Here is a 42,040-nt window from a genome sequence, read left to right as displayed (position 1 = left end):
AACAGTAAGACTGAATCAAGCCCCAAAGCACGGCGCTGACCAGCAAAAACACCACACCAAACAGTCCCTGAACCGGTGACAGGAAACACAGATGCTCGGCGAACTGCTGGGCGGTTGGGTGCGATGTGGGCAATGAGTCATTGTCCGGGTGGAGGGGGTCGGGCTCGAATTCCGGTCAGTGGTCCGGCCGTGCTCGTTGATGACGTCCAAGGCCTTGAGGAAGTCGCCTTCGCGGTTTGCCTAGACAATGGGATGAAGAAAAGGGGTGGGGTGGTAATCGCGCTGCGATGACCACAGTTGGGGCGCGGCCGTCGAAGCGACGGCCGCGCAACTAGTCAGGAGTCTTCGTTGGCTTGGTGGGGGTTGGGGGCGCTGTAGGGGCGCAGAACCCGGTCGTTGACGTCGTCAGTGCGATCCCACCAGGCGGGGCGTGCGGCGGTGGAAAGCAGCAGGCAGGTCATTTCGGCGGGGGCGTCGTCGTCCAGGTCGTCTTCGGGTACCTGGTCGAAGAGAAACCCAGTCTGGTGCAGCCACTGAATGGCCTTGAACAGGGTCCAGGGGTCCGCCGGGTTGAGGGGTGCCCATGCCTGCGCGAGGGGTGAGTGGGGCGGCAGGTTGGGGAAGCAGGCGTGGTCATCGCCGAGTGCGTAGAGCAGCCGACCATCAGCGTCGAGGATGCTGTGCAGTCCAAGAATGTCGCTGTCGTCGTCTTCCTCTAGGACCAGGTAGGCGGCAGTGGGGTATTGGGTGGTGAGGGTATCGGCAATCAGGCGTGCCATGGAGCGCCCGTCTGCGCGCATGGTGCGTACGGCGTTCACGTAGTCGAGCCAGGTGATCGTAGGCCTGCTCTTCGGGGTGCCGGTGCCCGGCGGGTGCGGGAGCGTCGAGGTCATGGTGTGGAGCTTCCTTTCGACTGGAGCCTGGGGTCGGAGCGGGGCGCCCTGGCGGATCGGGGAGTGACTGGCGTCAGGGGATGCTCAGAGTGTGGGGTGGAGGTCCCAGGTGAGGTGGTGATCTCCCTCTTCGTACTCGACCCGGACAGTGCCCGCGATCAGGGCTCCGCTGGGGTTACTGAGCGAGGAGGTACCAGTGAGAGTGAGCGCGGTGCCCGTGGAAAGGTGGTTGCGAAGGGTGCCCTTGAGTAGCGCGGCGATGTGGTCGGTTGTGGCGCAGTCGAGTGGGATGTATTCGCCTCGAAGACATTCGTTGCAGCCGCATCCTGGCGGGTCGATGGCCGTCGGTCGGGGTCCGGAGTTGTTGTTCATGAGGGTGCCCTTCAGGAGGTGGGCGTCCGCCGGGCAGGCGGCGGCCGCATTGGGGTGCGTTAGGGGCGGCACAGGCCGGTGTCAGTCCAGCCAGCCACGATGATCCGCATGGCGTCTGGGTATGCCGTGAGTACCGCTGCGTCGGGTGCCAGCGGTGACGAGGCCGGCGCGTGGTGAATTCGGTGGCGTGGCGTCCGCGGTGGCAGCGGCACAGCTGGCTGTGACGCGGTGAACGCTAGTCACGGTGAACAGTCCGAGGAAGCTCGTTGACCTGCGAATACACAACGCCGAGGTGAGGCCGCTCGGCCGCAGGGTGGCGGGGTACCGGGAGACGAGGTTGTCGTTCGCGTCAGGGATCTGCGCGCCCGTGGACGGTCGTCAGATGGTGTCTTCCTTCCGGCCCGGCCGGAGGGTCCGACCGGGCACTGACCAGCGGTCAGGTCGTGCGGGAGTCGGGATGCCGGTCCTCCCAGGTCCAGGCGCGCCTGACGATGCCGCGGCCGGTGGCGTAGCGGGCGGTCATTACCGCGTCCGTCTCGCATACTGAGGGGAGGGTGATGAGCTCGTGCGCGATGTGCTCGGCGAAGTCGTGGCGGACACCGCCGCGCGGGTCGAGGCCGCGGACGGCTGCCCATGCGGCACGGTCAACCTCCAAGCGCCAGGCGAGCGCCATGTGCACCCGTCCGCCGATGACCCGGGGGCGCGTTGGGCCGTGGCCGTACGCCCACCCCTCGGCCTCGTCCAGCGCCTTGATGTCGGTGATGGACGCGGTGATGTATTCGAGTAACTCTCGGGGTACCTCGGCCCGGTCGTATCCGCCGTCGTCGGCGAAGGACTCCACGCCGACGCTCCACCACGTTTCCAGTCGGGTGATCACGGTCGCCGGTACCGGTTGCACTTGCGGTCGTGATGGGGGGCGTGGCGTTCCTGGGCGTAGCAGTCGCAGTGCCGGGAGACGGGTGAGGTGAGCCAATCGGCGACGACCGCGGCGAGCGCGGCAGATTCCTCGGTGCAGTCCACCAGACCGCCGGTCCCGGTGATGAACACGGGGTCACCGACTGGCTCTCCACGCTCGTCGTGCAGGAACATCGACCAGCCAGTGTGCGCGGCTGGGACGTGCCGGACCGAGCACGATCGGTCGGCGATGGACAGCCGTCCCCAGTTGTCGCGGGAGAACGGCACCGGGATGTCGAAGGTGTCGGCGGGTTGACCGGAGTTAGTTGGCAGTCCGTTGCCGGGGGTGATGCCGTACTCTGCGAGCGCGGCCAGTAGCACGGAGCCGGCGGTGGTGCCTGGCTCGGCCAGCCACTGCGCGACGGCCCGCGCGCACGCTTCGGCCTCCTGGGCCAGGGGGCGGCGGGCAGGGGTTGTGTAGACCGTATCGATCGGGTGGAAGTCGGGGACGCCGTCCGGCTGCCAGATCGTGGCGCGCAGGAGCGCGCGGTCTGCGTAGGGCTGCTCCGGGTCCGTCGTCTCCCAGTCGAGCATGACGTGCATGTGGTCGAGGGCCTGTTCCTGCGGGATTGCCGCAGGGTGAGCGAAGATCACGCGTTCCTCGTGGTCGAAGTAGGCAGAGACGCCGACGGCGGTCAGGGTGGCCAAGAGGACGGTGGCTGAGTGCGAGATGGGCGTCACGATGGTGCTGAGCATGGTGGTCCTTAAAGAAGGTGAGGTGGTCCAGGAGGATTGGGGGTGGCTGATGTGGTTTGCCGTTTGTGGCTCCGAATGAATGGCTGCCTGGTTCTCTGGGGACGCTTCGGCTGCTGACTGAGGAGTTGCGGTAATCGGTGGTTAGGGATTTGTCAGCGGAATGTCTGGGGCTCCGCGCGTCCCTGCCCGAGTCGGGGCGCGGACAAGGACGTGCGGTGGCCTGGGTCAGTGCTGGGTGTGGGCGTCCTCGGCTATGGCGCGGGGGGCCTGCGAGGGGATGGAACGTTTGGGGCCCGTCGAGGGCGGTGCCGAAGTCGCCGTCCTCGTCGCTCGCAGATCGGCCCGACTTCGGGTGCTGTGCACGGTTGTCACCAGGCGCGTCCCTTGCGGATCATCTCGAACTGCTCATAGGCCAGATCCGAGACTTCGCGGCTCGGTCCGAGCCACTTCACCCCCTGCTCCCATCGGTACACCCAGTAGCAGTGCCAACGCCCCTCGTCGGGGTCAAGGCGGTTGTCGTGGCGGGTGCTGCGGCCTTCCAGGAGCCGGTATGCCCGCCCGTCAGGAGCCGTGAACGTGTCCAGAGCGCATGTGCGCTGGTAGAAGTACCGGTCCCCCAGAACACCAGCTTTGTGGTCGTGCATCCCGAACTTCTGGTTGGTGATCCACATGCCGCCGTATGGGGGAAGGTTTTCGGGGAGGATCTCCGGCACCGCCCACACCCGAGAATTCGACGACGCCGTGATCAGTTCGCCGTCCATGGTCCGGAAGTTGTAGCGGATCCCGCCGGGGTGCTCATGGGTTCCACCGCAGCCTATGCCCCACACCGGCCTCAGGACGGTATCCCGGCTGCCGTCGGGGGCCGCGACCTCATGGGCCAGACACATCCCCGTTGTGATCTCACTGGGGTGCATGAGCAGCACGCCCACGGTCGGGTCGAACCAAGTCCAGTTGTCCATAGGGATCTCCCATGTCATTGAGCGGAGTGACAGAGCGAAGAAGAGTGAGGAGTCACGGCGAGGCGGTGATTGGCGGGAGGGGCGGGGCTCGAAGGCGTCGTCCGCCCCTCCGGCACAATCCAAAACCTACAGCCGAACGCCACACCACAGCATGCCTCTGACCAGCCAATACGTAGGTGACACAGTGGTGTTGCGGTGCCAGTCATCGTTTGGCGGTGAACCGGGAAACTGGTTGGGCGGCGGGCGGGGCGCTCGGGCGTCGGGCCCGCGCACCGCCGCGCACGACAGCACCCCCGACTCGAACGTCGGGGGTGCGAGGGACGTGGAAAGTCAGACGAGAACCCATTGCGGAGAGTGACAATCACCGTCGGGCTCTTCGGTTGGTCAAGTTGCCCTGACGCTACTCCGTTGAGTCTCGCGCGGTGGAGGCTCTGACCAGCGGAAACGCGGTCGAGGACGCAGTAGACATGAGGGATTGTATGTAGGCCATGGGTGCGCCGAGCGACTGTGTCCCTGTCAGGTCGAAGGGGGCGGATGGCCTTATCGCCAGGCGGCGGCGCGGTGCCGCGTCTCTGGATGCGCGTGCCGCCAGGCGATATCTGGGTCCGTGGCTTGAGGGCTACGAGGTAGGGCGTTTGCGGCGTGCCGCCCGATGGGCAGCCATCTCCATGTGTAGGAGTGCGCGCTCGACGGGCATCACCACGAACGCGGAGCCACGGCCCCTGCTCGTTACGCAGTCCTTACCTAGCCTTGGCCCGGGGCGTCCGTCGGTACGCCCCGGGCCGGGTGCCGGATTACAGCAGGGGCTGAGCGCGCAACTGGTCAGCGGGGTAGTCCGTGTCACCCGGGAAGACGCCGTGCTTGTCCGGAACGAGGATCTGCCAAACCTCAGGGTCTGCCGGGGTGGCGAGCGTGCGCATGCCGTTGATGAACCAATCGCAGTTGCGCGCGCGGTGCAGACGGACCGAGTACTCACCCGCTATCTGGGGGAGGATCAGGCCATGGGAAGGGATGATGTTTTGGGCAGCAAGGCATTCAACGGTGCGCTGAATTATTGATCCGGCGAGGTCTGCGGGGAGCCCCGCTGTGACCAGTTCGTATCCGTCATGGGCTGTGTGGAGTCGGAGGCCGATCGTGTAGGTGAATGCGGGGGTGCCCGTCGTGGGATCGGGCTCCACGGTCGGTGTGGCATATCCGAATTCTTTGATCAGGTCCCGGACTCGGGCGACAAGGTCGTAGTGCTGCCCGAAGGCAGAGTGCGGCTGGTGCACGTGGGATTCCCATCTGTCCTGTGGGTCGGGGACCGCAGTACCCGTTGCTCGGGTTGCCTCGGCGGCGTCGGCGACATGGTCGGCGCGTTACGGGAGCGGTCTACCGGCCGCTGGTGGGCCGTATGGAGGACAGTACGGGTATCGGAACGATGTGGGTGTGGCTCTGACCAGCCAAAATGTGGCCTCGCGCACGATGAGAGCCCGCTCCAACCGGTCCCCGCGCCTGTCGACGACATAGCGCCGCACACTCGGGTACGCAGTTTGGAGGAGTATCAGGCCCAACTGTCAGCGAGTTTCGGGGCGACTCCGGCCTCTCGACGTGCGGCAGCGCCGTCTGCAGATAGGAGGTGGAGGCCGGTCGCTCGCCCGCGCAGGATCAGGGCGGTCACCCAGGCAGTCGGTGTCCGTGAGGCCACCGTGCCATCCGGAGTGCGGGAACTCGCATGCGGAAAGCCGTCGTTGGGACGACTTCGTCGGCAGGGCGGTGGCCGCAAGTGCGTCCTCGGCGTCAACCCCCGGGGCGAAATGCGGGCTCACTCCGCCTTCGCCGGGTCGACCGCGAGCAGTTCACGGCAACTGTTGGCCGTTGGAGGTGGAGCCCTCATGGCCAGCCATGGGGCCGTTTGTCACGTTCAGCGGGGGTTCACCTCGAGCGATGCGTCTGCGATTGAGCTTCTCTTCCAGGAGACGCATAACGATCGGCTCGGCCTTGCGCGCTTCGGGGCTGCGCAGCAAGGTCGTGAGGACTTGCCAGTACCGGGTGGGCGAGATGCCGATGCCCTCTCTTATGTGCCGCTCGTGGATCCCCCTCGACCACGGCCTGGACATCGAGTTGAGGTGTGCCTGCATGGCTAGGACGGCGCTGGCCAGCGGGCCCAGCCCTTCGTAGGAATGCGTCGGCCTGTAGGGCGTGAAGTGGTTCCCAGGCGCGGTGTTCTGCGCTTCCCGTTGCGGCTGCTGAGCGCGCGAATGTGTATCGGTGGGTTTTCCTTGGCGTGACATCGCATCAGTGCCGTTCGAGGAGGTTGTGGTACGGCGGATGGTGTTCCGGGAGTCGGGCGGGATTAGGGTCTTGGGGGCTGCTGGTCGCGGGACCGGAGTTCGCCAGTCGGTGGATGTCTGACCTGGCAGGCAAGGGGATCACTGGCCTGCCAGGTGGAATCGTGTGGATGCCCCGTTGATGGCGCCAGTGTTGCCGTCCATGCCGGTCTGCCCGTCGGGTGAATACCCGGCCGCCATGTTTCCGGGCGAACAACCTATGCCGGATTTCCTCACCTGGATGACACTCTGACCTGCAACTTTGCTCAGCTCGACGTGCAGCAGCCGGCAATGCAGATTGGGGCAATGGGATGGGGCTGCGGCATGGCAGGGCAGTGATGCGCAGCGCTGCTGCAGGCACGGCTTCTGGCGCTGGGCCGTGCTCGGGGGATCTACACTCTCCGCTTCGGCCGTTGCCGAACCGAGAGCCTTCCCTCAACTGCACCGGGTTGGGCAGCGCGTCTGCCGGCCGTGATGGCCAGGCTCTTCACAGGCCTTTGGCAGAGGCGTTTATGCGTAGGCTCAAGTTGAGTGTGATCACCCGTCGAGCAGGCCCGTGAGGTCCCCGTGAACCAGGCTCGGGAGTCACATGGCGCTCTGCTCGGTGGTCCCGCGACTTTTGGTCCTCCGCTGTTGGCGCCTGGGCAAGCTGCATGCGTAGTGAATCCGGGTCTGTGTGACCGACCGCGTGATCGGGTTCGGCAGCGTTGCAGCCTCGCTCAGCCAGACTAACCGCGAGGGCTGGGTCACCATCGAATTCCGGAGGTGAGATAGGGGGTGGCGGACACTTCGAGTCGGCTGGACAGGCGCGTGAGTGCAGCAGCAGCCGTCTGATTGGGCTGAGTGAAGCTGACGACGGTGCGCAATATCTGGGGCTGGTAGCCAAGGTGGGTCTTGGCCCGGCAGTTCCATCGTCCTGCGTCGATCCTGGTCGCATGGTGGTCGATGGCCCATCGCGCGGCCTCTCCCATCAGCCAGGTATAGGTCCAGCGAGCGGCGGGGTGGCTGTAGTCGATCCCTGATGCCCACAGATAGAGGCAGTCATGATGCAGCCATCCGTAGAGGCCTCCGACGAGATGCTGGTCGTGCGTCGCAGCGAGGAGTACTGCGCCGGGGACGTCGGTGAGGTGGTAAAGCATCTCATGTCCGTAAAGGTGGGTTCCGTGACGGTCTGCCGTGCCGTTGGCGAGGTCGGTGAAGGTCCCCAGAGCGGCGCGGATCGAGGTGCCGGTGAGAGGCCTGAGGAGGAGTCCTGCTTCCGTGCCGCGGCGCCACTGTCGGCGGGCCTCGCGCCTGTATCGGGTAGGTATGCCAGCCCACCAGCTGTCGAGGTCGTTGCCCAGAGGGCGTGTGAAGGCAACATCGGTTGCAATGTTGAGCGGGGTGTCCGGGCCAGCTTCGGAGAGGAGGGCTGCCTGCGCAGTGGTGAGTCCAGGAAAGGCGACGGCGCAAGCCCCGTACTGGGCGGCGAGGTCCTGACCGGCGCTGATGGCAGCGCGGGCGAGGGGGGATGTCGATGTGCCTGCGCCTCCGTATTCGGCGTGGGGGCTTCCTGCCCAGAGCACGGGGCCGGGCCATACCGGTGCCATGGCCGCATCGGTCTCCTGCGAGTTCCAGTACGGGCTTCCTCCTGGATCCACGTGGTAGTAGGAGACCGTCTCACTGATGCCGGCGGTCTCATCGAAGAGGTGCACGTGCTGGTGGGACAGGACACGTTCGGTAGTGACCTGCTGCCAGGCTTTCGCCCATGCGCGGGTGCGCGATGGGTGCGGGGGGCGTTGGGTGTCCGGCGGAGCGGCATCGACATCGGTGTGCCAGCGGGCAGTCACCTGGGACGCGGGCTGTGGGGCCAGAGTGGTGGGCATCAGATGGCTGCCCTTTCGCCGAGAGGCGCCGCGGGCGAGGCGATGTCCGCATGCACGGATCTCAGGGCGCGATCCAGTCGGCTTCGACACTGGCTCGGTGTCTCGGCGGTCACCACGACGTGGGGGCCAGTCGGGAGTCAAGCCCGGAGCCGGGTGGGGGAGCAACGCTGGCACCGGGTTGCTGTTCGAGTACGGCTCGCTCGCACCACGTGTGCGCCGCCAGTGATGGGTCCACGGTCAGGGACCGCAGCTGTCCGGCGCTGGTCGGGTATAGGAATCCGATAGCGGCGGACGCGTGGCGTTTCGGACGCACGTCGGGGACTCGGCCGAGGGCGAGGTCGGCGGCGGCGCGGATCAGATCGATTCCGGTGGCCAGGTTCACGAGGTGAGGAATCAGGTCACCCCCGAGCCTGGGATTGACTTCTACGATTCGAGGGCCGCTACGAGTCAGGCGCAGCTCGACGTGGCTGATGCCGTGGGTGATGTCGAGGGCGTCCAGGGCCTGGGTAGCGACATGGGCGGCTTCGTCCGTCTCCGGCCCGTCAAGGGCCGGTGAGACGAGGTGGCCAGTCTCCTCGAAGTACGGTGGGGCGCCGAGTTGCTTGCGGGTCACTGCGACAGTTGTGTGGTGGCCCTGGTGGGAGACAACTTCAACACTGACCTCTGGTCCGTCCAAGTACTCCTCGGCGAGCATGCCCTGGGCTTCTTGACTTTGCCCTGCGGCGGCCGCTGCGGCAAAGGCGAGGGCTTCGTGGAGGTCAGCAGGGCGATCGATCCTGATCACTCCCGCGCTTCCGGCCGCGGAGGCTGGCTTGAGAACGAAGGGGTAGCCGAGGTCGTGGGCTGCAATCCGCACGTCGGCGAGGTCGCTCACAGGCGCCCACCGCGCCGACGCCACACCATGGGCGTCGAAGATTGCCCGGGCTGCGGCCTTGTTACGGCAGGCCCGTACACCCGCAGGTTCCGAACCAGGCACTCCGAGGCCTCGTGCGGTGGTTGCCGCGTGGACTGCGGCGAACTCGTGCCAGGTCAGCACGCCTTCGACCCGGAAGTTGGCGGAGGCGGTCTCGGCTGCGGCCAGGACCGCTTCCTGGTCCCGGAGGTCGGCCACCAGATGTCCCGCGATGTAGGGGCGCTGCCATGTCGGGACGGTGGAGTCGATCAGTATCACTCGGCATTGCTTGGCGAGTGCCTGCAGAGCGTAGCCGCGATAGTCGCGGTCTCCGGAGCCGATCACCAAAAGGGCCGGTGACGGCTCGGATCTCGGGTGGTTCATTGTGCGGCTCCGTTGTCGGCGGGGAGTTGGTGGGGGCGAAGCGGTCGATGGCCAGTTGGTGGTAGTTGTGATTCAGGTCGGTGCCGACGTACCGCCGGCCGAGCTGCCGGGCTGCCGGTCCGGTGGTGCCGGAGCCGCTGAATGGTCGAGCACGGTCCCGCCGGGCTTGCGGTCGGCGGTGATGCAGCGCCTTGGCACGGTGTGGGCCCATTGGGTCGTCCCGGGTTCGGGGTGATCGGCCGGCGCTGTGGGCAGGGGCGTTGTTCTCCTGTTGTGCTCGCAGGTTTGGATGGGGCGAGGCTGGGAAGAGCGCGTTTGCCGGCTTTGGGTGTCAGGGGGCGGATGTGTCGGATGTGCCGCGGCGGCGGCGGGATGCCCAGATCGTGGCGCTTCCGCCCGCCAGCAGGATCGCGCCGCTGGTCACCGCCCAGAGGATGCTGCCGCCGCCGGTGTGGGCAAGTTGGGCCTGCGGTGCGGCAGCGGGTGCCGGGGCGGTCAGCTTGGGCCTGGCGGGAGGAGGAGAAGGTGCCGGGGGGTGGGGGGTCTTGGCGTCCTCGATGGTGATGGCGACCAGGGCGCCGGGCTTGGCAGTGAACTGCTGTGCGCTCGCGTTGAGTTCGTAGCCGGCTGGGGCCTTGATCTCGGTCGCCCAGTATCTTGTGCCAGCGCTCAACAGGACTTCGAGGCTGGCCGCGGCGGTGCCGTCCGCACCGGTCGTCAGCGTGGCAACCTTCTTGCCGGGAACGTGCTGTCCGCCGGCGTCGACTTTGTCCGCCGCGATGTTGATGACTGCGCCCGGTAGCGCCTTGTGGCTGTCCTTGTCGATCTTCTTCAGCTGGAGTTCGGCTGGCTTGAATGGGTCGATGACGACGATCGGGTTGGCGGCGGAGTTCTTCCCTTCGGTGATGGTGATGTCCTGGTCGGGGACCGTGCCGTGGGCGGGGCTGCCGCTATCGATCTCGCGCAGTCGGTAGGAGCCGGGGGGCAGGCCCTCGAAGGCGAGGACGCCCTCGGCGTCAGTCTTGCCCTGGGCGACGATATCGCCGTCCTGGGCGAGCAGCTGGAATGTGGCCCCGGCCAGCTTGGTGCCTTCCGGGTCCTTCTTCCGGATCAGCACTCCTCCGGAGGCCGGGATGACATCCACGCTGACGGTTGCTTTGGCCGTCGTGGTGTCGCCAGTCAGCAGCATGCGCTGGGCCCGGGTGTCGACGGGGTTGAGGACCTTCAGCTGGGAGCCGGGCAGTTCAGATGCGGTTGCGGAGACGCTGGCCTCGCCCTTCTCATCAGCCGTGAACGACCACGTCGCCTCCCCGTTCTTACCCGTGGTGACCTGCCCGTGCTCGCCGTCGGGGCCGGCCTCCGTGAGTGTGACCTTCACTCCGGGCACCTTTGCTCCGGACGAGGTGGCCATGACCGCGACGGTGACCTCGATCTTCTGCCCTGGCGGCGTCTGTTTTACCTTGGGGGTGACGGCGAGGGTGTAGGGGCCGGCGTACTTCTTGGCCTCGGCGATGTAGCCAAGCGCCAGGCCACGCGAAGAAGGGGAGACGTTCGGGTAGGCCAGGCGCTGTTTGCCGCGCGTACCGTTGATCCCGTACGTGCCGCCGGCGAGCATCTCATATACCGCTGCGTCCACAGCGGCAGCCTGCGCAGCATTCCGTGTCTGGCCGTACCGGCCAATCACGTAGCTCGCGTACGAGATCTGGGCGGCGGGGACCTGTTTGCCTGTCACCGAGGAGGTCCAGTGGCTGGTGGCTACGGGGGCTCCATACCTGTCTCCCCCGCCAGGTCCCCTTTTCTCGGGATCTGCACAGTATGTCTCTATATCGCCGAAGACCTGTACTCCCGGCGGGCCGTATGCGCCGATGTGACTGGTAGCAGCATTCCCCTGAGAATCGGGTATGGCGTAGCCAGGTCCGAAGCGGTCGGCCTGGGGTGCCGCCGATGCAGTGGGTGCGCCCCAGGCAAGGGTTCCGGCTACTGCCGCGGCCACGACGACGGAGGCAGGGCGTGCTATCGGGGGGAGGGTGCGGGAACGCATGGACAGGGCTCCTTGGACGGAACGGAAGGTGGCTGTTTCGAGTACGCGGCGAGTGGTCGGGGTATGGCGGGCCGCGCATGGCGGGAGTGGAGGGGACTCTGGGTGCTTACGGCTATTCGGCCGTGGGTGAAGTCCCTAGATCACCGGGAGCCCGGTGTACTGGCACCTGTGCTAGCCCTTGCCATCGAAGTCCCGGTCCAGGTGGATTTCGGTGTCCGCGAGCGCCTTGCCACTTGCGGCCTTGAAGGTGATGGGCGGCATCTGGCGGGAGCCGTTGCAGTTGGACCGACGCTCGCTGTTGTCCATCCGCGGCTCGATGGTGGTGTGGTCACGCTGAGTCCTGACGGGGTCCGTGCCGCTCAGCGTTTGACCTGACACCGGAGCCTGTGGCCACGGAGCCTGGGAACCTACAGCTTTGTAAATTCCCTACCCGCCAGTCGGAGGCCGCTGTTCTGACCAGCGCCTGTCGGGCGATTCCCGTGGTGTGTCGTCGTCTTTGTCCCGTCTCCGTGTCGGTTCTCGCAACGCAGGACGAAAACCGGATGCGGACACAGGGGGTTTACCTGCATATTCCGACGCGGGATTCGGAATCTCACATCTGGCTGATGGATGGGAAGGGCCTTACAGCGGCCAGTTGATGAGGTCATTGCGGACCCAGCCGCGCTGACCGGCGTGGGCGCCGGAATTGACCTTGATGTAGAGCCAAGGCTGCTTGGTGATGTCCAGCTGCCGGTAGCAGTCGACATAGACCCGGGCGCCCTTGGTCAGCTGCCCGTAGGACCCGTACGAGGTGCCTGGCCCCTTGCGGAGGTTCACAGTGCGGACGTAGACCTTGCCGTTGAGGTTGGAGTCAGCGGTGCACTTGGAGTTACCTCCGACGGCGGCCGCGGCCGGAGCGATGGCAACCGTCGCTCCCACCAGAAGCGTGGTCGAGACTGTCAACGCCATAGCTGCTATTCGTGCGCGCATTACTCTCCATTCGTTGCATTAGTTTTCTCGAAGTTTCCGTCGGGGCCTCCGATCCGATGTCGGATCCGACACAGTTCCGACTTAGTCGGGTAGCTGGGACACATTGCCGTGACCTGGCTATCCGACATAGCGGAGTGGATTCCGACACGGGAATCGGGAACCCATAAGCTCGCGGTGATGCTGGTGGCGAGTCAGGCCAGGTGGAGAAGGAACTTCCGGTGGAGCCAGCCGTTGGTGTTCTTGGGGAGGCCGGACTTCGAGCGGGCGGTGAGGGTGCCGTAGTACCAGTCGCTGCGGGCGCACTTCAGCCTGATCTTGTCGGTCTTGTAGAGGTAGCCCTTGCTCCAGTAGCTGGAGCTGGGGCCGCTGCGGAAGTTGAACGCGTTGGCGTTGATCGTTCCGGGGTGGTCGGCGAACCGGGTCGTGCAGGAGGTCGGCTCGCTGGCGGCGTTGGCCGCCGAGGCCGTGGTCGCGACCAGTCCCGCCGTTGCGGAGAGCACGAGCGCGGCCGTGGCGGCGAGGCGGGTGGGCGTTCGAAGCTTCATGGTTGTTGTCCTTCTCGGTGTGGAAGAGGGCTGGTCGCCTGATCGCTTGGGCGCGATGCGGGCGGATAGAACGTTGAAGCGGAGCAATGAGAATTTTCAGAGGCCCACTGACGTGCGCCCGGTGATCAGTACGTGTCGCGGACGTACTTCCGGTTGACCCATCCCGTAGCCCCCTTGGGCAGGCCGTTGTGCGACTTCGCCAGGAGCTTGACGTGGTACCAGCGGTCCTTCTTGACGTCGCGGTAGCACTCCTCGAACAGGCGGTCCCCCCGTGCGAGGGATCCCTTGGCCCGGTAGCCGACGCCGGGTCCGATCCGAAGGTTGAGGGCAGCGACCTTCACCGTCTTGTGCTGCGGGTCGGAGAAGCCCTGGCAGGCATTCGCGCCGACCGGGCCGGCCGCGGACGCGCTGGCGACCGGGACCGCGGCCGCGATAGCCAGGACCGTCGCAATGGAGACGGCGGGCAAGGTACGACGCACGCTCATCAACGCCATGCTGGATCTCCTTCGGGTCAGGCCACATGAACTGGTGTCCGGTCCGAGACTTAGGGGCAGCCTTGATGGCGACAACGCAGGGCCAGCCCTACGCTGTGCGGCTCCCGGAGGACGGGAGACGCAATCCCAACCTCCCGCAGGAGGGGATGGACCAGGTGCACCGTGAAGACGTCGCCGGAGGTCCATGTGCGGCCCAGGGGCGTGGTGAGCCACTGGGATGAGAATCTCCAACTCCGCCGACCTGTGGCCTTGATTCAGCCAGCGTTCGCGCTGGTCATCACTGCCGCTGCCAATGGTGTCTTCGGGGCTACTGGTGTTGGCCGGCGCCGCCGTCGAACCCAGTCAGCGTGGTTCGGGTGAGGAGCGGGGCCAGACGCTGGGTTGCACACAGCGGGCACCGCAGATGGGCCGCAGAGACATCACCGACACGGAATACCTGAACAGGGCGCTGGCTCGTCGTCCGGTCGCCGAACGGCAGGACAAGGTGGGCGGAGACATCATGGGTCCGTTACGTCGGAACTTATCTGCGCGGCCGCCAACACTCAGCGCGGACAGCCATCGGACGCCAACGCGGCATCGGCCTCTCGGATCAACCTGCCATCATCTCTCCACGGACCGAGCACCGCACGTCGTCGTCGATGGCCCGCACCACTTCGAGCGCTCTCACTTCGCTCAACGTGCACGCGCTCTCCGGACAACACATGATGCCGAACCCCAGGAGGCCTACCCTGTGTTCTAGCGCTGGCATCAAGGGAGTTGAGATAAGTTGAGTTCGCCGCCCCCTGTTCCATCGTTCACCCGTCTGGAAATGACTGGATCGCCTGCTGAGGTTGACCGGCTCATGGCTCTTCTGAGCGGGGAAGCCGAGATCCGCTACGCGTCCCCCTACGACCCTGATGCCCTCGGCGAGGTGAGATGTGTCGTTGACGTCCGCTCCCATCCCGAGCAGGGGCCGGCAGTGGGCTCTTCGATGGTGACGGTGACCATCCAGGCCGTGGCCGAGGTTGATCTCTCCCAGATGCCGGGCCTCTCCCCCGGTGACTCTCGTAGCCGCCTGGCACGCGAGGCCGAGGCACTGCTGAGAGCGCTGCCTGGCAACGGTGATGTGCAGGCGCGAGTAGTTGCCTCCCGCCCGACCCGGGCTCGTCCCTCCTGATTTCGTGGCATCGAGACCCGCGCCCGGCGGAGCTGTGTCGCTGCGTTTCATGGACTGGAAGGGGAAGCCCGAGCACCGCTGGCCGGGCCGCCATGTGATCGCGGTGAGCAACGGGCGTGCTGTCGGCAACATCAACTTCTACACGCATCCCGACGCTCTGGCCGTGGAGATCTCACTCCTGTTCGTCTCTCCGGAGTTTCGGGGCCGGGGTCTGGCCACGATGATGATGGACGCCGTGTATGACACGTACCCGGACGCGTGGATCGACCACGGCCGGCGGACGCGCGATGGGGCCATTGGTGGAACAGATACCGGGATCCCGCGCCCGGGCGGAACATTCACAACCGTCCGCCTCAGGAGTGGGCGGCTTTCTTCGAAGCGTCCCGCGTCGGCGCCGACCGGCAACGTAACGCGGACTGGAACCGGGAGTACGGGCTGCTGGGCAACCGTGAGGCCGAGTACCGGTACGAACAGCGGTTGGAAGAGGAGTTCCATCGCTACGACTCCGTGTACGTGAGCCGGGCGGCTGTAGCAGCCTTGGATCCTGCCCGACAGGATCTGTATGCAGGACAGCTGGTGTACCTGCCCCCGGGGCTGCACCGGTACGTCCACCGTTCAGACCGTCCCGCCGCGGACCGGGCACACGCGCTGCTCTCCCACATCGGGCATGGGAACCTGCCCCGCAACACAGCCTTCTCTGGCTTCTGGAACGCCGACCCTCGTACAGCCTTCGACGATGTCGTCCAGCAGGAATTGTTCCTTGAAAGCGGCTCACCGCGGTCGGCCACGCATGTCATCTACCAAGGTCTGCCACTGATCGGCGACGGGATGCCGCAGTACGAGTCGACCGCGGAGTACGTCGAGTACACGGATCCTGCAGACATCGCCATCAACTTGTCCGGCATGGCCTGGCGCAGCGGCACGCACCGAGACATCGTGCAAGAAGTATCGTTCGGCAGGCCTGTGGCAGCGGCGATAGCACCCGAGTATCCCCAGCAAGCTACCGCGGACTATCGCATCCTCTACGACGAGATAGGCGAGCTACGTGAGAACGGGCCGGTTACCAAGGCGGCTGTGGAATCCTCCGTAGATCGGATCCGCGCAGTCGGGCAACAGCTCATGGAAGATTCCGCCGAACGGCTCAGGTCGATCGGGCAGCAGCCTACGGACGACCCGGATGTCCGCTCCTCACGTTCCTGTTCACCGCAGCCGGGCCCGCCTCAGGCCCAACGCCAACCCATACTTCCCCCCAAGCCGCCACCCGGTCCCCGGTGCAGCTGAGAGAACTGACGGCTGACTGCGACTGGACGCGGCACAGCGCCGTCGCGCCCGGGCTCATGCCGGCCACGAGGTTCATGGCGCCCGGATCACCGCTGGCCGAGGCGCCAGCAGCTGGAACACGTTCGCCTAACGCGGCGGTGGCCCGGTACCGAGTGTTCCGTCCTATGCGCCCACCGTTGGTCTCGTACACCGACGCACCGCTGCCGGTGTCGAGGAATCTGGCTATCAGCTGATGCGTACGGTGATCCAGTCGGCCAAGCTGCCTTCGTCATCCGGGCGGCACATCTATGCCCATGAGCTGAGCCACACAGCGGCCGCTCAAAGGCGCCAGGCGAGATGAGGCGTCCTCGTGGTCACGGAAGGCGTCATCACCCGCGTCCCGCACCCAGGAACACGGATCCGCCAATCCGGGCAGTTCTCGGCACAGTGGCACCGGCCGGTGAGGCGAAGCCCCGTTCTCTACACAGTGCGGATGGCCCGGACTGGCCGCCGTCTTGCAGAAGCCCGCCTCTGCAAGACGGCTGTTCCTGCTGGCCTCCGTGTGCGCCCGTGGCTTCCCGCTGGGCACCAATGCCTGACACTGCTCGGTGCTGTGGGCCGGCTGGCGTCACCGAGCCGCGCTGGTCAGCCGCGTTCGTCGGTCGGGGGCGCCTTGACGGCCCGGCGGTCGAGGAACTCCTCGTACCGGTACACCGTCCATATCCACTGGTGCTGATCGCTGACTCCCGCGCGGACGATGAGAACGGGGTCGCTCTCGGTTCTCATCGTCCGTGCTCGGTGGAGGGCCTCCACGAGGTCGGCCTGAAACCAGGTTGGCATGGGTGGCGGCACCTCGCTGTAGGCGGTGCCTATACGGAGTGCTGAGGGACTTTCCACGAGGCGCGTAAGTGGACCGCCCTCAGGGTTATCCACGCGCACGTACAAGACTCTGCGCTGCTCAGACAAGATCAGGCCTTGGCGCATGAGATCCGCGTGCAGCAGGGAGTCTTGGCCGCTCTCGGTGTTGGTGGCCACCCATACGTCGCTCACTGAGCCCCTATATGCCTTCATCATCGGTCGTAGAACTTGCGGTGCCACACCTCAACGCTGAGGTTGGTCTCTGTCGCGCATGAAGATCCCGTGGGCTGCGTGGAATCCCTGTCGGGCCGCAGCGATTCGGTCAGACGACGAGGATCTGCGCGGCAGGCGGCGCGGCCCGCTTGAGGGTGAAGAACTCTTCTGCGGATCCGACAAGCACAGGGACCTCGCACAGAGGCCCGTCCCAGTTGATGCGCGAGGGGTGAGGGCGGACCACGGCGGTGACGGAGTCGCTCGTTGCTCCCGATCCCGGTTGCCTTCGTGTAGGAGTGAGGATGAGTCCGCCGGCCAACCAGTTGGCTGTCGACACTTCGAGGTGGCAGGAGGTGCCGGTGGATCGGTGACCCCAGCGCCTCGCGGCATCCAGGAGCCGGCCGAGGTCTGAGGCTTCCCCTGTTGCTGTCGTGGACGAGAGGTCGTGAGCCGCGTCTGTAGCTGCATTCAGAAACAGGGGCATTCGGCCCGCCGTTGTGGTGGCTGCGAGTCTCTCGAGATGATCCGCGTCAGTCTGTGCGTCCCTCGTCTTCGCCCACCCGCGAAATCGCCGCCCAGTACGGGCCTCCAGCTGGGTGTGGTGGATGAGGCGTCCTGTGAGGAGCTCCTTCAGGAACTCGCTGAGCAGTATGGGTTCGTGCGCCGACCACCGCAGGTGAAGTGGGTGGTCCCAAGAGGGGCCGCAGCGACACTCGGTCGTCGTCAGACGCTGGTGGGCTGCGGGGAGCAGCCATTCTGCTGACGGGTCCGCTGGTGCTTCGATGCGCACGGTCGGCACGTTGTCGACGCAGAGGGGCCCGTGGTCGCATGTGGTGAACCAGGCGACGTTGATGCCGTCGCGGCGGTACGCCCTGCTGCGTCGGAGGATGTCTTGCGTGGTGATTGGGGGATCCTGCACTTCGAGCGCCGTGCGGCGATTCCCGTCCTGTGAGGTAACTAGGACATCAGTCCGCCACATTCCTTCACCAGGGCTGCTGGCCTCAAGGTCCACGTGGTGGCCAGCACTGCGCGCGGCTTGAGCGAGGGCTTGTTTGAGCACGTGGTGTTCGATGGACTCACGGCTGCTCAGACTGCATGCGGGGGCGCCAGGGGTATGGGCGAAGAAGCGCAGGTCGGGGAGTGGACATTCAGCTCGCATGCTGTGGCCACATTCGACGCAGGCGAGTTCAGGGCGGCTGCGGTGAATGGCGGTCCACGACCAGTGGACGCCGAGGTCGTCGCGCGTGCCGTCAAGACGGCCGCGTGTCGGGTGAAGCGCTGTGAAAGCCATGGTGGGTGGTCCCCCGCTCTGTGCGCCCCGACAAGGCCGTGCTCGAAACCGCAGGCTATGGGGCGGCGCAACCGTGGAGTTCGTCTGTGACGCGCCCTAGGCTCTGACGTAGTCGCAGGCCGTGTCTATGGGTAGCGCCTGCGGCTCCCGCCCTGCGGATTTCGCAGATCGCTTTCCCTTCAGGTGGTTCGAATTCCAAAGGGCGACTGGCCCCGCGGCACGGCTGCCGCGGTGTCAGACGGCTGCTGGGGAACATCGCGTGCACATGAACCTCGAAGGCCACGGTGAGCCGGCCGACGGCACCGGTCGCCTGATCGACTTACGCGGAAGGTGTCTCGACGAGGTCGTCACGGAGATGTGCGAAGACCTCAAGGCACGCGGTGATGGACTCATCAGTGTGGGCATCGGTGACGATGAGGCGCAGCTGAGGGCCTTCGGCACCGGGTGGCAGGATCGGGTTGCTGTAGATGCCGTGGTTGGTGAGCATGCGGTGAGAGAGGAGGAGCATGTACTCGTCGGCGAATCGAACCGGGATGACTGGGCCGCTTCCCGTCGGGACGCTGTAGCCCATCTCCGCCAGTGCGGTGCGCAGGCGGGCCGCGAGGGCGAGAGCGCGTGGCGCGGTGGGCTGGTTGGTCAGCAGGCGCAGTGCAGTGAGGGCTGCGGCGGTGCTTGCCGGGGCGAGTCCTGCTGAGAACATGGCTGGTCGGCTTGTGTGGCGGAGGAAGTCGATGACCTTTCGGTCGGCGAGGACCGCGCCGCCCTGGCTTGCAAGGCTCTTGCTGAAACTGACGGTGGTTAGGGGGATCTGGCCGTCGAGCGCGTGGTGGGCGATGCTTCCGCGGCCGCGGCCGAGCACGCCCAGGCCGTGCGCGTCGTCGACCAGGAGGGTCGCGCCGTGGTGGTCGGCGATCTGCAAGAGGTCCGGCAGTGCGGCAATGTCCCCTTCCATGCTGTGGAGGCCGCTGACGCAGACGAGTGTGGGCGTTGTGCTGAGTTCGGTGAGCGTGCGGTGCAGGGAGGAGGCGTCGTTGCGGGAGAAGAACTTCATTGCCGCGCCCTGAGCCCTGGCAAGCTGAGCTCCGTCGATCAGTGAGGCGTGGGCCTGCTGGTCGAGCACGACGGCCTCGCCCCGTCCCGCCAGAGCCGAGACGGCACCCAGATTGGCCAGGTAGCCGGCCGAGTAGACGAGAGCCGCCTCGGCGCCGTAGAAGTCTGCGAGCTCCCCTTCGAGCTGTTCGTGCAAAGCGAGGTTGCCACTGAGTAGACGGCTGTCGGTTGCAGAGGTTCCCCAGTGATCAATGGCCTCGCGTGCGGCCTGCCTCACCTGGGGATGGTGGGTGAAGCTGCGGTAGTCGCCGGAACCCAGGTTGGTCATGCTCCGTCCGTCAACGCGTGCCACGCCGCCGTCCTGATCTGCCCCGTCGAAGATGGGGTAGTACGGGTAGAAGTCTGCTGCGCGGACTTCGTCCGCTCGGGTGTAGGCGTAGCACTTTTCCAGCACGTTCATCTGCAGGAACTCCTGTACGGGTTGTGTGTCGTGGGCGGGCGGAGCTGGATGTGACGCTCACCGCGGGGGTGGTGGCGTCGCGCCCTTCCTTCAACAGTTCGCGCGGGCGGCCCGGGGTGGCAAGGTCGCTTGGCCGAGTTCCCGCCGGGCGGTACGAGGGGTGACGAAGCTCCCCTGGGGCGGGATCTCCGTCCGCGCGTTCTCACAGTTCAATGACATTCCTGCTCCTTGCACCGCGCTCTCGCCGCGCTCGGCCGATCGCCCACACTCATCTGTTGCGGGGGGCCTCCACAGCGCGGACAACGCCGTGCCCCACACGTTCGGTCTGGAGATCCGCCCAGAAGTCGCCCTGCGCGGCGCCTGGACCTCCCGCCCCGCGGAACGTGCTGGTCGTCGCGATACCGGTGCGGTCGCATGACGGCTACGGTGACTGCATGGATGAATCGCAGGATGTGAACTCGCCCGGCGAGGCGGCCGCTCTGCTTCGAGGTTTGGTCCGCGCTTGTCGGGAGCAGGGCGAGCAGGCACCCGACGTCTACATCGGTGACGACGGGGTTGCCGAGGCCGTGCTTGTGCCTGTTGCCAGGTATCGGCGGCTCGGCAGAGAGTTGGATTCTGCCGCTCTCGCGCTGCGTACGGTCGAGCGGCTGGGTGATGCGCCGGGACCGGGCGATGGGATATCGGACGAAGACCTCGCGGCGTGGGTCCGCGGGAACGGGACAGCTGACCGGCCATAGGCCGGGTCTGCCGGCAACCAGGGCGGGGGGCCATGCGCGGGGAGCGAACACGCTATCGGGGAAACCATCATCCGGCCGTACGCGAAGACATCCTGGCTCTGATGGAGCAGGACATGCAGTTGCGTGACATTGCACTTGCGCGCATCGGGCAGTTGGTTCGGGGCGAGGTCGTCGGCCGCCCCCTGGAGGCCCGTGTGGGAGCTCCGGATCTAAGCGATTGTCGCGTGCTGCGTTTTGACACGCATGAACACGATCCGGGGTGGCGGAACATCACCGCAGTCCGTGGTGCGCACCTTCCCGCTCGGGAGCCCTCGGCTTCACCTCCCCCGCCTCGCTACTGCATTCTCTACCGTCTTCAGGATCCGTCGGACGGTTCCGACCGGCGGCTCTTCCTCCAGGTGCTCTCCATCGCCCCGAGCGTGGAGTCCGCTGTCTATCGTCTGGCAGGGCGGCGACTCAACCGGCCCGATGTAGCCCGTCAGCCACGTAGGGCTACCGGGCCCTCCTCAAGTGCTGCGGGTGCACGCGAACTGGCTCTGCGCGAAGCCCAGCAACGAAATGCTGCCGCGCAGGAACGGCGTCTCAGCTGAATCGAACGCTGAGGTCTCCTCACTAGGCAACGGTGCTGCCGGCCTGCCTTCGGCGAAGTCGCGCTCCGAGATGGGCGATGGCCAGCCCCAGGGCAACGAGGGCGAGCCCCGGGAGCACTCTGGGTGAGGGCCCTTCGTTCGCGGCCACCCAGCCAATGGTGCCCAGGCCCATGGCGATCAGGAGGAAGGGCGCGATGTAGCTGATCAGCAGGGCACCGTTGCGGATCACCCCTGTGATGAAGGGCACCATCTGGTCCTCCTGTCGGCAACGCGGCCTAGTCGTGGAGGCGTCAGACTACCGTGCTGTCAAGGCTTCTGTGCACCCAGTTTCGCGCCTCGGGAGCGAATGCCCTGTGCGGCAGGTGTGTTCGAACTTCCGGAGTTTCGCTCAAGCAGAGCGAGAACCTCACCGGAGGCTTCAGTGGCTTCCTGAGCGGGAAGCTGCATCCATGCGGTGGCGGCGTTGCTTGTGGTGATGGCAATGCGGCGGCACATGGTGTGGTTGTGGGTCGGGCCTCCTGGGCACGGGCCCAGGAGTTCACGCCAGGTGGCGGCGATCCAGCTCCAGGTCTGGTATGCGCACGTGTAGTCTCGTTTGATCCACGCCAGGTGGGCGCGTGTTTCGGCTGCTTCCAACGTGTCGGCGTGTTCAGAGCCACGCGACGGGTCGGCGGAGAGCTGGAGGAGAAGCCCGTTGGTGCGCTCGATGGCCTCCTCGACGTTGCCCTGAATAGCGAGTGTGTGGATGTCCGTGAGGGGTTGTCTGGCCGGCCCGGGCTGCTTCATGTTCGTTGTCACAGCGGCCTGGGGGCCTGTCGCGGTGGCTGTGGTCCCGTCTGGGTTGACAATGAGTGCGGCCTGGACGCCGTAGCGACGGTCGTCAATCTGGGCGTTGATCGGGTGTCCGACGCCGGCCGCCTCCAGGTGGAGGTAGCTCATGACGGCCTGATCGGGGTTCACTCCTGGTGGAACGGCGATCGGCTCTCCGTGGATGTGCACGGTCGTCTCGTCGAGGATGTGGACGGGGATCGGGGGTGTCGCGGTGGTCATGGTTCTCCTTGGCTCAGGTCGCTCTGGGGTGATGGTGGTTCAGATCGAGGACTTGCCGCCGGCGCTGGGGAATGAAGGCTCGGTCCAACCGCGGTAGCGCAGTCTCCAGGCGCCGTGGGTAAGTTCCTTGCGGGGGACGATGTCGATGTAGCCGCTGCGTTTGATGTCGTTGGAGGCGACGAGGTCGTTGCCGAGGTAGAGGGCGACGTGGCCGGCAGGGTCGTTGGTGGCGTAGAAGAGCAGGGCCCCGGGAGGCGGGGTGTTGGATCCGGCGTGCGCGAGTCCGGCGGATACGAGGCGGTCCCAGTGGGCGTTGGCTGTCGCAGAGCCGCTGCTGCCATAGCCGTAGGCCTGGGCGACGAAGTTGTCGCAGCAACGGCGCCATGTGCCCACGGAGTTGCAGGTCTGGAGCGGCAGGGGGATGTTCGGAGCCTTGCGGGCGGCTTGTATGGCCTGTGCCGGGGCGCGGGGGTTCTTGACGTTGAACTTGCCGGCCGGTGCGTCCATGTCACCGGTACAACCGTCAGTGGTAGAAGTGACGGCTTCTGTCCCCCACGTCTTGGCAACGAGCGCACCTGCGCTGGACTCCCATTTGGCGTACTTCTCGGGATGCCCGGATGCCTGGACTTTCTGCGCTACCTGAGTCAGGGGGTCGGTCTGCCAGTTGGCGACTTTGACCAGGTGATTGTAGAAGGTGTTTGCGGCGTAGATCGGGTCTGTGACCTGCGCGAGGGTTCCCCATCCCTGTGACGGGCGCTGTTGGAACAGCCCCGCCGAGTCGCGGTCACCCCCGTTGAGGTTGTCCAGCGTTGACTCTTGCATCGAGGTGGCTACAGCGATCACGGCTGCGCGTGGGTTGAGGTGACGTGTGCGCGCTACGTTCGTGATCACGGCGGCGTTTCGCTCCCGCGAGGTGCTCCACTTGGGCTGTTCCTGAGGGCCTTCGGGGCGCAGTGGCACGGTGACGCGTGTAGTGCTGCTGATCCTGGCTTCCCCGTCGAACTTCACCTCGGGGCCCTGCGGGCCGGTGCCGTCGGTGCCGTCCCCGAAGGGCTTGAGGGGAACCTCGCATGTCTGGGCGTTCGCGACGGATTCTGGGCTTGAGAAGACTGCTTGCAGGGCTAGGCCGATCAACATCACAAGGGCAAGCAGCATGGCTGCGCCGAGCACGGCTATTCGCTGCAAAACGGGCACTAGTTCTTCCTCCGGTGTACGTGCCGTCCGCAGGGGTGACGTCCGCACTGCGGGAAACATGAAGATTTTTTCCCGGAGTGCGGGAAATGACTTCGTTTCTCCGGCCGCGCGTACTGCCCTCCGCTTCGAGGTCCCTACGGTTCTGACCTGGAAAAGGGATCAGAAGCAAGTGCCACAAGAAGGGGATCCTAATTCAGCGAACGGCATGCGGGGTAGCAGGATTTACAAGGTCAGCTCCTGAACGATTCCATTCCCGCCACACGGGAGGACTCTTCTCGCATTTCCGCACGCTGCGCCATTCATCGGCTAGGAGATCCGTCAACGGTGACCTGGAGGGACGGGACGGAGATGCTGACGCTTCTTCACAGCACGACGGTGACAGCCGGAGCCAAGTCCGGACAAGAGGAAAGCGGAGGCATCGGTGGCCTCTTGAGTGGCATTACGCCGAGCTGGGGGCCGTTCTCAACACTCCAGCAACCAGCTCAACAGGTGATTGGCGTCGTCATGGCCGGCGTCATCCTGTTTCTCCTGGGAACGGCAGTTGTCGGCGCGATGCACATCAGGGTCGGAAATTCTCAGGCGAACACCATGGAGACCAAGAAGGGCCAGACTCAGGTCGCCAGTGCACTGGTCGGCCTGTTCGTGGTAGCCACCATGGCAACGATCTTTAAGATCGTCTACGGCATGGGGGACAAGGTCCAGTGACAAGTCAGGAAAAGGCTCGGGTTGGCACCCGATCTCTAGTGCCCGATTCCGCAGGGTCTGCGGCTGCGGGAGAAATTTCACCGTGGCGCCGCGCGAGAATTGCCGGTCTTGGATTCGCAGCGATCCTCGTCGTTGGGGTACTTCTGTCCAGCCTTTCCGGAAATGGCTCATCTACTTCCGGTCAGAGGCCGTCCGACACCCCCAACATCACTTCATCCCCGGGTGGGAGTGGCGGCGGCGTGAAAGCCGGAGGTGCAGTGCGGGGAATTCCCGTCGGATATCCACGGTCCAAGGAGGGCGTACTCGCAGCGGCGGTGAACTACGAGGTCGCACGGTCGAGCCCTTCGTACTTCACGGACCAGGCATTTCGCCATGCCGTTCTGGAAACGGTCATGACGCGTGAATCCGTCAAGGAGCAGCAGCGCAGGGATGACCGGGACGCATCCAAGGTAGTGGCCTCTCTCGGGCTCGACAGTGGAGGGTCTGCTCACATGATCATGCGCGCTTCGCCCGTCGGCACGCAGGTGGGCAGTTACTCGCCCCAGGTGTCGACGGTCAAGATCTGGATGAGCGAGTTGGTTGGCATGACCAGCGCGAACTCACCACTCCCGGTTTCTGCCAACTGGACCACCTACACGCTCACGCTCCAGTGGCAGCGGGGCGACTGGAAGTTGGCAGATATTTCTCAGAGTGCTGGGCCGACACCGTTGCAGACCACTGATAGGGCTCCGGACTCGGTCGACACGTTCCAGAAGATGGATGAGGAATTCAATGCACCCCCTTACGTCGGCTAAGGCTTCGCGAGCGTTGGCCAGATTTCTTCCGGTACTCATGCTTTCCTGCGCATCCGTGCTGTTTACGCCTACCCTGCCGGATGCAAACGCCGCAGATGTGTGCGATCTCCCCGGGTGCAGCCTTCTGGAGAAAGGGGTCGATAAGGCTGCCGATGTAGGCAAGGAAATGACAAAGCCCCTCAGTGATTTCGGCGGCAAGGTGAGCACTGCATACGACCTGGCGTCGGACCCTCTCGGATACTTCTCGGAGAAGTTCGCCCAGACCAGTGGGAAGTTGATTCAAGAGCTGGGCAGGGAGATTAAGGAATGAACACTCTGGCCGTAAATCTCGGCACAGAGATCGACTGGGGAAACCCGGGTTTCCTTCAGATGTACGCCTTCTCCTTTGGCGTCTCTACGATCCTCACAGCAATCTTCTGGTTGTTCGCCGTTGCGAAACGGGCAGCACAGGGAGTGCACTTCGGGCAGGCTCTGAGTGAATCCATTGGCTACCTTTTGATGGCAGTTATGGTGAGCGCCTTCGCACCCGCGGCGGTCGCCTACACCGTCAGGCTCATGGATGGCGCGGCAGAGTCGATGCTCGATTCCCAGGCCCTTAAGATCACGGTTCTCGGCAGCATTGTCGTCGGATGCCTTCTATTGCTGGCCGGCACAGGGATTGGTGCACCCCTTGCACTCATCATCGGATTCTCCTTGATCATGATCCTGCTGGGAATCTGGCTCCTTCTCGCAGTCCGCAATGCTCTGATCCTATGTGGGCTCGTTTTTGGCCCGACAGTATTTTCCGGCCTGGTCAACAAGGATTTGTGGAAGCACACGAAGAAGTGGACCGGCGTGATGGTCGCCATCATTTCCGTGAAGTACGTCATCTACACGGTTCTAGCACTTTCCATCGCCCTGACCGAGGGCATCCCTCGGAATGTGACCGAACTAAGTTTTGGGCAAGCTCTGGGCACACTCATATCGCTCTTGACGTTGTTCTCTCTCGCCTTGTTTGCACCACTCCAGATCGGCAAGTTCGTGCCCATCTTTGGCGATGAACTCCAGGCAGTCCTCAGTGCTCGAGGCACGTTCGTGGACCAGGCCAAGTCCGCGTACGAGCAAGGCAAGTCCTCGCTCGACCGCTTCAAGGGAACGGACAACCCCCGCCTCGGCGGGGGCGACTCGGGTGGCGGCGGTGACGAGGAGCTCGCAGCCACCGCGGGGCCGGAGGCCGCCATCGCCGCAAAGGCCAAGCAGGACATGGACGAGCAGCAAAAGGACTACGAGGACGCCGCGTTCAAGGGGCTCGGCGGCGGTCAGACTCAGGGCAGCGGCTCTGATCAGTCGTCGAACGCGATAGCCGACTCAGGATCCTCGTCAGACCCGTCATCGGGTTCGGGCGGCGCCTTCACACCGCCCTCATCGTCTCCGCCGGCAGAGTCGGCCCGCGGCACTGACGCGCCGCAGGCTTCGCCCCCTGCTTCAGCGCCAGTCCCGGCGCCTCCGGCTGGCCCCGACCACTTCAGTAGCGGAGAGGAGTAGCCGTGCCTCGCGCATTCCTGTTTCCCCGGCCGCGCCCGCGGGGCCTGCTTGGCAGACGATTCGAAGGGGACGAACAGCTCGTCCTCGGTGGTGGAGCCGCTTCATCGCTGCTCACCCTTGCCGTGGTACCGAACGTGGCCCTCAAGGTCACGGCGTTCGTGTCCATCCTTCTGCTGAGCGCAGCAGCCGTCCTTATTCCCTACAAGGGGCGAACGTATTTGCGCTGGTGGGAGATACGGCACTCCTATCGCAAACTGCTGCGGAACGGCTCGCTCCTGTACCGGTCGAAGGCGCCGCTGGCCGGCCGAACGATGGCTGGGCAATCCGTGCCCGTCGATACGCCTGCTGGAGTGCCTCATGGGATGGAATGGTTCCGGGCTCGCACCGCATACGGCGATATTGCGGTGCTGCTTCAGCCGACCGAGGGACTGTTCACCGCGGTGATAGAGGTCGAGGGCCAGAAGAACTTCGGCGGTCTGGACACAGCAGACCAGGAGGCGCTTATCTCCGCCTGGGAAACCCTCCTTCGACAGACCTCGGACGCCGGCGGCCGAATAAGTCGGCTCCAGTGGATCGCTCGGATCGTGCCCGTCGACCCCAACGCTCACGCCCGCGACGCTCAGGCCCGCCGGGATCCAAAAGTGGCTGGCTGGCTGCATGACTCCTACGAACAGCTGCTGCGGAGGGTAGCCATCAGTGCCGAGGACCGGAGGCTGTTCCTGGTCATAGGCATCCGCTACAGCCAGGACCTTGTCGCGGAGTCGCTCAAGTACAACTCCCTGTTCGAAGGCTACGGCGTGGTGCTCGGCAAGGAGGTCGAGAGCTTCATTCGCAGTCTGGGGACCGCCCAACTGCGATGGGTCCGCAGCCTTGACGAGGCAGCCCTCGCTTCGTTCGTACACCACTGCTACGCGCCCGATCACTGGCTCAATGATGTACGTGGCATGGATCGAGCGACCTGCTGGCCTGCGGAAATGGATGCGCGCGAACAAACTGTCATGGTCTCGCGCGGCTGGGAAACCAGTCAGCCGTGGATGCACGCTACGGCTTGGATCAAGCAGTTTCCCATTCTGCCGGTGGGCCTGAACTTCCTCGCCCCGGTGCTGCTGTATGTACCGGACGTAATCTGCACCGTCGCCGTGACGATGGATCTGATTCCCTCCGACCGGGCCATGCAGGACGCGATCCAGGATGCCACCAACGAGTTGGGGCAGGCGGACACCAAGCCAGGAAGAATCACCGATCCACGTGAGCGCCGTGAGCAGCGTGCGGCAACCTCCACCATGGAAGAGATCGCCTCCGGGGCGGCGGGCGTTCGCCTGACCGGCTGGGTGACTGTGTCCGCCCGGGACCTGGACGGCTTGGAGCAGAACAAGGGCACGATCCGCGCCGCGTCGACCAAGAGCCAGCTCGCGCTGGAATGGTGCGACCTGGAGCAGCACCGCGCCTTCGCAAACACTCTGCCGCTCGCCGGCGGACTGCTGGGGGGATGAGTATCGTGCTGGAACTACTGCGGCCCCAGGCTCAGACACGCCGCCGCCCTCTGCGTACGAGCACGACCCAGGCCTGCGGGTTGTATCCCGCGGTCGGCTCGCCGAGCTCGGACCCTCGCGGCGTCATAATCGGCCGCGAGATCTACAGCGGCAAGGCATTCATCTATGACCCCTTCGTCCTCTACGACCCGTCAGCCCGGGAACGTCTGCCCAGCGGCCACGCTCTGGTCCTGGGCAAGAGCGGTTACGGAAAGTCGGCGCTGGAGAAGTGCTACGTACTGCGACAGCTCCGTTTCCGCGAGAGGGCATTTGCGATTCTCGATGCCCAAGGCGAGGATGGCGTCGGCGAGTGGGACGCAATCGCCCGTGCCGTGGGCGTCAAGCCGATCCGCCTGGTCTACGGCGGAGACGGCGACGGGGTGCGCCTCAACCCTCTGGACGCTCGCATCCCCGGCAAGCACCAGTTCTCGGTCTTGTGCAGCATGGTCGAGATTCTCAGCGGTCCTCTCTCCTCCGAGGCCCGATTCGCCCTGTCCATTGCGCATCGCGCAGCGCTGGAGCGGGCGGTCGGCGAAGACCGAGTCCCCGTCCTCAGCGACATCCACGACGCGCTGACTCGGCCCGGCCCCGGCCTGCTCGGCAAGCGCGAGGTCAGCGAGGACCAGATGGTGGCATGGGGCCAGCCCGCCTCACTCGCCATGGATCAGCTCTGCTCCGAGGAACGTGATCTGGCGGGCCTGTTCAACGGGCCGACCACCGAGGGCATCGACCTTGACGCCAAGCTGATCGTGTTCGACCTGACTGCGCTCCCTCGCGAGGGAAGTGCCATGCCCCTTCTGATGAGCGTCATCGGCCCCTGGCTGCGCTGGGGATGGATCAAGCCGGGTGACTCCATCAAGAGAACACTCATAGTGGAGGAAGCCTGGCACATACTGTCGCACCGCGCTGTGGCTCGGCTCTTCGAGGAGTTCGTCAGGTTCGGTCGCCGGCTGGGGCTGTCGTTCTGGGGGATACTCCACCACCTGGCGGATCTGCGCCTCGCCGAAGCGCCCGAGGCCGAGGCCATCTTGAAGTTGACCGCCACGCGCGTGATCTATCACATGGACAGGCACGAGGCCGACATCACGGCAGACTACCTGCAACTCCCTGGCTGGGCCCGAGACGCAATCACGGATGGCGCGAGCAGGTGTGCGCCTGGCAATGCGGTATGGCAGGTAGGCCAGCGAGTCCAGCTGGTCGAGCATATCCGGAGCCGCATTGAGGTCTCGCTGACCAATACCAACTCGAAGATGACCGAGATCCCCCGCGAGTTCCCGGATACCGTGCCCATAATCCCCATGAACTCACGGGCGGCATCTCGATGATGAAGCCATCCACTGCAGTGGGTACGCGCACCCCGTACGAGTCCCGCTGCATAGGCGGAGGATTGACCTCACGAGCCGGTGGTGGTGCGGCATGAGTCTCTATCTTGTCCCCGTGCGGTTTCGCGAGGCCGCGGCATTCGTCCGCGACTGGCACCGACACCACCCGCCGCCCGTCGGGCAGATCTTCGCGGTCGGTGCCGCTGACGATCACGGGATCCTTCGCGCCGTCGTGATCGTGGGGCGGCCTGTTGCCCTTCATCTGGATGACCGGGCAACACTCGAAGCTACCCGTATGTGTAGTGACGGGGTTCGGAACGCGAATTCTCTCCTCTACGGCGCCGCCTGGCGCGCGACGAAGGCGCTGGGTTACACCCGCCTGATCACCTACACCCAGGCCGGGGAGAGTGGTGCGAGCCTGCGCGGCGCCAACTGGCGGGTGGTGGCTCAGCTACGCCCTCGCCGAGGGTGGGACACCCCTTCGCGCCCGCGCGCTGACCGCGACTCCGAGAGTGTCAGGCGCACACTGTGGGAGGCGACGGACTGATGCTGCAACCATCCCAACCTGGTCGTGACGGCCGCATGACCAAAGGCACACATGTCTTGCCGCTGAAAGCTCCTGCCGTGAGCCGGTTCATCGACGTGCCCGCCTCGGGAACTGTGCACTTCCTTGAGGTCGTGCTTCACATGCTCACTGGCTCTGCTCACTGTGCAGTTCGCCGGCTCGAACATCGTCGCGCACCGATCGGGTGCCTCCTCGCATCCGAGGGGGAAGCATGCCGAAGGTAGTTTCCCCTCATTCAGCGAGGGGCCTTCACCTGTACCGGGACGCGTGGTGGATCTTCCTCCTGGCCGCCTTCATGGCCTTGACGCTCTGGGTTTGGCTGGCAGGGGTACTGTCCGGGCTGATAGCTACGGGAGAACCCGCCTCGGTGTCTTGGTCCCAGGCCGCAGCCGCTCTATCGGAGTTGCTCGTGCACCCCGGCGCCCCTGCCGCGGCGTTCGGGCAGAAGTCCGGTGTCAGTGGACCTTTCCCCTTCTACGCTCTCATGCTGCTGCAGGCCGGTGTATCCGCCTGGGGTGCGCGGGTGGCTTGGAGCCGCTGGACACGCTGGCGCGACGAAGGCACCGATGGCCTGGCCACCAGGCAGCAACTCGAGGATGCCATGGGCGAGGCCAAGGCGCTCTCCCGCCTCCCGGCGCTGCGCCCCAGCGTCGCCAGAACCGCTGCGCCCTCGATCGTGACACCGCGTGTGCGGCTGGGAAAAAGCAAGTCGTCTCCGACGGTCACTGACGTCAAGGTCACAGAAGTCGCCGTATTCGCGGGAACTGCAACTCCCACCAATGTCGACCTCTACATTCCATTCGAAGAGACCGTTATTCTCATTGCCCCACCGCGCGAGGGAAAAACATCTCAGCTGATCATTCCCTGGATTCTCGACTTCCCGGGGCCCGTGCTCGCCACATCGTCCAAGGTCGACATTCTCTACGCCACCGCGAAATTTCGCGAAGCCCTCGGTCCCGTCATGGCACTTGACCCCACTGGCCTTTCCGGTTGGCCCGCCCAGCTGAAATGGTCCCTGTGTGACGGCTGCGAGGAGTTTTCAGTCGCGCGAAAGCGCGCCGAGACACTTGCCACTACCACCAAGAGTGACGAAGGCACCAAGAACGGTGGGTACTTCGTGATGAATGCCCAGATGCTGATCACGTGTTGGCTGCACGCCGCCGCCTTGGACAACCGTCCCACCCTGGACATCATGCGCTGGGCGACATCACCCAACGAACGTGACGCCGTCACCATCCTCGCCAAATACGGGCGTCACGAGCTTTCACGAGCCCTAGCGGCGCAGCACGCGGCCGCGCCGGAAGAACGGAGTGCCTCTTGGCGTACCGCCGAGCAATCGTTCCTCGCGCTGTATGACGCCAGTGTCGCAAAGATATTTGGCGGTTCCGCCAGCGATGACGATAACTTCAGCATCGAGAGCTGGCTGACAAAGGGGGGAACGGTCTTCCTCATAGGCGAGGAAGAGGAAGGCTCCTCCCTCGCACCTATCATGGCCGCCTTCTCCAGAGCGATCCTGGATACTGGAAAGCGCCTGGCGGCGCGTATGCCCAACGGCAGGCTAGACCCACCATTGGGAATCCTCGGCGACGAGATAGCAAATGTCGCTCCTCTTCCCCAGATCCCATCCCTCATGTCCGTATCCGGAAGCCAAAACATTTTCATGGTTGCTGTTCTTCAGAACCTGGCACAGGCACAGGAACGCTGGGGAGAAATAGGGGTCAGAAAAATGTTTGCGGCGGCGACTGTCAAGATTATTCTCGGCGGAATCAGCGATGAACAGGAACTCAAGACTTATTCGGCGCTCGCCGGGGAGTTCGAGGAGGACACCGAGAGCGTAAGCGACGATGGTGAACGCTCGTCCATCTCGGTTTCCACGCGGCGCCGTGCGGTTCTTGAACCGGGTGACATCCGCATGATCAAGGAGCGAGAGGGACTGGTCATCCATCGCCGCACTCCCGTCACCCGGGTCCGCTTCCAGCGAATCCATGAAGGAGTCCGTGCGAAGGATATCGCCGCAGCAACCAAGGAAGCTCTACGGAAGGTGAACTCCGGTGCCTGACCCGCTCGAGCCGCTGTTCAAGGCCCTCGAATCCATCAATGATGAGCTTTCCGGTCTCCATATCCGCATGGCCCGGACCGAGGATCAGTTGTCTCTCGGCGGTGGAGTCGGCGGCCCAGGAGGTGTCGACTCCAACGGTGATGGTCCGCCGGCCGGCACTCCCGTGATCTGGCGCAAGCTGGAGGAGCCCGAACGCTCCGAGACGTGGGCCGAGTTCACGTCTTGGGTGATCGATATTGCCGACCAGTTCGAGCTCACCGTTGACCAGTTGCCGCGTGATTGCTGGTGGCTTCATGGCAGTGTCGTCGAAGAGCTCACGGCCCTTTGGACATCCCATCGCTCAGCTTTTGAAGCGAAGGACGATTCCGGGGCCTCTGTGTACCTGTGGCACGATGCCTTCGCGCGCGCACTGGAGCGGATCTCACGGTCCTGGCTCGGAGAATGCACCAACGGATACCACCAACCCCGATCCCGCGAGCGGTGGGGCAGTGACGCCAAATTCCGCGCCGAGGTCACCGCTGCCGGCCCTCCCAGCAGCGGCAGCGTTGCAGCGCCCAAGGACTAGGCTCGCGCTTTCGCAGGGTGGCGCCTGCGCACTGATCAAAGAAGCGAAGGGTGTATGCGGGACGGCTGCACTTCTCCGGTACGGAGTCGTAGCGGTCCGGGTCGATGGCGACGGCCTGGGCCGCGCGATCGACCGGAGGCTCGTGGTTCGCCGCAGCCCCACCTAGTTCCGGCTTCGCGGCCTGGCGGTAGAGGGGGGTTGAGCTTGCACGACGCCATCAGGACAGAAGGGCGCAAGGACCACCTGTTTGCCGCCCTCTGACACGCTAACGGCCTGCCCCTCACGCTGCTCGGTGTCGGCGAGAAGACCAACGGGATCACCTGCTTCCAGCCACTGCTGGTGACCGTGCGTGCTCCGGCCGGAGCCGTAGTCACCACCGACCCCATACGCTCCCAGCGCGTGCACGCAGCGTGCCCTCTCTGCCGCGAAGCCAACTTGCACCGCGATCACCTACGACAACCAGAGGAGACTGGGCAGACGGCTCAAGTCCCCTTCCTGGAAAGACATGCCTCCGCAGGAACGGCCATGGACATCGGCCGCGGCCGCTCGCAGATCCTCAGGATCAAAGTCGCCCGGGTCCCCTGTTCCCCGGTGCCCCGCAGGGCACCCGGCTTCCCTCAGTGCTGGCGCGCCGGTGTTCCGTTCCGCCTCGCGGCCGCGTCTACCGAATTCCCGTAAAGGAGGGGTTCGGGAGAACAGCGTAGTGATTCACTTCACGAGTGACGGCCGGTGAATTCTTGGCGACATTGTTCACCCGCTTGCACAAATAGCGAGCGGTACGCTGCATACGAAGCCTTTCAAGTCGACTCCGTTGTTCTGCATCTAGCGGTGACTCGATTGTCATGTGAAGTTCCCTGGGGGTGAGGGTAGTTTGCCGGAGATAGTGCCGAATCTGCTGCCGGCTTTCGGCTTGCAGGCTGTGGGTAGCGCCACCGCGGGGTGATCTGACGGTACCTGCGCGGCCTACTGGTACGCGAAGGCGTGGACGTTGGCAGTCGATCGTTGACGCATCTGACTCAGGTTGATCACGTCCAGGAAGGAATTGCCTGCGGACCGTTCCACCGCTGGATGGGCAATAGCGCTGCTGGCCGCCACCAGCCGGAGGAGCCCCGGAAAGGACGGTCTCGTGCGAGCCGGGTAGTGGCGTCAAACGGTGTCGACGGCGTTCCGAGTGCCTTGTCCGGGCCGCTTCGTCCCAGGTTGGGGTGTTGGCCAGGAGCTGGGAAACTCATCCACCTCCTGGGTGGCGGATGAGCTCAAGCTCCGTAGGCTGGCCCGGTCGAGACCGGCTGCTCCGTCGCTGCGCGTTGAGCTTCGGTGATGTGCGGTTCGGCGTTCTTGGGGGCGGTGGCAGACGGGCGGGGGTTTCGGAGAGGACCCCTCAGGCGCTGCATGCGGATCGCGGCCTCGGACAGTTCGCCGACCCTGTCGTGCAAGGCCCTCTCCAGAGGGTCTCCTTCCGGGCCAGCCGCCTCTGTGGCGGGCGCCTCGACGAGTGCTGGTGGCAGGATGCGGCCGGACGCCGGAGGTCTGCTCAATCGACGCTCGACGTCGCTGTCGCTTCTCACGTTCACCATACGGGGGGCACGCCCGGTCAACGGGCCCACGATGCCCGAGGCTTCAAGCAGCTGCAGCGTGTGATTGGCGAGGTCATAGGGCATCTGGTGGTCGAACGCGGCTTGAACGGTCACGGGTGAAGCACTGCCTTGCCGTGCGACAGACAGGGCAGCTGTACGCAGAACATTGCGTGTGATGAGGCCGGGGGGGTAGTCGCGTTCGGCGGGATTGCCGGCGAGCCGAGCTTGGTAGGCATGAGCAGCGCGGGTGTAGAGGTCTGCGCGGGGATCGTTCTCATCCTTCTTGCGTAGCTGTTCAGCGCGTGCGTGCAGGGAGCTGATCAGGTCGCTGTACGCCTTGGCTATGTTCGGTAGGGGCGGAGCTCCCGCCACCAGGTGACTCTCCGTAGGGATCAGGTCGCCGGGTGCGGGACCGTACTTTTCCTCGTGGTGAACGAACCACTGAGCGCGGTTGAGGAGCCAGTCTCTCTGTAGGGCGGCGCGCATGTCGCTGGTGAGGGACCCTTTGGCCATGAGCTCTTCGAGGGAGCGTTGGTTGTGGCTGAGGTCCTGCAGGCGGCGATCACGGTGGGGGGTCGGGAGCTGGTCGGCCGGGGCGGGTGTTCCGGGACGCGGGGCTCCAAGCTGGTGAGCTATGAACCGCTCGATGCTCCGGCTGATCAGGTCAGGGAGGTGGAGTCGGGTGGCTAGAGTGCTCAAGAATTCGCTGGTGCGGACGATGATGCGGAGCGCGCGGCTCATCAGTGGGCGTTTGTTGGCGTTGTGGAGACGGAGAATCTTGGGCAGTGTGCTCTCGATCTGGCTGACGATGTCGTTGAGGCTGGAGTAGAGGCCGGGCGGAAGCGCGTCCTGGTGCGGTGCGAACGATTCAAGACTGAGTCGCAGGGCGGCTTCTTGTGCGCTGAGTTCTTCCTCGTCGACGGGCCCGGATTCCGCGGAGCTCGGTGGTTCGGGTGTGGTCGGCGTGGGAGCGGCAGTGGGGTCCTGCTGAACGAGCGTCTTCTGGGGGGTTGTCGTGACGGGCGCATGCTGTGCGGTGTTCGGTGGTTCAGGTGTGGCTGGTGCAGTCTGTTGACTGGGCGTTTCTTGGGAGGTCGCGGCGGCCTCTGTGTCCTCGTCCAGGCTGAGGACTGCCGCTTGCAGCTCCTGGAACGTCTCTTCGAGGGCTGTCACCTGGATCGGATCGGCGTCCTTGGCCGGGACTGTGCTGGTTGGGGGGCTTGGTTGGTAGGTCCATCCTTGGGAGCCGAGCCGGATCCACCGGTGCCCGTCTTCCGCGAGGCGGATGAGGGCCTCGGCGGGGCGCTGTCGGGCGAAGAGCGCGACGGCCTCCTGTGCGCGCGCTAGTTCCTGCTCGGTTGGTTCCGGGTCGGCGTGCAGCTCGGCATAGGAGTGGAGGAGTTCGAGGAGTTCGGTTTTGGTGATACTGGTGTCGAGTTGGTCGTCGGGCAGAATTCGGTCCAGTTCGTTGAACCAGGGTGGGGAGAGTACGGCTGTGGTGCTCGTCGAGGTGAATGCCTGCCATTCGAGTGTTGCCAGGAGCCGTGAGCCGATCATTCGGGTGAGGTCGCTGTGGGGCAGGCGCACGGGATGGTCTGGTGGGGTTCCGAACCAGATGACCAGTGCAGGCTGGTCGGTGTCCAGCGCTTCGGCACTTGTGGCCATGGGAATCGTGCGGAGTGTTCCGTAGGGCCTGGGCTGGTCGGCGTCTGCTCGGCGGGCCAGGCGGTGGGCGTCCAGCAGGGCGTTGAGTTCTTGGCTCAGCCGCGACGACGCGACGACACGGTGGGATGTCTGGTATGGGTTCCGTCCTTCTGACTCCAGGGTGAGTTCGAAGGTGTCCAGGGGCCCGTCGACCGCGTCAGGCCGGGGCTGTTCTGTGGCTGCTTGCTCGGTTCCGTCCGGGGTGCGGGTTGTTTGTGCTGACGCGGTCGGTTCCCCTGGCGCTTGCTGTCCCGGGAGGTCGAGTGTTGGGGCCTCTGCTGTAGGGCTGGTCGCGGCTGATGGTTGCGCGCTTCCCTTGATGAGATGCGGCCACCATGCCTGTCGGCGCTCGCGCTCTTCCGTATCGGTGAGGCCGAGGCGCGCATTCAAGTCACGGCCGGTTGCTTGTGCCATGCCATGGATGGCGGCTGTGGCGGCGGCGAAGTGCGCTACCGGTTCTTGTGTGTCTTTGGCGAAGAAGTGCCCGTCCCAGCCGAGCACTTGGTGCAAGGCGTGACGGACTCCCCCGGCTCCAATCTTCGCTGCCGCAGCCTGGTCCATCGTGGTGCCGATGATCTGCGCGAGGGTTCTGGTCAGTTCGCGGACCAGCCCCTCCTCCGCGGTTCGGAGCTGGTGCTGGGCTGCTGCCGCCGTCGGCGCCGTCTCCAGCAAGGCACTGTCCGGGCCGGGTGTGGTCAGTATTTCGGTGAGCGCTTCGTCGAGCCTTGTATGAGCGACCGGGAGGAATTCCTGAATGGTGATGCGCATCTGGCCTGCTGCATCGCCGATGAGCTGTTGCTTCTCTTCGCGGCGGCTGTTGGCTGCGACGTGCTCACGGACGTAGTCGGCGTTGGCGTCGAATTGGGCGAGCGGATGGAGCTCGGACCAGTAGCTCGCGGCCGTGCGGGCTTCCGATTCGCTACTGAGGTCGAGCTCGAGGGCCCGGACCGCGTCGTCGGCGACATTGGGAAGGGCAGCATGCTGGTCTGCGGCCACTCGCGCAAGGCGGGTCAGGCTGCGCTGGAAGTAGGTGTCGGGGATTCGGTCGGCATAGCTTCGACTGTCACTCGTCTCGGAACCGACGGTCGTGGAGGGCTGTGATTGCTCATCTGGTGTCGGTGGCGGGGTCATGTGATCTCCAGGTAGCGGGGATTCCGGGGCGATGCGTGTCACTTCGTCGGCGGCAAGTTCTTCTGCGCGCTGGCGCACCGCCTCGCGCCAGTGATCGTCAGCCGTCCTCTCGCTCGGTCCGATGAGGATCCTGGCGAGTGTGTCCTTCAGCGGTACATTCCAGGGTTCCTGGGCGACGCGTCGGGCGTGGGTGAGAGCTAGGGTTTCAAGCTCGGCGCGGGAGGGCTCGCGTTCCCGCGCGGCCTCCAGGTATTCCCACAGCCGGTCGGCGACAATCTCTGCCGCGGCCGCGCTTCTGATGTTCTTGTCTTCAACTGTCGGGTCCCAGTTGAGGAGAAGGTCGGCGTCGATGACGGCGTCCAGGAGTGGTTGCCGGTTCCCTTCTATTTGACGAAGTACTTCACGCGGTCCCTGGTCGGAGTTTTCGTGGATATCGCCGAAGTCGTTGGCTCCTGTCGGTTTGACGACGAGGACGCCGCCTGGCAGTGAGGAGACGAGGTGCCAGTTCCGAAGGAGCGCCTTTTCAGCAGCTCTGTTCTTGTCATTGTTGAGGAGCCAGATCAGGGGCCGGCCTGGCGTGCAGAAGTCCCTGAGTACCTTGGCGTGCTCGGCTGTCAGTGATGTCCCGCAGGTTCCCACTGATGCCGGCAGGGGCTGATCAGCGGCCTGGTGCGCGGCGTCAACGGCCATGAGTTCGAAGGGGCCCTCGCCGAGGTAGATGGGCCCCTGGGTCGTCCTTAGACGTTCCATCCCCAGAAGGACCTTGCTCTTTTGGTAGAGCCTGGGCCCGTCCGGGGACGCGGTCGCCGTGTTCACATATTTGTAGTCCTTGGGGTCGCCGAGTGTCCGGCCGGTGAATCCGATCACGCGCCCGTCAAGGTCACGAACGGGCCACATGAGGCGATGCCAGAATGCGTTATTGAGGCGATCGGTCTCTTCGTGGAGTCGAAGCAGCCCTGTGCGGAGGAGTTCCTGATCCGTGTAGCCACGTTCTCGGAGCTTGTCTGCGACAGTGGCGTGGCGGCTTCGGCGCGCGTGTCCGACTTTCCACCGGCTGACCAGTTCGCCTCGGACATCGTGACTACGCTTGCGGGTGAGGTAATTGGCTGCGGACTTTGCCTCCTGCGTCGACGACTTGAGTTCGGCGGCAAATAGCTCAGCGGCTTCCTCCAGGAGTCGGTAGAGGCGATCGTTGTCTGCGCCGGCCGCGGTGGCTGGTGTGGAGACTGCGGGGTCGTTCAGTGTGGCCTGGCCCTGTTGTTGCGTCACGCGGACATCCACGCCGTAACGCGCAAGCTCTGGGTCGCTGGCCCTCGTGACGTGGTCATTGACGCCGGCGCGGATCAGGCGCGCTATTTCGCTGTCGAGGTCGTCGTCTCCCGTCGTGGCATGTGTGATCACGAGGTGGTGGCTGTCTTGATGAGTCCCGACGAGGTCAGGGGCCAGGCCCGTGCCCTCCACCGCGGCCTGGGCGAGGCGAAGAAGCCGTTCGCTCACCGAGCCGGGTATGCGAGCTGCCCCCTGGGGCGCTCTGGGCTGCGAGGCGCCCGGCGAAGGTGTGCTGGGAGTGGGGTGTGTGGGTGCCTCGGGCTGGGGAACGGTCGGACCGGATGTCTTGGGTGCGGCTGCGGCGGCGGACTCATTGATGCCCGGTGCCGGCCGGCTGGGTGTGTCCTCGGGCGTGGTGGCCGTCATAGGGGCTTGAGTCTCCTTACGGGTGTCATGAGTGCGCTGGCGGGAAGGCTGGGGTGCTACAGCGTCGCCGGGTTCGGTTTGCGTAGGACCGTGGCCCGGTCCAGGGTGGGATACCTCTCCCTGGGGGAGCACACCATTGCCGTTCTGGCTGATCTGGAGGGTGCTCGGGGCGAGCGCGCGCAGACTTGTGAGTACCGGCTCCTGTGCGCTTGCCCACTGCCGGGCCGTCTGCAGCAGGGCATCGGGGCTGAGGTCCGTCAGGTCGGCCTGGTCAAGGCAAGCGAAGCACTGGTCCTCGCCGCCCTCGCTGAGGCCGAGGTAGAGCACCCGTTTCTCCGGCGGAACCTTCGTGGCCGCCTGTGGGGCTGCTTCGCGGAGCAGGTAGATGGGCTGGCCGTCCAGGTGCCCGTACAAAGACGCCCCCTGAGGCGGCGCCTCGGCGGCGAGCGCGGCATTCAGATCCTGGTGCAGTTGTCGGGCCGCGTCCTCGGGTGCATGGTGAACGCGCCCGTCGTCCAGTTGCAGCACCGGCGCGGGGGCCGCCTCTGACGGGGTGAGGGCGGGTGGCGATGGACGTTCTGCCGCGTGAGCAGACGCAGGTTCCGGGGCGATCGTGGCGGGGGTTTCGTTGTCGGAGCGCGAGGTCTTGTTGGAGGTGTCTCCCGCCTTCTCAGTTCGTACGAGTTCTTCGCCGCGGGCGGTGAGGTAGGGCAACAAGGGCCTTGTACCGTGTGGAGTGCTGACGAGCGTGTCTGCCGGAATCTGTGCGTCCCGCGCCTCTTCCCACTGGATTCGCGCTTGATCTGCGGTGGTCGCTGCGGCTGCTTGGTCGGCCAGTCGTTGGGCGTGTGCCTGTAGCGGGCCTGTCTGTGAGTCCCGGTCGGTGGGTGTCTGCGGCGCGGGCGGTTTCCCTTCCGGCGCGGTGTTGACGGGGCTGCTGGGCTTCCCGTCGGGTTCGTCGGTTGCTGGGGGCTTCGCGCTGTCCCTTATGGCGGGAGGGGGCGAAGCTTGGCGTTCGCGAGGCTCGGGGCCGTCTGGGTCGGCGGGGGCCGGCGGAGCAGTGGGCTTTGGGGGCGTGGGGTTGGCAGGGGCGTCGCCGCCGATGCCGTCTGGGGCTGCGGAGGTCTGTTCCCTCGTTGTCCCATCGTCAACCGCTGGGGCGAGCGTAGTAGCGGCGGAGGTTGGAGGCGTGCGGGGATCGGGAGCAGGATCTGGCTCACGGGCGGTGTCCGCAGTGGGTCGGGCGGGGGGCCTTTCTGATGGCATTGCAGACCCGTCGCCTGAGTCGGTCGTGTGAGCAGCCCGCTCCGGAAGGGCCCGAGTCCCGTTGTCGCTAGTGCGCTCGGCAGCTTGCGCAGCTGTTTGAGAGATGGGCGAAGGGGGGTTTGGGCTCCAGTCCTCCTCCTGTGCGGCAGCGTGTTTGCGCAGGCGGATGATTGTGCTGGGGGGTTCGATGGCGAGTTGGTCTACGAGTGTGAGCCGGCGTTGATCGGGGGTGAGCAGGCGCAGGTGGGAGAGGTGAAGGGCCTCGTGGTCATCACGGTCTGTGATCTGGCCGCGGATTCGCGAACCGGACAGCAGCGGCGAGGGAAGGTTGAGGTGGGAGGCGATGTCGGGGTCGAGGTCGGCGGCATTGAACTCGATCCAGCCGTCCTGCACGGCCCACGCGGCCTGGTGGTCGGCGTAGATGGTCCCAGCAGCGTCGGTGAGGGGTTGGGCGACATCGCTGGGGATGAGGGCGTTGCGGGCGAGCTGGACGCTTTCACCGTCGTCAAGGGTCAGGGAGACAAGACCGTTGGATGCAAGGTGGTGATCACGGATGGCGAAGAGTTCCTCGGCATCGTTGACTTCAAGCAGGATGCCGTCGCCGACGGTGAGCTGGTCGGCCCATTGCTTTCCGGCTGGGGGTTCGGGCCGGTCTTGGGCGGCCTCGAAGAGCATATAGAACTTGGAGACCTCGGAATCGGTTCGGTCATGGGCGCGGTCGAAGGCGGCGCGCTCGGCGAGTAGCGCCAGGTAGAGAGTGCCGCCTTCGGGATCACGCCAGGTCGCAGAGGCAGTCGCGAACTCGGGTGAGGCAAAGTCCATGCCTCCGTGCTCGGTGGGCGTGAATCGGGCCAGAAGGTGCTCGGCAAATCCGCGGGCCTGGTCTGCGTCTGTGAGTCTCCCGAGAGGCAGTGGGTGATCGTTCACGCCAAGTGCTTGGTCGGCATGGACCGTCGTCGCCGTCGTGGCGGGGAGCAGCTCCCAGCCGGCATAGCCGTGGTGCATGGCGAATTGCCCGTCGGCCACCAGTTCCAGGGTGCCGAAGTCCGGTACGTGAGCGAACTGTGGGCCGTGCTGGTAGAGCTCGGCAAGGAGCCGAGTGGTGATGGGTCGGCCGTCGTCAGGGCCGGTGACGGCCGGATGGGTTTCGGGGTGTCTGATGAGTACGGCTCCGGAGTCCTCGTGGAAGGCCGTCTTGTCGGCTCCACGCGGGTCACGGTAGGTGAACTCAAGGCCGCTCCTTGCCTTGCGGCCTCGTCCTCGGGTGGCGAGTCTGATGGCGGTGATGGCGTACAGATGGGTGCGAGTTGTGCCCCGCGAGCGGCGTTCGATACCGAGCAGGTCTCCGTGCATGACGGCTCGAACGGGAATCTCGGCATACAGGGCGCCGGTGGCTTCGGCGCGGTCTAGAGCCTCCCAGCGGGCCACTTCTGAGGCATCTTCGACACCTGGGTAGCGCGGTCGTTCGGGAAGCGAGATGAGGGCGGGGTGGATGACTGCACGGGATCCGTCCCGGTACCGCACCGCTTGCCAGTTGCCCGTACCCCAAGGCGCGGCGGCAGCTCCTTCGGAGGTGGCCTCGGTGTCCGCGCCTTCCTCTGTGGGTGCGTGGACGTGGAGAGGCGTGCCGTCGGGGTACAGAAGGCGGGCGGGACGCAGTTCCGTATCGGCGAACTGGCCGCGGATCACGGCGGGCGCCGCTGTTGCGGGGTCCGAGGACGGGTCCGCGCCCCACGTGTTCTGTGGGGGGAAGTGATGCGGTGTACTCGGTTCTTCTTGTGGAGTGGGAACGCCACGGTCCTGAGTGGTGGCAGCGTCGAGGGCCTCGGGCTTGGCCGTGCGCGATGGGTCAACTGTTGCCCGGGTGTTGCCGGTCAGCTCAGGTTGCGGGGCTTGCTCGGCGGTGAAGGTGAGCAATGGCACATCATCGGCCGCGGTTGTCCAGGGATCAGTCGCCGGCGCCTGGTCAGTTCCCTTCTGTGGCAGGTCGTACTGCCCGGGGGCCGGCATGTCGGCGTGGTGGTCCTGCTGGTCTTGCTCGGTTCGGGGGGTGGCCTCTGTGTGCCCGAGGATAGGCACATCGTCGAGCGGTGTCGTCCACCCTGTGTTATCGGGCAGGGTTGGGCTCTTGCCGTCCTGCTCCTCCCCACCAGCCCTATCAGGAACAACGTCGGATGCCTTGGGTACCGCTTCCTGGTCCTCGGGATGTCTCGTCTCGCCGATGTCAGACGAGGGTGCTACACGTACCGTCGGAGGTTCCTCGTCCGGCGAAGGGATCTGTTCTTCGGCCCCTTGACGCGGTGCAGATGTTGGGGTCTGCAGTGGAGGCTCGAACTCGTTTTCAGGCTTGGGTGGTTCGGGAACTTCGT

32 protein-coding genes and 1 pseudogene (1 of these 33 only partly in view) are annotated in these 42,040 nt (G+C 65.3%); 12 read left to right on the top strand and 21 right to left on the bottom strand.

Annotated features, from left to right (window positions below; genetic code table 11):
• Positions 1 to 335: 335 nt before the first annotated feature.
• From ACFYY7_RS34355 to ACFYY7_RS34290, 14 genes and pseudogenes are all read right to left on the bottom strand, one after another.
• Complete coding sequence (locus tag ACFYY7_RS34355) at positions 336 to 893, bottom strand: hypothetical protein (protein WP_388667752.1); 558 nt, start codon at positions 891 to 893, stop codon at positions 336 to 338.
• A gap of 808 nt (positions 894 to 1,701) precedes the next feature.
• Positions 1,702 to 2,142, bottom strand: a complete 441-nt coding sequence (locus tag ACFYY7_RS34350; protein WP_388667751.1) for a hypothetical protein — start codon at positions 2,140 to 2,142, stop codon at positions 1,702 to 1,704.
• Positions 2,139 to 2,915 (bottom strand): hypothetical protein, encoded by a 777-nt coding sequence (locus ACFYY7_RS34345; RefSeq protein ID WP_388667750.1) that lies wholly within the window; start codon positions 2,913 to 2,915, stop codon positions 2,139 to 2,141. The genes ACFYY7_RS34350 and ACFYY7_RS34345 overlap by 4 nt, the downstream gene beginning before the upstream one ends.
• Positions 2,916 to 3,283: 368 nt before the next feature.
• On the bottom strand, positions 3,284 to 3,874 hold the full coding sequence (locus tag ACFYY7_RS34340; protein WP_388667749.1) for a hypothetical protein: 591 nt from the start codon (positions 3,872 to 3,874) through the stop codon (positions 3,284 to 3,286).
• Between the two features lie 794 nt (positions 3,875 to 4,668).
• A complete protein-coding gene (locus tag ACFYY7_RS34335; protein ID WP_388667748.1) occupies positions 4,669 to 5,145 on the bottom strand; it encodes a DUF4262 domain-containing protein in 477 nt (158 codons plus the stop codon).
• A gap of 567 nt (positions 5,146 to 5,712) precedes the next feature.
• On the bottom strand, positions 5,713 to 5,973 hold the full coding sequence (locus ACFYY7_RS34330) for a DUF3263 domain-containing protein (RefSeq protein WP_388667754.1): 261 nt from the start codon (positions 5,971 to 5,973) through the stop codon (positions 5,713 to 5,715).
• A gap of 956 nt (positions 5,974 to 6,929) precedes the next feature.
• Positions 6,930 to 8,048, bottom strand: coding sequence for a GNAT family N-acetyltransferase (locus ACFYY7_RS34325; protein ID WP_388667747.1), 1,119 nt, complete (start codon positions 8,046 to 8,048; stop codon positions 6,930 to 6,932).
• Between the two features lie 109 nt (positions 8,049 to 8,157).
• A complete protein-coding gene (locus ACFYY7_RS34320; RefSeq protein WP_388667746.1) occupies positions 8,158 to 9,324 on the bottom strand; it encodes an acetyl-CoA carboxylase biotin carboxylase subunit family protein in 1,167 nt (388 codons plus the stop codon).
• A gap of 91 nt (positions 9,325 to 9,415) precedes the next feature.
• A pseudogene (locus ACFYY7_RS34315) lies at positions 9,416 to 9,535 on the bottom strand (hypothetical protein); the annotation flags it as partial.
• Positions 9,536 to 9,655: 120 nt separating this feature from the next.
• Entirely contained in the window at positions 9,656 to 10,960 is a 1,305-nt protein-coding gene (locus ACFYY7_RS34310; protein ID WP_388667745.1) for a collagen binding domain-containing protein, read from the bottom strand.
• Between the two features lie 576 nt (positions 10,961 to 11,536).
• Positions 11,537 to 11,743 (bottom strand): hypothetical protein, encoded by a 207-nt coding sequence (locus ACFYY7_RS34305; RefSeq protein ID WP_388667744.1) that lies wholly within the window; start codon positions 11,741 to 11,743, stop codon positions 11,537 to 11,539.
• A gap of 243 nt (positions 11,744 to 11,986) precedes the next feature.
• Positions 11,987 to 12,313, bottom strand: coding sequence for an SH3 domain-containing protein (locus ACFYY7_RS34300; RefSeq protein WP_388667743.1), 327 nt, complete (start codon positions 12,311 to 12,313; stop codon positions 11,987 to 11,989).
• Positions 12,314 to 12,525: 212 nt separating this feature from the next.
• Positions 12,526 to 12,879, bottom strand: a complete 354-nt coding sequence (locus tag ACFYY7_RS34295; protein ID WP_388667742.1) for an SH3 domain-containing protein — start codon at positions 12,877 to 12,879, stop codon at positions 12,526 to 12,528.
• Positions 12,880 to 13,004: 125 nt separating this feature from the next.
• Positions 13,005 to 13,373 (bottom strand): hypothetical protein, encoded by a 369-nt coding sequence (locus tag ACFYY7_RS34290; RefSeq protein ID WP_388667741.1) that lies wholly within the window; start codon positions 13,371 to 13,373, stop codon positions 13,005 to 13,007.
• Positions 13,374 to 14,578: 1,205 nt separating this feature from the next.
• On the opposite strand from ACFYY7_RS34290, the gene ACFYY7_RS34285 reads away from it, so the two are divergent.
• On the top strand, positions 14,579 to 15,046 hold the full coding sequence (locus ACFYY7_RS34285; RefSeq protein ID WP_388667740.1) for a GNAT family N-acetyltransferase: 468 nt from the start codon (positions 14,579 to 14,581) through the stop codon (positions 15,044 to 15,046).
• On the top strand, positions 15,007 to 15,810 hold the full coding sequence (locus ACFYY7_RS34280; protein ID WP_388667739.1) for a hypothetical protein: 804 nt from the start codon (positions 15,007 to 15,009) through the stop codon (positions 15,808 to 15,810). Before ACFYY7_RS34285 ends, ACFYY7_RS34280 begins: the two co-directional genes overlap by 40 nt.
• Positions 15,811 to 16,434: 624 nt before the next feature.
• Here ACFYY7_RS34280 and ACFYY7_RS34275 read toward each other — a convergent pair.
• From ACFYY7_RS34275 to ACFYY7_RS34265, 3 genes are all read right to left on the bottom strand, one after another.
• On the bottom strand, positions 16,435 to 16,629 hold the full coding sequence (locus ACFYY7_RS34275) for a hypothetical protein (protein WP_388667738.1): 195 nt from the start codon (positions 16,627 to 16,629) through the stop codon (positions 16,435 to 16,437).
• A gap of 340 nt (positions 16,630 to 16,969) precedes the next feature.
• Complete coding sequence (locus ACFYY7_RS34270; RefSeq protein ID WP_388667737.1) at positions 16,970 to 18,151, bottom strand: competence protein CoiA family protein; 1,182 nt, start codon at positions 18,149 to 18,151, stop codon at positions 16,970 to 16,972.
• Between the two features lie 319 nt (positions 18,152 to 18,470).
• Positions 18,471 to 19,661, bottom strand: coding sequence for an aminotransferase class I/II-fold pyridoxal phosphate-dependent enzyme (locus tag ACFYY7_RS34265; protein WP_388667736.1), 1,191 nt, complete (start codon positions 19,659 to 19,661; stop codon positions 18,471 to 18,473).
• A gap of 434 nt (positions 19,662 to 20,095) precedes the next feature.
• On the opposite strand from ACFYY7_RS34265, the gene ACFYY7_RS34260 reads away from it, so the two are divergent.
• Positions 20,096 to 20,398: a hypothetical protein gene (locus tag ACFYY7_RS34260; protein WP_388667735.1), complete on the top strand. Its 303-nt coding sequence runs from the start codon at positions 20,096 to 20,098 to the stop codon at positions 20,396 to 20,398.
• 612 nt (positions 20,399 to 21,010) lie between these two features.
• Here ACFYY7_RS34260 and ACFYY7_RS34255 read toward each other — a convergent pair.
• Genes ACFYY7_RS34255 through ACFYY7_RS34245 form a run of 3 tightly spaced genes read right to left on the bottom strand, consistent with a single transcriptional unit; the run spans position 21,011 to position 23,232 of the window.
• Positions 21,011 to 21,238, bottom strand: coding sequence for a hypothetical protein (locus ACFYY7_RS34255; protein WP_388667734.1), 228 nt, complete (start codon positions 21,236 to 21,238; stop codon positions 21,011 to 21,013).
• A 56-nt stretch (positions 21,239 to 21,294) separates the two neighbouring features.
• A complete protein-coding gene (locus ACFYY7_RS34250; protein ID WP_388667733.1) occupies positions 21,295 to 22,038 on the bottom strand; it encodes a hypothetical protein in 744 nt (247 codons plus the stop codon).
• 39 nt (positions 22,039 to 22,077) lie between these two features.
• Positions 22,078 to 23,232, bottom strand: coding sequence for a hypothetical protein (locus ACFYY7_RS34245; protein ID WP_388667732.1), 1,155 nt, complete (start codon positions 23,230 to 23,232; stop codon positions 22,078 to 22,080).
• A gap of 348 nt (positions 23,233 to 23,580) precedes the next feature.
• Here ACFYY7_RS34245 and ACFYY7_RS34240 point away from each other — a divergent pair, with 348 nt between their 5' ends.
• The 9 genes from ACFYY7_RS34240 to ACFYY7_RS34200 all read left to right on the top strand — a co-directional run bounded on the left by ACFYY7_RS34240 (position 23,581) and on the right by ACFYY7_RS34200 (position 32,298).
• On the top strand, positions 23,581 to 23,937 hold the full coding sequence (locus ACFYY7_RS34240) for a hypothetical protein (RefSeq protein WP_388667731.1): 357 nt from the start codon (positions 23,581 to 23,583) through the stop codon (positions 23,935 to 23,937).
• A 314-nt stretch (positions 23,938 to 24,251) separates the two neighbouring features.
• On the top strand, positions 24,252 to 24,731 hold the full coding sequence (locus ACFYY7_RS34235; protein WP_388667730.1) for a hypothetical protein: 480 nt from the start codon (positions 24,252 to 24,254) through the stop codon (positions 24,729 to 24,731).
• Positions 24,732 to 24,786: 55 nt separating this feature from the next.
• A complete protein-coding gene (locus tag ACFYY7_RS34230) occupies positions 24,787 to 25,041 on the top strand; it encodes a hypothetical protein (RefSeq protein ID WP_388667729.1) in 255 nt (84 codons plus the stop codon).
• Positions 25,038 to 26,255, top strand: a complete 1,218-nt coding sequence (locus ACFYY7_RS34225; protein WP_388667728.1) for a hypothetical protein — start codon at positions 25,038 to 25,040, stop codon at positions 26,253 to 26,255. The genes ACFYY7_RS34230 and ACFYY7_RS34225 overlap by 4 nt, the downstream gene beginning before the upstream one ends.
• A gap of 2 nt (positions 26,256 to 26,257) precedes the next feature.
• A complete protein-coding gene (locus ACFYY7_RS34220; protein WP_388667727.1) occupies positions 26,258 to 27,748 on the top strand; it encodes an SCO6880 family protein in 1,491 nt (496 codons plus the stop codon).
• Positions 27,745 to 29,112, top strand: coding sequence for an ATP/GTP-binding protein (locus ACFYY7_RS34215; RefSeq protein ID WP_388667726.1), 1,368 nt, complete (start codon positions 27,745 to 27,747; stop codon positions 29,110 to 29,112). Before ACFYY7_RS34220 ends, ACFYY7_RS34215 begins: the two co-directional genes overlap by 4 nt.
• Before the next feature lie 91 nt (positions 29,113 to 29,203).
• A complete protein-coding gene (locus ACFYY7_RS34210; protein ID WP_388667725.1) occupies positions 29,204 to 29,656 on the top strand; it encodes an XF1762 family protein in 453 nt (150 codons plus the stop codon).
• 502 nt (positions 29,657 to 30,158) lie between these two features.
• Positions 30,159 to 31,733 (top strand): type IV secretory system conjugative DNA transfer family protein, encoded by a 1,575-nt coding sequence (locus ACFYY7_RS34205; RefSeq protein WP_388667724.1) that lies wholly within the window; start codon positions 30,159 to 30,161, stop codon positions 31,731 to 31,733.
• Positions 31,726 to 32,298, top strand: coding sequence for a hypothetical protein (locus ACFYY7_RS34200; RefSeq protein WP_388667723.1), 573 nt, complete (start codon positions 31,726 to 31,728; stop codon positions 32,296 to 32,298). Before ACFYY7_RS34205 ends, ACFYY7_RS34200 begins: the two co-directional genes overlap by 8 nt.
• 1,256 nt (positions 32,299 to 33,554) lie before the next feature.
• On the opposite strand, the gene ACFYY7_RS34195 is transcribed toward ACFYY7_RS34200, so the two are convergent.
• Positions 33,555 to 42,040: the 3' portion of a hypothetical protein gene (locus tag ACFYY7_RS34195; protein ID WP_388667722.1), read on the bottom strand. 4,168 nt of this gene lie beyond the right edge of the window; 8,486 of the gene's 12,654 nt are visible here — the last part of the coding sequence; its start codon lies beyond the right edge, outside the window — the gene reads right to left on this strand; its stop codon occupies positions 33,555 to 33,557.

This window comes from Streptomyces sp. NPDC001933 (assembly GCF_042890955.1).
Lineage (GTDB): Bacteria > Actinomycetota > Actinomycetes > Streptomycetales > Streptomycetaceae > Streptomyces.
The sequence above is the reverse complement of the archived record's forward strand: the minus strand, read 5'-3'. Positions and strand labels throughout refer to the sequence as shown.

Bases quoted from the DNA above. Each gene is read 5' to 3' on its own strand.
- ACFYY7_RS34355 (WP_388667752.1), bottom strand. From the start codon at position 893: ATGACCTCGACGCTCCCGCACCCGCCGGGCACCGGCACCCCGAAGAGC.
- ACFYY7_RS34345 (WP_388667750.1), bottom strand. From the start codon at position 2,915: ATGCTCAGCACCATCGTGACGCCCATCTCGCACTCAGCCACCGTCCTC.
- ACFYY7_RS34340 (WP_388667749.1), bottom strand. From the start codon at position 3,874: ATGGACAACTGGACTTGGTTCGACCCGACCGTGGGCGTGCTGCTCATG.
- ACFYY7_RS34330 (WP_388667754.1), bottom strand. From the start codon at position 5,973: ATGTCCAGGCCGTGGTCGAGGGGGATCCACGAGCGGCACATAAGAGAG.
- ACFYY7_RS34325 (WP_388667747.1), bottom strand. From the start codon at position 8,048: ATGCCCACCACTCTGGCCCCACAGCCCGCGTCCCAGGTGACTGCCCGC.
- ACFYY7_RS34320 (WP_388667746.1), bottom strand. From the start codon at position 9,324: ATGAACCACCCGAGATCCGAGCCGTCACCGGCCCTTTTGGTGATCGGC.
- ACFYY7_RS34300 (WP_388667743.1), bottom strand. From the start codon at position 12,313: ATGGCGTTGACAGTCTCGACCACGCTTCTGGTGGGAGCGACGGTTGCC.
- ACFYY7_RS34295 (WP_388667742.1), bottom strand. From the start codon at position 12,879: ATGAAGCTTCGAACGCCCACCCGCCTCGCCGCCACGGCCGCGCTCGTG.
- ACFYY7_RS34290 (WP_388667741.1), bottom strand. From the start codon at position 13,373: ATGGCGTTGATGAGCGTGCGTCGTACCTTGCCCGCCGTCTCCATTGCG.
- ACFYY7_RS34285 (WP_388667740.1), top strand. From the start codon at position 14,579: ATGGACTGGAAGGGGAAGCCCGAGCACCGCTGGCCGGGCCGCCATGTG.
- ACFYY7_RS34275 (WP_388667738.1), bottom strand. From the start codon at position 16,629: ATGCCAACCTGGTTTCAGGCCGACCTCGTGGAGGCCCTCCACCGAGCA.
- ACFYY7_RS34270 (WP_388667737.1), bottom strand. From the start codon at position 18,151: ATGGCTTTCACAGCGCTTCACCCGACACGCGGCCGTCTTGACGGCACG.
- ACFYY7_RS34265 (WP_388667736.1), bottom strand. From the start codon at position 19,661: ATGAACGTGCTGGAAAAGTGCTACGCCTACACCCGAGCGGACGAAGTC.
- ACFYY7_RS34260 (WP_388667735.1), top strand. From the start codon at position 20,096: ATGGATGAATCGCAGGATGTGAACTCGCCCGGCGAGGCGGCCGCTCTG.
- ACFYY7_RS34255 (WP_388667734.1), bottom strand. From the start codon at position 21,238: ATGGTGCCCTTCATCACAGGGGTGATCCGCAACGGTGCCCTGCTGATC.
- ACFYY7_RS34250 (WP_388667733.1), bottom strand. From the start codon at position 22,038: ATGACCACCGCGACACCCCCGATCCCCGTCCACATCCTCGACGAGACG.
- ACFYY7_RS34240 (WP_388667731.1), top strand. From the start codon at position 23,581: ATGCTGACGCTTCTTCACAGCACGACGGTGACAGCCGGAGCCAAGTCC.
- ACFYY7_RS34225 (WP_388667728.1), top strand. From the start codon at position 25,038: ATGAACACTCTGGCCGTAAATCTCGGCACAGAGATCGACTGGGGAAAC.
- ACFYY7_RS34215 (WP_388667726.1), top strand. From the start codon at position 27,745: ATGAGTATCGTGCTGGAACTACTGCGGCCCCAGGCTCAGACACGCCGC.
- ACFYY7_RS34210 (WP_388667725.1), top strand. From the start codon at position 29,204: ATGAGTCTCTATCTTGTCCCCGTGCGGTTTCGCGAGGCCGCGGCATTC.
- ACFYY7_RS34205 (WP_388667724.1), top strand. From the start codon at position 30,159: ATGCTGCTGCAGGCCGGTGTATCCGCCTGGGGTGCGCGGGTGGCTTGG.